At 63.1% G+C, this 55,528-nt stretch carries 59 protein-coding genes and 2 tRNA genes (1 of these 61 cut by a window edge); 21 read left to right on the forward strand and 40 right to left on the reverse strand.

Annotated elements, in window-relative coordinates:
• Window positions 1-17 precede the first annotated feature (17 nt).
• From BO74_RS00005 to rpsT, 9 genes are all read right to left on the reverse strand, one after another.
• Window positions 18-875, reverse strand: coding sequence for a transketolase (locus BO74_RS00005; RefSeq protein ID WP_496439102.1), 858 nt, complete (start codon window positions 873-875; stop codon window positions 18-20).
• Between the two features lie 368 nt (window positions 876-1,243).
• Entirely contained in the window at window positions 1,244-1,954 is a 711-nt protein-coding gene (rquA, locus tag BO74_RS00010) for a rhodoquinone biosynthesis methyltransferase RquA (protein WP_496439103.1), read from the reverse strand.
• A gap of 228 nt (window positions 1,955-2,182) precedes the next feature.
• Complete coding sequence (locus BO74_RS00015) at window positions 2,183-5,191, reverse strand: DEAD/DEAH box helicase (RefSeq protein ID WP_496439104.1); 3,009 nt, start codon at window positions 5,189-5,191, stop codon at window positions 2,183-2,185.
• Between the two features lie 145 nt (window positions 5,192-5,336).
• Window positions 5,337-5,831 carry a YajQ family cyclic di-GMP-binding protein gene (locus BO74_RS00020; protein WP_496439105.1) on the reverse strand — a complete coding sequence of 165 codons (495 nt, stop codon included), beginning with the start codon at window positions 5,829-5,831 and terminating at the stop codon, window positions 5,337-5,339.
• Between the two features lie 36 nt (window positions 5,832-5,867).
• Window positions 5,868-6,179, reverse strand: coding sequence for a pyrimidine/purine nucleoside phosphorylase (gene ppnP, locus BO74_RS00025; RefSeq protein WP_496439106.1), 312 nt, complete (start codon window positions 6,177-6,179; stop codon window positions 5,868-5,870).
• 1 nt (window position 6,180) lies between these two features.
• Window positions 6,181-6,390, reverse strand: a complete 210-nt coding sequence (locus tag BO74_RS00030; protein ID WP_496439107.1) for a DUF2788 domain-containing protein — start codon at window positions 6,388-6,390, stop codon at window positions 6,181-6,183.
• Between the two features lie 25 nt (window positions 6,391-6,415).
• Window positions 6,416-7,351: an ornithine carbamoyltransferase gene (gene argF / locus BO74_RS00035; protein ID WP_496439108.1), complete on the reverse strand. Its 936-nt coding sequence runs from the start codon at window positions 7,349-7,351 to the stop codon at window positions 6,416-6,418.
• A gap of 12 nt (window positions 7,352-7,363) precedes the next feature.
• A complete protein-coding gene (locus BO74_RS00040) occupies window positions 7,364-8,536 on the reverse strand; it encodes an aspartate aminotransferase family protein (RefSeq protein ID WP_496439110.1) in 1,173 nt (390 codons plus the stop codon).
• Window positions 8,537-8,765: 229 nt separating this feature from the next.
• A complete protein-coding gene (rpsT, locus tag BO74_RS00045) occupies window positions 8,766-9,032 on the reverse strand; it encodes a 30S ribosomal protein S20 (RefSeq protein WP_496439111.1) in 267 nt (88 codons plus the stop codon).
• A gap of 162 nt (window positions 9,033-9,194) precedes the next feature.
• Here rpsT and murJ point away from each other — a divergent pair, with 162 nt between their 5' ends.
• Together murJ and BO74_RS00055 are read left to right on the forward strand one after the other, a co-directional pair.
• Complete coding sequence (gene murJ / locus BO74_RS00050) at window positions 9,195-10,733, forward strand: murein biosynthesis integral membrane protein MurJ (protein ID WP_496439112.1); 1,539 nt, start codon at window positions 9,195-9,197, stop codon at window positions 10,731-10,733.
• A 20-nt stretch (window positions 10,734-10,753) separates the two neighbouring features.
• Window positions 10,754-11,383, forward strand: a complete 630-nt coding sequence (locus tag BO74_RS00055; protein ID WP_496439114.1) for a YbhB/YbcL family Raf kinase inhibitor-like protein — start codon at window positions 10,754-10,756, stop codon at window positions 11,381-11,383.
• 70 nt (window positions 11,384-11,453) lie between these two features.
• On the opposite strand, the gene adk is transcribed toward BO74_RS00055, so the two are convergent.
• The 6 genes from adk to BO74_RS00085 form a co-directional block, all read right to left on the reverse strand.
• A complete protein-coding gene (adk, locus tag BO74_RS00060) occupies window positions 11,454-12,107 on the reverse strand; it encodes an adenylate kinase (RefSeq protein WP_496439116.1) in 654 nt (217 codons plus the stop codon).
• A gap of 77 nt (window positions 12,108-12,184) precedes the next feature.
• On the reverse strand, window positions 12,185-12,961 hold the full coding sequence (gene kdsB, locus BO74_RS00065; protein ID WP_496439117.1) for a 3-deoxy-manno-octulosonate cytidylyltransferase: 777 nt from the start codon (window positions 12,959-12,961) through the stop codon (window positions 12,185-12,187).
• Complete coding sequence (locus tag BO74_RS00070; protein WP_496439118.1) at window positions 12,961-13,137, reverse strand: Trm112 family protein; 177 nt, start codon at window positions 13,135-13,137, stop codon at window positions 12,961-12,963. Before BO74_RS00070 ends, kdsB begins: the two co-directional genes overlap by 1 nt.
• Window positions 13,118-14,137, reverse strand: coding sequence for a tetraacyldisaccharide 4'-kinase (lpxK, locus tag BO74_RS00075; RefSeq protein ID WP_496439119.1), 1,020 nt, complete (start codon window positions 14,135-14,137; stop codon window positions 13,118-13,120). The genes BO74_RS00070 and lpxK overlap by 20 nt, the downstream gene beginning before the upstream one ends.
• A 42-nt stretch (window positions 14,138-14,179) precedes the next feature.
• On the reverse strand, window positions 14,180-14,596 hold the full coding sequence (locus BO74_RS00080) for an ExbD/TolR family protein (RefSeq protein ID WP_496439120.1): 417 nt from the start codon (window positions 14,594-14,596) through the stop codon (window positions 14,180-14,182).
• A gap of 9 nt (window positions 14,597-14,605) precedes the next feature.
• Window positions 14,606-15,214 carry a MotA/TolQ/ExbB proton channel family protein gene (locus BO74_RS00085; RefSeq protein WP_496439121.1) on the reverse strand — a complete coding sequence of 203 codons (609 nt, stop codon included), beginning with the start codon at window positions 15,212-15,214 and terminating at the stop codon, window positions 14,606-14,608.
• Window positions 15,215-15,530: 316 nt separating this feature from the next.
• Between BO74_RS00085 and xseA the strand changes: the two genes are divergently transcribed.
• The 10 genes from xseA (at window position 15,531) to BO74_RS00135 (ending at window position 25,952) form a co-directional block, all read left to right on the forward strand.
• On the forward strand, window positions 15,531-16,886 hold the full coding sequence (gene xseA, locus BO74_RS00090; protein ID WP_496439122.1) for an exodeoxyribonuclease VII large subunit: 1,356 nt from the start codon (window positions 15,531-15,533) through the stop codon (window positions 16,884-16,886).
• Window positions 16,887-16,964: 78 nt separating this feature from the next.
• Window positions 16,965-17,552, forward strand: a complete 588-nt coding sequence (locus BO74_RS00095) for a superoxide dismutase (protein WP_496439123.1) — start codon at window positions 16,965-16,967, stop codon at window positions 17,550-17,552.
• Window positions 17,553-17,695: 143 nt separating this feature from the next.
• Window positions 17,696-17,768 (forward strand) — tRNA-Ala (locus BO74_RS00100).
• 307 nt (window positions 17,769-18,075) lie between these two features.
• Window positions 18,076-18,381, forward strand: coding sequence for a hypothetical protein (locus tag BO74_RS00105; protein ID WP_496439124.1), 306 nt, complete (start codon window positions 18,076-18,078; stop codon window positions 18,379-18,381).
• 175 nt (window positions 18,382-18,556) lie between these two features.
• Window positions 18,557-19,225, forward strand: a complete 669-nt coding sequence (locus BO74_RS00110; RefSeq protein WP_496439126.1) for a YiaD family glycine zipper/OmpA-like lipoprotein — start codon at window positions 18,557-18,559, stop codon at window positions 19,223-19,225.
• Window positions 19,226-19,473: 248 nt separating this feature from the next.
• Window positions 19,474-21,423: a DNA topoisomerase IV subunit B gene (gene parE, locus BO74_RS00115; protein WP_496439127.1), complete on the forward strand. Its 1,950-nt coding sequence runs from the start codon at window positions 19,474-19,476 to the stop codon at window positions 21,421-21,423.
• An 8-nt stretch (window positions 21,424-21,431) separates the two neighbouring features.
• Window positions 21,432-21,566: a hypothetical protein gene (locus BO74_RS00120; protein ID WP_496439128.1), complete on the forward strand. Its 135-nt coding sequence runs from the start codon at window positions 21,432-21,434 to the stop codon at window positions 21,564-21,566.
• Between the two features lie 166 nt (window positions 21,567-21,732).
• Window positions 21,733-22,671 (forward strand): hypothetical protein, encoded by a 939-nt coding sequence (locus BO74_RS00125; protein ID WP_496439129.1) that lies wholly within the window; start codon window positions 21,733-21,735, stop codon window positions 22,669-22,671.
• A 163-nt stretch (window positions 22,672-22,834) separates the two neighbouring features.
• A complete protein-coding gene (locus BO74_RS00130) occupies window positions 22,835-25,231 on the forward strand; it encodes a DNA topoisomerase IV subunit A (protein ID WP_496439130.1) in 2,397 nt (798 codons plus the stop codon).
• A gap of 4 nt (window positions 25,232-25,235) precedes the next feature.
• The gene (locus tag BO74_RS00135; RefSeq protein WP_496439132.1) at window positions 25,236-25,952 is read left to right on the forward strand and encodes a 16S rRNA pseudouridine(516) synthase; all 717 of its coding nucleotides are present in this window, start codon (window positions 25,236-25,238) and stop codon (window positions 25,950-25,952) included.
• Window positions 25,953-25,961: 9 nt separating this feature from the next.
• On the opposite strand, the gene BO74_RS00140 is transcribed toward BO74_RS00135, so the two are convergent.
• From BO74_RS00140 to BO74_RS00150, 3 genes are read right to left on the reverse strand one after another with little or no spacing between them, the layout of a single operon-like run.
• Window positions 25,962-26,408, reverse strand: a complete 447-nt coding sequence (locus BO74_RS00140) for a chemotaxis protein CheX (RefSeq protein WP_496439133.1) — start codon at window positions 26,406-26,408, stop codon at window positions 25,962-25,964.
• A gap of 1 nt (window position 26,409) precedes the next feature.
• Complete coding sequence (locus tag BO74_RS00145) at window positions 26,410-26,778, reverse strand: response regulator (protein WP_496439135.1); 369 nt, start codon at window positions 26,776-26,778, stop codon at window positions 26,410-26,412.
• Entirely contained in the window at window positions 26,778-28,871 is a 2,094-nt protein-coding gene (locus BO74_RS00150) for a Cache 3/Cache 2 fusion domain-containing protein (RefSeq protein ID WP_496439137.1), read from the reverse strand. The genes BO74_RS00145 and BO74_RS00150 overlap by 1 nt, the downstream gene beginning before the upstream one ends.
• 250 nt (window positions 28,872-29,121) lie before the next feature.
• Here BO74_RS00150 and BO74_RS00155 point away from each other — a divergent pair, with 250 nt between their 5' ends.
• Window positions 29,122-30,225, forward strand: coding sequence for an EAL domain-containing protein (locus BO74_RS00155; protein WP_496439139.1), 1,104 nt, complete (start codon window positions 29,122-29,124; stop codon window positions 30,223-30,225).
• Here the strand turns inward: BO74_RS00155 and BO74_RS00160 are convergent.
• On the reverse strand, window positions 30,191-31,678 hold the full coding sequence (locus BO74_RS00160) for an aminoacyl-histidine dipeptidase (RefSeq protein ID WP_496439141.1): 1,488 nt from the start codon (window positions 31,676-31,678) through the stop codon (window positions 30,191-30,193). The two genes, BO74_RS00155 and BO74_RS00160, sit on opposite strands and share 35 nt — an antisense overlap.
• 215 nt (window positions 31,679-31,893) lie before the next feature.
• Between BO74_RS00160 and BO74_RS00165 the strand changes: the two genes are divergently transcribed.
• The 5 genes from BO74_RS00165 (at window position 31,894) to BO74_RS00185 (ending at window position 35,999) form a co-directional block, all read left to right on the forward strand.
• Window positions 31,894-32,445: a cytochrome b gene (locus tag BO74_RS00165; protein ID WP_496439143.1), complete on the forward strand. Its 552-nt coding sequence runs from the start codon at window positions 31,894-31,896 to the stop codon at window positions 32,443-32,445.
• Window positions 32,446-32,721: 276 nt separating this feature from the next.
• Window positions 32,722-33,546: a DUF3014 domain-containing protein gene (locus BO74_RS00170; RefSeq protein WP_496439146.1), complete on the forward strand. Its 825-nt coding sequence runs from the start codon at window positions 32,722-32,724 to the stop codon at window positions 33,544-33,546.
• A gap of 135 nt (window positions 33,547-33,681) precedes the next feature.
• Entirely contained in the window at window positions 33,682-34,452 is a 771-nt protein-coding gene (locus BO74_RS00175) for an ABC transporter substrate-binding protein (RefSeq protein WP_496439148.1), read from the forward strand.
• Window positions 34,453-34,470: 18 nt separating this feature from the next.
• Window positions 34,471-35,229 carry an amino acid ABC transporter permease gene (locus BO74_RS00180; protein WP_496439149.1) on the forward strand — a complete coding sequence of 253 codons (759 nt, stop codon included), beginning with the start codon at window positions 34,471-34,473 and terminating at the stop codon, window positions 35,227-35,229.
• 38 nt (window positions 35,230-35,267) lie between these two features.
• The gene (locus BO74_RS00185) at window positions 35,268-35,999 is read left to right on the forward strand and encodes an amino acid ABC transporter ATP-binding protein (protein WP_496439464.1); all 732 of its coding nucleotides are present in this window, start codon (window positions 35,268-35,270) and stop codon (window positions 35,997-35,999) included.
• A gap of 1 nt (window position 36,000) precedes the next feature.
• Here the strand turns inward: BO74_RS00185 and BO74_RS00190 are convergent, their stop codons facing one another.
• The 18 genes from BO74_RS00190 to arsS all read right to left on the reverse strand — a co-directional run bounded on the left by BO74_RS00190 (window position 36,001) and on the right by arsS (window position 51,502).
• Entirely contained in the window at window positions 36,001-36,894 is an 894-nt protein-coding gene (locus tag BO74_RS00190) for a DMT family transporter (RefSeq protein WP_496439150.1), read from the reverse strand.
• Between the two features lie 43 nt (window positions 36,895-36,937).
• Complete coding sequence (locus tag BO74_RS00195) at window positions 36,938-37,135, reverse strand: zf-HC2 domain-containing protein (protein ID WP_496439151.1); 198 nt, start codon at window positions 37,133-37,135, stop codon at window positions 36,938-36,940.
• Window positions 37,129-37,728, reverse strand: coding sequence for a sigma-70 family RNA polymerase sigma factor (locus tag BO74_RS00200; RefSeq protein WP_496439152.1), 600 nt, complete (start codon window positions 37,726-37,728; stop codon window positions 37,129-37,131). Before BO74_RS00200 ends, BO74_RS00195 begins: the two co-directional genes overlap by 7 nt.
• Before the next feature lie 13 nt (window positions 37,729-37,741).
• Entirely contained in the window at window positions 37,742-38,854 is a 1,113-nt protein-coding gene (locus BO74_RS00205) for an FAD-dependent oxidoreductase (RefSeq protein WP_496439154.1), read from the reverse strand.
• Window positions 38,851-39,489, reverse strand: coding sequence for a TIGR04282 family arsenosugar biosynthesis glycosyltransferase (locus BO74_RS00210; RefSeq protein WP_496439155.1), 639 nt, complete (start codon window positions 39,487-39,489; stop codon window positions 38,851-38,853). The genes BO74_RS00205 and BO74_RS00210 overlap by 4 nt, the downstream gene beginning before the upstream one ends.
• A complete protein-coding gene (locus tag BO74_RS00215; RefSeq protein WP_496439157.1) occupies window positions 39,470-40,159 on the reverse strand; it encodes a TIGR04283 family arsenosugar biosynthesis glycosyltransferase in 690 nt (229 codons plus the stop codon). The genes BO74_RS00210 and BO74_RS00215 overlap by 20 nt, the downstream gene beginning before the upstream one ends.
• Window positions 40,160-40,167: 8 nt before the next feature.
• Window positions 40,168-40,878, reverse strand: coding sequence for a DUF3047 domain-containing protein (locus BO74_RS00220; protein WP_496439158.1), 711 nt, complete (start codon window positions 40,876-40,878; stop codon window positions 40,168-40,170).
• A 161-nt stretch (window positions 40,879-41,039) separates the two neighbouring features.
• The gene (locus tag BO74_RS00225) at window positions 41,040-43,220 is read right to left on the reverse strand and encodes a dihydrolipoyl dehydrogenase family protein (protein WP_496439159.1); all 2,181 of its coding nucleotides are present in this window, start codon (window positions 43,218-43,220) and stop codon (window positions 41,040-41,042) included.
• The gene (locus tag BO74_RS00230) at window positions 43,217-43,753 is read right to left on the reverse strand and encodes a DoxX family protein (RefSeq protein ID WP_496439160.1); all 537 of its coding nucleotides are present in this window, start codon (window positions 43,751-43,753) and stop codon (window positions 43,217-43,219) included. The genes BO74_RS00225 and BO74_RS00230 overlap by 4 nt, the downstream gene beginning before the upstream one ends.
• Window positions 43,754-43,864: 111 nt before the next feature.
• Window positions 43,865-44,632, reverse strand: a complete 768-nt coding sequence (locus BO74_RS00235; protein WP_496439161.1) for an HvfC/BufC N-terminal domain-containing protein — start codon at window positions 44,630-44,632, stop codon at window positions 43,865-43,867.
• A complete protein-coding gene (bufB, locus tag BO74_RS00240) occupies window positions 44,629-45,498 on the reverse strand; it encodes an MNIO family bufferin maturase (RefSeq protein ID WP_496439162.1) in 870 nt (289 codons plus the stop codon). The genes BO74_RS00235 and bufB overlap by 4 nt, the downstream gene beginning before the upstream one ends.
• A gap of 131 nt (window positions 45,499-45,629) precedes the next feature.
• Window positions 45,630-45,926: a BufA1 family periplasmic bufferin-type metallophore gene (locus BO74_RS00245; protein ID WP_496439164.1), complete on the reverse strand. Its 297-nt coding sequence runs from the start codon at window positions 45,924-45,926 to the stop codon at window positions 45,630-45,632.
• A 166-nt stretch (window positions 45,927-46,092) separates the two neighbouring features.
• Window positions 46,093-46,998 carry an HD-GYP domain-containing protein gene (locus BO74_RS00250; RefSeq protein WP_496439166.1) on the reverse strand — a complete coding sequence of 302 codons (906 nt, stop codon included), beginning with the start codon at window positions 46,996-46,998 and terminating at the stop codon, window positions 46,093-46,095.
• 9 nt (window positions 46,999-47,007) lie between these two features.
• Window positions 47,008-47,940 (reverse strand): metallophosphoesterase family protein, encoded by a 933-nt coding sequence (locus tag BO74_RS00255; protein ID WP_496439167.1) that lies wholly within the window; start codon window positions 47,938-47,940, stop codon window positions 47,008-47,010.
• On the reverse strand, window positions 47,937-48,752 hold the full coding sequence (locus BO74_RS00260) for a phosphonate ABC transporter ATP-binding protein (RefSeq protein WP_496439168.1): 816 nt from the start codon (window positions 48,750-48,752) through the stop codon (window positions 47,937-47,939). Before BO74_RS00260 ends, BO74_RS00255 begins: the two co-directional genes overlap by 4 nt.
• Entirely contained in the window at window positions 48,749-49,627 is an 879-nt protein-coding gene (phnE, locus tag BO74_RS00265) for a phosphonate ABC transporter, permease protein PhnE (RefSeq protein ID WP_496439170.1), read from the reverse strand. Before phnE ends, BO74_RS00260 begins: the two co-directional genes overlap by 4 nt.
• Window positions 49,627-50,493 carry a phosphate/phosphite/phosphonate ABC transporter substrate-binding protein gene (locus BO74_RS00270; RefSeq protein ID WP_496439171.1) on the reverse strand — a complete coding sequence of 289 codons (867 nt, stop codon included), beginning with the start codon at window positions 50,491-50,493 and terminating at the stop codon, window positions 49,627-49,629. Before BO74_RS00270 ends, phnE begins: the two co-directional genes overlap by 1 nt.
• A gap of 13 nt (window positions 50,494-50,506) precedes the next feature.
• Window positions 50,507-51,502, reverse strand: a complete 996-nt coding sequence (arsS, locus tag BO74_RS00275; RefSeq protein ID WP_496439172.1) for an arsenosugar biosynthesis radical SAM (seleno)protein ArsS — start codon at window positions 51,500-51,502, stop codon at window positions 50,507-50,509.
• Window positions 51,503-51,664: 162 nt separating this feature from the next.
• Between arsS and BO74_RS00280 the strand changes: the two genes are divergently transcribed.
• Window positions 51,665-52,273, forward strand: a complete 609-nt coding sequence (locus BO74_RS00280; protein ID WP_496439173.1) for a MarC family protein — start codon at window positions 51,665-51,667, stop codon at window positions 52,271-52,273.
• Window positions 52,274-52,296: 23 nt separating this feature from the next.
• Here the strand turns inward: BO74_RS00280 and BO74_RS00285 are convergent, their stop codons facing one another.
• The 3 genes from BO74_RS00285 to BO74_RS00295 all read right to left on the reverse strand — a co-directional run bounded on the left by BO74_RS00285 (window position 52,297) and on the right by BO74_RS00295 (window position 53,542).
• Window positions 52,297-52,737 carry a hypothetical protein gene (locus BO74_RS00285; RefSeq protein WP_496439175.1) on the reverse strand — a complete coding sequence of 147 codons (441 nt, stop codon included), beginning with the start codon at window positions 52,735-52,737 and terminating at the stop codon, window positions 52,297-52,299.
• Between the two features lie 69 nt (window positions 52,738-52,806).
• Window positions 52,807-53,208, reverse strand: coding sequence for a bacteriohemerythrin (locus BO74_RS00290; RefSeq protein ID WP_496439176.1), 402 nt, complete (start codon window positions 53,206-53,208; stop codon window positions 52,807-52,809).
• Window positions 53,209-53,457: 249 nt separating this feature from the next.
• Window positions 53,458-53,542: transfer RNA gene (locus BO74_RS00295), tRNA-Leu, on the reverse strand.
• 105 nt (window positions 53,543-53,647) lie between these two features.
• Between BO74_RS00295 and queA the strand changes: the two genes are divergently transcribed.
• Together queA and tgt are read left to right on the forward strand one after the other, a co-directional pair.
• A complete protein-coding gene (gene queA, locus BO74_RS00300; RefSeq protein ID WP_496439177.1) occupies window positions 53,648-54,691 on the forward strand; it encodes a tRNA preQ1(34) S-adenosylmethionine ribosyltransferase-isomerase QueA in 1,044 nt (347 codons plus the stop codon).
• On the forward strand, window positions 54,681-55,528 hold the 5' portion of the coding sequence (gene tgt, locus BO74_RS00305) for a tRNA guanosine(34) transglycosylase Tgt (protein WP_496439179.1). Its footprint extends 265 nt past the window's final position; only the first 848 of its 1,113 coding nucleotides appear in the window; the start codon lies at window positions 54,681-54,683; the stop codon falls past the right edge of the window. Before queA ends, tgt begins: the two co-directional genes overlap by 11 nt.

Below are 55,528 nucleotides of genomic sequence, written 5' to 3' on the forward strand. Positions count from 1 at the left end.
TTTGGCGGCGGCGAAGTTCATGCTTGTGCTCCTTGCAGTTCGGCCATGGCTTGTTTGTATTGCTCGTCGTTCGGCGCTTTGCCGTGCCAGTCGAGCTGGTCTTCCATGAAGCTGACGCCTTTGCCCTTGACGGTGTAGGCGAGAACGCAGATGGGCTTGCCGTTGCGGGCGTGCTTGGCCTTGGTGAGGGTGGCGAGGACGTCGACCATGTCGTGGCCGTTCATCGTCATCACGTCGAAGCCGAAGGCGCGGAATTTGGCGTCGATCGGTTCGGTCGGCAGAACTTCGGCGAGGGTGCCGTCGAGCTGGAGGTTGTTGATGTCGACGATGACGACGAGGTTGTCGAGCTCATACTTGGCCGCGGCCAGCGAGCTTTCCCAGACGACCCCTTCGTTGATCTCGCCATCGCCGAGGACGGCGTAGACCTTGTAGTCCTTTTTCTTGAGCAACTTGCCTTCCATGGCGATGCCGACGGCCTGGGCATAGCCGAGGCCGAGGGAGCCGGCGGAGGCGTCGATCCCGGGCAGGTAGGTGGCAATCGGGTGCCCTTGCAGGCGGCTGTCGTTCTTGCGCAGGGTCTTGAGCTCTTCAACGGGCATGTAGCCGCGCATGGCGAGCGCCGAGTACCAGATCGGGCAGGCGTGCCCCTTGGAGAGAACGAAGCGGTCGCGATCGTCCCACTTGGGGTTGGCCGGATCGAGGTTCATCAGGTCGAAGTACAGCGCGGTGACGAAGTCAGCCGCCGACAGCGATCCTCCGATATGCCCGGACTGGGCGGTGTACACCATGTCAACAACGTTGATGCGCATGGTGTTGGCTAATTTCTTGAGCCGATCGACGCGTGCGTCGAACGTCAGGCCCGCGGTCTCTTCCATTCTGCGACTCCTAGCGATATGAATTCGTGTGGTTGTCCCGGAAAGGAAGCTCGTCTTCCCCTCCCCTCGTCGGCAGGTTCCATTTTTTTCTTCTCGGCCAGCGAGTGACGCGAAGACTACGCCCTTGATTTTTACTGGACAAACGAATAATTGTTAGGGGGTGGTGAATTCAATTCATCTGGATACGATGAAAGAATCGTCCCGCGCGTATCGCAGTGCAGATGTCAGCATAGGTTGTTGTCGTTATTGGCTTCGCACCTACCAACATACGGCGGCCCAACCATCGGCAAGAGCGCCCGTTCCGGGCGCATACAAAAAACGCGGCCGAGGCCGCGTTTCGAGTCAGAGTCCGGCAGGACGTGTAACACTCACGCCTTGTGCTCGACCACCACGCACTGGTAGACGCCTGCGAAAAACGTCTTCTTGCGCCACACGAATTTCTCGGCATTGCGCGCGTAGTGCTGTATTTCATTCTTCCACATCGCTTCGGCGAACGGTTCGAGGTAGTGGTTGACGATCTTCAGGATGTAGCGGATCGGCTGCCATTTGGCGGGGTTGTGGTAATCGACGAGGACGGCCTTGCTGCCCTTGGGCAGTTTTTCCAGCATGTGATTGACGATCTCGAATTTCTTCTCCTCCGGCACTTCGTGCAGCAGGAAGAAACTGCAGATGAGATCGTAATGATCCTTTTCGCCGACGGCATAGGATGCGGCATCGGAACGGATGACCTTGGTCCACTCCATGCCGGCCAGCTTGCGCGTGCCATGCTCGATCTGCACCGGAGTCACATCGGTAAGGTGGAACGCCCCCTTGGGTCCGACTTTCTTCGCCGCACGGGTCACCAGGTCGCCATAGACGTGCGCCAGTTGCCAGACGCGCGAGCCTTCCTTGATTTCGTTGAGGTAGGCGCGCATCAGGCGCTGGTCGTTGAGGAACAGCAGAACGCGCACGACCCAGTTGTGATCCAGCGCACGCACCCATTTCGGATCGACGTACGCCCAGTCGTACACCTCGGTCATGTACGCTGGAACACCGTCGTAATAAGGGTCGACGGCAAGTGACGAATGGTTCTTGGTCATGTTCAGTCCTGTCTGTTCAGTAGTCCCGGGCAAGCGAGAAGTGCTCGCGGCAGGTCTGCGCGACCTGGAGGAACCGGAGGGGGATGAAAAAAGGGGGATTATCCCCCATCCGCGGCCGCATGGTCAAACATCGAAAGCTGAAAATAACGAATAAAACCCTTTTGTATCATGGTACTTGCGTAACAGCACCTCCCTGCCGGGTCGGCGGAATCTGCTCCGCGCCGAAGATCAGGACGGCAGCGGTTCGAACAGTGCGGCGATGTCGTCCTCACCGAATTTGACTGCCGCATTGCTGTCTGCCGACAGGATTCCGTCAGCGAGATCGGCCTTGCGTTCCTGCAAGGCGAGAATCTTCTCTTCGATGCTCCCGGCGACGATCAGCTTGTAAACGAACACCGGCTTGTCCTGCCCGAGACGGTGCGCCCGGTCGGTCGCCTGGTTTTCAACGGCGGGGTTCCACCAGGGGTCGTAATGAATCACGGTATCGGCGGCGGTCAGATTCAGGCCCACCCCGCCAGCCTTCAGGCTGATCAGGAAGACCGGCACTTCACCCGCCTGGAAGCGGCGTACGGGTGTCTCGCGATCGGCGGTATCTCCGGTCAACAACTCGTAGGCGATTCCCGCCCGCTTCATTTCGCCCTCGATCAAGGCGAGCATGGCGGTGAACTGCGAGAAAACCAGGATTTTCCGCCCCTCATCGACCAGTTCCGGCAGCATGGTCATCAACAGATCCAGCTTGGCCCGTTCCTTGACCCGTTGTGCTACCGGAGATTTGACGAGCCGGGGATCGCAACAGACCTGGCGTAACTTGAGCAGTGCATCGAGGATGACGATCTGGCTGCGCCCGAATCCCTTGATGGCGATTTCCTCGCGCACCATCACGTCCATTGCCGCACGTACCGCCTCGTACAGGTCGCGCTGGCTGCCCGCGAGTTCGACCTTGCGCTGAATGATTGTTTTCGGCGGCAGTTCCGGCGCAACCTCTTCCTTGCGCCGGCGCAGAATGAAGGGGCGGATGCGCTGCGCCAGCAGATTCCGCCGTTCCCCATCCCCCTGCTTCTCGATCGGCGTGCGCCAATAGCGGGCGAAGGTGTTGCTGCCGCCTAGAAAGCCGGGCAGCAGGAAGTCGAACTGGCTCCACAATTCGCCGAGGTGGTTTTCGAGTGGCGTACCGGTCAGGCACAGGCGATGCCGCGCATCGATCCGTCGAACCACTTCCGCCCCTTGGCTTCGCGAGTTCTTGACGGTCTGCGCCTCATCGAGAATCAGCATGTGGTAGGAGAAACGGGTCAGATCGGCTGCGTCGCGCCAGAGCAGCGGATAGGTCGTCAGCACGACGTCGTGCTCGGGAATCTCGTCGAAGCGCGACTTGCGTTCCACGCCCTGAAGCGACAGCATCGAGAGTCCGGGAGCAAATCGCGCCGCCTCGTTCATCCAGTTGAAAACCAGCGACGTCGGCAGGACGATCAGGGCCGGACGGTCAAGCCGGCCACTCTCCTTTTCCAGGAGAAGATGCGCCAATGCCTGCGCCGTTTTGCCCAAGCCCATGTCGTCGGCAAGGATGCCGGAAAGTCCCTGCTCGCGCAGAAACTGCAGCCAGGCAACGCCTTCCTTCTGGTAGGCACGCAGTTCCAGCCCGAGCCCCTTGGGTGGCTTGATCTCGCGCACCCCCTGTGCCGCGAGCAAGCGGTCGGCCAGGGCGATGATTTCTTCGTGGCCGCGAAACTGCCAGCGACTGGTGTCGCTCAACACCTTCAGGCGCTGGGCATCGAATCGCGAAATACGCAGGAGTTTTCCATCAAACGCGTCGAACAGGTCGATCAGGGTCAACGCCAGCGGCTTGAGACGTGCAGCGGGCACCCGCAGGCGCTTGTTCGCCGGCGTCCTCAGTTCGATCTGCTCATTGTCGTCGATCCGGAGAACATCAACGGTTTCCAGCCAGCGTGAGTCACGCTGAAACAGCGAGGCGAGGAGTGGCGCCAGAGGCAGCCGTTCTCCCTCGACGATGATGCCCATATCGAGGTTGAACCAGCCGCTGTCGGAGGCGACAAGATCGGCCTCCCACGCATCGACCCGCAACGAATGGTGACGGAACTCTTCGTCGAAGCCGACTTGCCAGCCCGCTTCGCGCAACGCGGGAAGCGACTCTTCCATGAAACGGGCCCAGGCGGCCTCGCTCTCCAGACCATAGGCATTTTCCGGCACGGCGCCGCACGCACGCAGCACCGTTACGGGAACCCTCTCCAGACCATACGGGGAAAGTTGGGCCAGAAGCGCTGCCTCGGCTTCCGGTCGACGTGTAACCCGTACTGTTTCGCCATCGGCAAGCGCGACGAATTCCCTGGTATCGCCGGCACCGACCTCGGCATCCTGGTAACGGAATCCGGCAAGAGCGACGTCGAAGCCGACGGTATCGGTACACGACGCGTACTCGCGCCATGGGTCATGGCCGTTGGTCTCCAGCGTCTCCAGGCGAAGCACGGGAACTGGAGCAACGTCGATGCAGCGGAGCAAGGCCTGCGCGTTTTCCTCGGGCGCAGGCAGATCGGGGGCCAGCTCCGCAAGCATCGCTGCCACGACTTCGGCCTGCATGTCTCCCAGCGGCGGCAGCGAAAACAGGCGGGCGATGACATCCGGGTCACCGGGAACATCGAGCGTGCCCACGACGCTTCGGTCAAGGTCGACATACCAGGGCGGCAACAACGGAATGGCAAGACATCCTTCCGCGAGCCCCCTGAAACACGGACGCTGAAAGCCCTGCTCGTCAATCCGCCACGCGAGCCGCCCTGGCCGGCTCTCGCCGGGAAGCAAAGGAGACAAGTCGCTGGCCAAGGCAAAGCGGCCGGTGCGCAACAGGCGTTGCAGCAAGTCACCACCGTCGTGCTCCCCGAAGCCATAGGCGCGCAGGCCACTCTCGCCGGGGAGTTCATAGCGCAGCAACTGCAGGATTTCCGCATCCTGGTCGGTTACGGCCGACAACGCCTTGGCTGCCCCGCGCTCGATATCCCACAGGACCTCTGCGTCTTCGAGGCTGCGGCCGCGGTGCACGGTGATGCCAAAGCAACTGGCATCCTGCGTCCAGTGCAGAAGGTAATAAATCTGATTACGACTCGACGTCGTCCGGCTGCCGCTCTGGCTGACCGCCAGCGAGACCCGCCGCAGTTCATCCGCCCAGGACATCCCTGGCGGGGCAACAGGCTCGTTATCGTTTATTTCGTGGACAGTCTTAGACGACATCAATGACAGGTTTCATGGGCGCCCTCCGTATCGGTTTGGAAAGGAGGGGCGCTGGGCAACTCCGACTAGCGATTCAACGAATCGTCAGCCAGACGCCAAGTACTTGAATCAGAATGAATACGATACTCCGGCACCTACCCTCGGCTCAGTCCCGGAAATTTCCGTACTTGATCGGGAAATCGGTTATCGCGTTGGTTACCGTCGCGATACACGCCTGCAACTCGTCTCGCTTCGCGCCGGACACCCGCACGGTATCTCCCTGAATCGACGCCTGCACCTTCAGCTTCGAGTCCTTGACCAGCTTGACGATCTTTTTGGCAAGCTCGGTCTCGATGCCGACCTTGATCTTCAGTTCCTGCTTGACCTTGTTGCCGGATATTTTCTGGACGGGCTGGTGATCGAGGCGCTTCACGCTTTCCTTCTCCTTTTTCTCCATCGCGGGGAAAAGGATGTCCTTTATCTGGTCGAGCTGGAAGTCGGAATCGCCATGAAGCGTGATGATCTTGTCTTTATCGTTGAGCTCGACCTTGGCCGACGTACCCTTGAAGTCATAGCGCGCGTCGATCTGGCGGCTGGTGACGTCAATGGCATTCTTCAATGCAACAAGGTCGGCTTCGGAAGAAAAATCGAATGATGGCATGGTATCCCTTCAACAAATCGTCTGTGTCACAGCCGCTCAGCCGTAATGGCAGACGTAGTGGTACGGCTCTTCACAGACGATCTCGAACGACGAGTTACCGGGCACGTTGAACGACTGCCCCGCCGAATAGGTTATCCACTCGTTCTCCCCCTTGAGGCGCACACGGCACGAACCGCTCACGCACTCCATGATTTCCGGCGCGCCGGTAGTGAATACCAGCGACGCGGGCAGAACCACGCCAACCGACTTCTTGGTACCGTCGGCAAACTGGATGGAATGACTGACGCATTTTCCGTCGAAATAGACGTTGGCCTGTTTGACGACGCTGACGTTATCGAATTGAGACATATCACATTCCCCAAAACCTCTGGATCAGGGCCTTGGCTACAAAACCAAGCATGCCGAAAGCCAGAACAAAAAACAGAACGAAGGTGCCGGTTTTACCGGCCTTCGACTTCCAGGCGAGTTCGCCGATGATGAACAACATGAAGAGCATGAAGGCGGCAATCCCGAAGGACATGCCGAAAGCGGAAACCTGCTCTTCCGTAAAACCGAACATCAACGGCGCACAACCTGCTCAACTACTATGGATTGACCCGACCGAGCAGAAGGTACTCCATCAAGGCCTTTTGCACATGCAGGCGATTTTCAGCCTCGTCCCACACGAAGCTCTGCGGTCCGTCGATCACCTCGGCGGTCACTTCCTCGCCCCGGTGAGCCGGCAGACAGTGCAGGAAGATCGCATCCGGATTGGCGACCTTCATCATCTCGGCATCGACCTGCCAGTCGGCGAAATCGCGCAGCCGCTCCTCGTTCTCGGCTTCGAACCCCATCGAGGTCCACACGTCGGTCGTGACGATATCCGCGCCGCGGACGGCATCCATCGGATCGGCAAACTGCTTGAAATGACCGGTACCGTGCAAGCCTGCCCGCTCCGGCTCGACCTCATAGCCCGGCGGCGTCGACACATGCACGTTGAAGCCGAGGACTTCACCCGCCTGCAACCAGGTATTGCAGACATTGTTCGAATCACCGATCCAGGCCACCGTCTTGCCCTCGATCGAGCCGCGGTGCTCGATGTAGGTGAAGATGTCGGCCATGATCTGGCACGGGTGGTACTCGTTGGTCAGGCCATTGATCACCGGAACACGTGAGTGCGCGGCAAAGCGCTCGACGATGGTCTGCTCGAAGGTGCGGATCATGACGATGTCGCTCATGCGCGAAATGACCTGCGCGGCATCCTCGATCGGCTCGCCGCGCCCCAGCTGCGAATCACGGGTATTGAGGTAGATTGCCGAACCGCCGAGTTGCTGGATTCCCGCCTCGAACGACAGGCGGGTCCGCGTGCTGGCCTTCTCGAAAATCATCACCAGCGTACGATCGCTCAACGGCCAATAACGCTGATAGGCCTTGAACTGCGCCTTGATCCAGCGCGTGCGGCCGAACAGGTACGCATATTCCTCGCGGGTGAAATCGTTGAACTGCAGGTAGTGCCTGACGACTGGCTTAACGGGAGTCATGTCCGTATCCGATCAGGAAGAAAGAAATTCGCGAATCAGCGCGCCAAGCCGCTGGACCAGTTCGCTGGCGTCATCGGCGCTGAAATTCAGGGAGGGCAGCAAACGCACGACCTTCTCGGCGGTCACGTTGATCAGCAAGCCGGCGTCGAGCGCCAACCGGACCAGTTCTCCGCACGGACGATCGAGCTCTATACCGATCATCAGGCCCTGGCCGCGAATGCCGACGAATCCTTTGACGCCAGCCAGTTCCCGCGCCATGCCGTCCCGGATGAGTTCTCCGACGGTTATCGCATTCGCCAGCAGCTTGTCCTGATCGATTACCGCCAGCGTCGTCAACGCTGCGGTCGTCGCCAGCTGGTTGCCACCGAACGTCGAACCGTGGTTGCCCGGCTTGAACAGGCCGGCGGCCTTCCCGGCAGCCAGACAGGCGCCGATCGGCACGCCGCTGGCCAGACCCTTGGCCAGCGTCACCACATCGGGAAGAATGCCGGCGTGCTGATAGCCGAACCAGGTACCGGTACGCCCCATGCCGCACTGCACCTCGTCACAGATCAGCAGCCAGCCGTTGTCGTCGCAGAGCTTGCGCAGACCGCGCTGATAATCAGGATCAGAGACGTAGATACCGCCCTCGCCCTGAACGATTTCAAGCATGACGGCAACAACGTTCTTGTTGTGTTCGGCAATCGCGCTCACCGCCTCGAGGTCGTTGAACGGCACGCGCACGAAGCCTGAAACCAAGGGCTCGAAACCGGCCTGGACCTTGCGGTTTCCGGTCGCCGAGAGCGTCGCCAGCGTACGTCCGTGGAAAGACTGCTCCATGACGATGATCGCCGGATTGTCTATGCCTTGTTGATGGCCATAGAACCGGGCCAGCTTGATCGCCGCTTCATTGGCTTCGCAACCGGAATTGCAGAAGAACACCTCTTCCATGCCTGACAACGCGGCCAGCCGGTCCGACAGTTCTTCTTGCTGCGGCATGCGATAGAGGTTGGAGGTGTGCAACAGACGCCCCGCCTGCGCCGCAATCGCCGAAACCAGAACCGGGTGATTGTGCCCGAGCGTATTGACTGCAATCCCCGACAAGGCATCGAGGTAAACCTTGCCTTCGGTGTCGGTCACCCGGCTACCGCTTCCATGACTGAAAGCGACTGGCAACCGGCCATAGGTATTCATCAGGTGAGACATAATCAACCCCTTGCTGAGGTGCAAAAACTGAAACGGCGGCCTACGCCGCCGGAACAGACCGGGCCTCGCCGGTAAATTGCGAACTGGGCCTGCGACAGGCCGCGCGCCGAAAATGCTGAAAGAAAAATTCTATGAGAAAACACCGGGCTTGTATAGGCCGAAACGGCCTGCAGTACAAAGCAAAACGGCGCCCGAGGGCGCCGCCAATTACATCCGAACCCCTGAACTATCAGGCAGCAAGCGCCTTGATCTGGGCCGACAGCCGGCTCTTGTGCCGTGCCGCCTTGTTCTTGTGGATGATCTTCTTGTCGGCAATGCTATCGATCTCCGAAACGGATTGCTGGAAAACGATTTGAGCAGCAGCCTTGTCGCCAGCGACAATCGCCTTCTGCACACGCTTTACCGCCGTGCGCATAGCGGAGCGCTGGCTTGCGTTGTGGGCGCGTTGCTTGACGGCTTGACGGGCACGCTTACGAGCTTGTGCGCTATTGGCCATGAGTTGATCCTCAAAAAGCAGATGAGTTAATCGAAAACGCGAAATTGTACAGACTCATTCATTCGATAGCAAGCGATTATTGGAGACGCTCAGACCTTCCTGCCGCCCCTCCTCCCGCTTATGCGGCTAAGATGGCGCCTTTGCCAATACCGCACCTAGCCGATGAACCTACTGAAAGCGCTGGCCACGGTCAGTTCCATGACACTCGTCTCACGCATCCTCGGTTTCGTCCGGGATTTCGTGATCGCCCGAATCTTCGGCGCGGGGATGATGACCGATGCCTTTTTCGTTGCCTTCAAACTGCCGAACCTTTTTCGCCGCCTGTTCGCCGAAGGGGCGTTTTCCCAGGCATTCGTTCCCATCCTGGGGGAATACAAAAACAAGCTCGGCGAAAACGACGCCAAGCGTCTGGTCGACCAGGTCGCCTCGCTGTTGCTGCTCGTCTTGATTGCCGTCACGCTTGCCGGCATGGCGGGGGCGCCGCTGCTCGTCTATATATCCGCCCCCGGCTTTGTCGCCGAGCCGGACAAGTTCGCCCTCACTGTCGAGCTGACGCGCATCACCTTCCCGTACATCCTGTTCATGTCGCTCGTCGCCCTCGCCGGAGGTATTCTCAACACCTGGAACCGCTTCGCCATTCCGGCATTTACGCCGGTATTGCTCAACATCTCCTTCATCGGGATGGCGCTCTTCGCCGCACCGTGGTTCGAACGTCCGGTCATGGCGCTCGGCTGGTCGGTCTTCATTGGCGGCGCCCTGCAACTGGCATTCCAGCTGCCTGGCTTGAAGCACATCGGCATGCTGCCGCGCTTTTCGCTCGACTGGCGCGCCCCGGGCGTGCGGCGAATCCTCGCGCTGATGGCCCCCGCGGTGCTCGGCGTATCGATTTCCCAAGTCAGCCTGCTGATCAACACCATTTTCGCGTCATTTCTCGATACAGGCAGCGTATCGTGGCTGTACTACGCCGACCGGCTGATGGAATTTCCTTCCGGAATGCTCGGCGCGGCGCTCGGGACGATCCTCCTGCCATCGCTGTCGAAATACCACGCCGGCGGACAACACGACGAGTACTCCAGGCTGCTTGACTGGGGATTGCGCCTGACACTGCTGCTGGCGGCGCCCGCTGCGGTTGCCCTGGCGATCATCGCCGTGCCGTTGATTGCCACGCTGTTTCATCACGGTGCCTTCACGACGAACGACGTTTTCATGACCCGCAACGCGCTGATCGCCTACAGCGTCGGCCTGCTCGGCCTGATCCTCGTCAAGGTGCTGGCGCCCGGCTTCTACGCCCGCCAGAACGTCCGCACCCCGGTCAAGATCGGCTTGATCACCCTATGCGTCACCCAGGCGCTCAATCTGGCGCTCATCGGCTGGCTCAAGCATGCCGGCCTGGCACTGGCCATCGGTCTGGCCGCCTGCCTCAACGCCGGGCTGCTTTATCGGGGATTGCGCCGGCACGCGATTTACACGCCGCAACCGGGATGGCTGGCATTTTCGCTCAAGTTGCTCGCCGCCCTCGTCGTAATGGCGGCAGTGCTGTGGTTTATTGCCGGGGACGCATCCAACTGGTTGCAATGGAATCTCGCCACCCGATTGTGGCGACTCGCCGTTGTCGTAATCATCGGCGCGACCAGCTATTTCGCTACACTATGGCTCATCGGCTTCCGCCTCCGTGATTTCAGGCGTCGCGCAGCCGAATGATCCTAACAGGAGAACCCACCATGAAACTGACGAGCAACAGCTTCGCAGACGGACAGCGGATCCCGGGAGACTATTCATTTTGCGTTGCCGACCCGGCGCACCATGTCTGCCTCGGCAAGAACATGAACCCCCACCTGGCCTGGAGCGACGCCCCGCCCGAGACACGCTCCTTCGTCATGATCTGCCACGATCCGGACGTCCCCTCCCGCGGTGACGACGTTAACCAGGAAGGACGAACCGTCCCGGCCACGCTGCCACGTATCGACTTCTTCCACTGGGTGCTGGTCGACCTGCCGGCTGACATGCACGAAATCACGGTGGGCGAGTTCTCGAACGAAGTCACCCCGCGCGGAAAGGGTGGTCCGGTTGCGCCACACGGTGCACGCCAGGGGACCAATGACTACACCGCCTGGTTTGACGGTGATGGCGACATGCGCGGCGACTACTTCGGCTACGACGGCCCCTGCCCGCCCTGGAACGATGAAATCCGCCACCGCTACGTGTTCACGGTTTTTGCGCTGGATATCGATACTTTGCCGCTGGACGGCAAATTCGGCGGCCAGCAGGTCCGTGACGCGATGAAAGGGCACATTCTCGCGGAAGCCAGCCTGACCGGCCTCTACGCCCTGAATCCGTCGGTCGTCTTTTAGGGAAAAGCGGTCGTAAAAAAAACCGGGGCCAGCCAGAAGCTCGCCCCGGTTTTGATTCGCCCCGGCAGTCTCAGGACAGCGCAGCCAGCGCGTCCCGGGTAATACCTTCGACACTCCCCACGCCGGATATCGTGCGCACCTTCGGTGCCGCCGACTCGCCCGTGGCCGCCCATTCCGTGTAAAAAGCCATCAGCGGCCGCGTTTGCGCATGATAGACCTCCAGCCGCTTGAGCACCGTTTCACAGGAGTCGTCATCGCGCTGGATCAGCGGCTCGCCGGTCACGTCGTCCTTGCCCTCGACTTTCGGTGGATTGAACTTGACGTGATAGGTCCGACCCGACGCGAGATGCACGCGACGTCCGCTCATGCGCTCGACGATCTCCGCGTCCGGAACGTCGATCTGCAGAACGAAATCAAGCGGAACGCCCGCTTTCCGGATGGCCTCGGCCTGCGGAATCGTGCGCGGAAAGCCGTCGAACAGGTACCCCGCCTGGCAGTCATCCTGCAACAACCGCTCCCGGACGAGATTGACGATGATGTCGTCGGAGACCAGTCGCCCCTCGTCGATCACCTTCTTGGCTTCCAGACCCAGTGGCGTTCCGGCCTTGATCGCCGCCCGCAGCATGTCGCCAGTGGAAATTTGCGGAATCCCGAATTTTTCACAGATGAATCGGGCTTGTGTCCCCTTGCCGGCGCCAGGCGGACCAAGCAATATGAGCTTCATGGTTTTTTCCTTGAATAACAAAAGAGATGAACGAAATCGGAAAGCCCCCCGTGTGCCGGCATGCCGGGGGGCGCAGGTCACGGATTCTTGCTGAACCACTCCTGCATGCGCGCCGCGTCCTCGGGCGTATCGACGCCGGGCATCGGCAGATGATCGGAAACGAGCACGCTGATCCGGTAGCCATGCCACAAGGCACGTAGTTGCTCGAGCGCCTCGAAGCCCTCGACCGGAGAAGGGGTCAATCTGGCGTAGGCGCGGAGAAATCCGGCGCGATAGGCGTAAAGGCCGATGTGCCGGCAGGCGATGAACCCCGACGGAAGCGACTCCTTGTCCTTCGCGAAATGGTCCCGCGCGAAGGGAATCGGCGCACGCGAGAAATACATGGCGTCGCCATTCGCCTTGCAAACGACTTTGACCACGTTGGGAGCAAAAAAATCGGCAGTATTGTCGATGGGGTGCGCGACGGTCGCGATATCCGCGCCACTCTCGGCAAGTTGCTGCGCCGTCCGCGCGACCAGCGCCGGATCGATCAGTGGCTCGTCGCCCTGCACGTTAACGACGATCGTATCGTCACTCCAGCCCCGCAGCTCCACCACTTCGGCCAGACGATCGGTTCCCGTCGGATGATCGGTACGCGTAAGCAGCACCGAAAGTCCGCTCTGCTCGGCGGCTTTGACCACCTCCGGGTGATCCGTCGCGACCCACACCTCCTCCGCACCCGACATCACGGCACGCTCGGCAACACGAGCAACCATCGGCTTTCCACCCAGATCGAGGAGCGGCTTCGCCGGCAAACGGGTCGACGCGTAACGGGCCGGAACGACGGCCATGAATTTGACATGACTCGACGACATCAGCACTCTCCCTCGTTCAGGCGGCGTGCCTGGTCTTCCAGCATGATCGGGATGTCGTCGCGCACCGGGAAAGCCAGCTTGCACGGTTTGCAGACCAATTCCCGCTCGGCTTTGCGATACTCAAGGTTGGCCTTGCAAATCGGGCAAACGAGGATATCAAGCAGACGCGCATCCATTCAGTTTCTCCAGTATCAGGTCCATCAACGAACGCCCGTCCGGCGCTTCATCGACGCATGCCTCGACAGGAAGCACCCACGCTTCCGGCAAGGCCAAACCGGCGCATTTTACCGCATCTTTCTCGGTCATCAGCAGCACGCAGCCGTTGGCAAAGGCAAGATCCGCCTGGCGATAGGCGTGGTGATCCGGAAACGGATGCGCCTCGAACTCCAGCCCCAGGGCTGTCAATTGCGCAAAGAAGCGCGCGGGATCACCGATCCCCGCCACGGCATGGAGCGGCTTGCCACGCAGGTCGGCAGCGCGACAAGCATGGCCGCGATCATTCAACGAATAGAAAGCATCGGCGAGCAAGCGCATGGGAAAGGCTGGCACGACCGATTCCATCTCGCCCCCTGCCGCGCCGGCACCATTTCGCACAACAGCAGTAACCCCGGCGAGGCGCAACACCGGTTCACGCAACGGACCGGCCGGCAGCAATTGCCCGTTGCCGACACCGCGCCCGTCGAGTACCACCAACTCCACCGTGCGCTCGAGACGATAATGCTGCAAGCCGTCGTCGGAAATAATCACATTGCATTCCGGATGCGCGAGCAGCAGCGCCTTTCCGGCAGCTACCCGGCTCTGGCCGACCACCACAGGAACGCAGCTCCGCCGGGCCAGCAAAAGGGGTTCGTCACCAACGAGTTCGGCATCCGAATCCGGACGAACCTCGAGCACTCCCTGGCCGGCTTTGCCGCCGTAGCCTCGACTGATGATCCCGGGCCGCATCCCATATTCCTGCAACTTGGTCGCGAGCCAGAGAACCAGCGGTGTTTTGCCGCTCCCGCCGACGGTCAGATTTCCGACGACAATCACAGCGACAGGCAAACGAAACGAGGGGAGCCAGCCGATACGAAAGAGCGCTCGCCGCAACGCGACGAGCAAACGAAACAGCCAGGAGAGCGGAAGCAACGGCCACAACGAGGGCGCCAACCGCCGCTGGAACCAAAGTCGGGGCAAACTCGCCTTCAAGCCCCCAGCCATCTGCGACTCGACCGGTCTTCAGCGCGGCGACTGTGTCGCAAATGAAATACGCGGGTACCCCACCGACTGCGCCGCCTGCATGATGTCGACGACGCTCTGATGGGTCGCCTTGGCATCGGCATTGATCACGATCACCGGATCCTTCTTGTCGCCAGCGGCCCGCTGCAGCGCTTCACCGAGCGAACGCACATCCGTCGCACCGAGCGGCACCTTGTTGACCAGAACCTGCCCGGTCGCCGTCACCGCCACATTGACTTCGTTCGGCTCCTCGTTCTGCTGGCTCGCATCTGCCGTCGGAAGGTTGATCTCCAGACCGGAAAACTTGGCGTAGGTCGTGGTCAGCATCAGGAAGATGATGATCACCAGCAACACATCGATGAGGGGAATCAGGTTTATCTCGGGCTCGTCGTGGCCGCGACCGCGCTGGAAGTCCATGGCCGTACCCTATGCCCGGCGTTCGCCGTGCAACACCTCGACCAGACGGACGGCCTGCTGCTGCATGTCGACAACGAAACTATTGACCAGCGCCCGGAAATGCCGCCAGAAAATCATGCTCGGGATGGCGATCAACAAACCGAAGCCGGTGTTGTACAAAGCGACTGAGATACCATGCGCCAACTGCACGGGGTTGCTCCCGGTCGGCGCCTGCGAGCCGAAGATCTCGATCATCCCGACCACGGTTCCGAACAGTCCCATCAAGGGGCTGATCGATGCGATCGTTCCCAGCGTCGTCAAATAGCGCTCGAGTTCATGCGCCACAACGGCGCCGGTTTCCTCGACCGCCTCACGCATGATCTCGCGTGAACTGCCGACGTTGCGCAACCCGGCCGCCAGCACCCGCCCGAGCGGCGACTGCGCCTCCAGCGACGCGACGATCGACTCGTTCAGCGACTGTTTTCGGTACTCGGTGATGACGCTCTGCAGCAACCCATTCGGGAGCACCTTCGAGCGCCGCAATGCAACCAGCCGCTCGATGATCAAAGCAACGGAGATAACCGACGCCAACAGCAAGGGCCAGATGGGCCAACCGGCCGCCAGAATAATCGAAAACACGCTTTCTCTCCGATGACGAATCAAGCCGCGAACTTTAGCCTGAGGAGCCGTCAGCGGCAACCCCCGAGCAAAGTAATAAAAATTCCCTTGTCCACAAAATCTGTGGATAACAATGTGGATGAATACTGAGGAAGCCCGCTAAGTCCCGCTTGGAAAAGGCTTTTTTACACTTTGCAAAAATATTCGGCAGACGACAAAAACAATTAATAAACAATAACTTAAAAAAACACCCTTGCCACCACTGGGTTTGCACGCCGACCCCTGGCGCAAACCCAGTAAACATGTGCATGAATTGACAAGAATGTAGAATTGGGGCATGACAGAAAGCCCCTTCTTCGATCAAAGCCCCGCCGCCACAGCCCCCGTCTTGACGGTATCGCTGCTCAACCGGCTGGCCCGGGAGCGGCTCGAATCGGCCTTCCCCTTGTGCTGGGTTGCCGGTGAAATTTCCAATCTGACGTATGCCAGCTCCGGCCATGTCTATTTCTCGCTGAAGGACAGCAATGCGCAAGTGCGCTGCGTGATGTTCCGCAACCGGGCGCAACTGCTCGGATGGCGCCTGGAAAACGGGCAGCACATCGAGGCACGCGTTCTCGTCACCCTCTACGAAGCGCGCGGGGATTACCAGCTCAATGTCGAAACTGCCCGGCGCGGCGGCGTCGGCAACCTGTTCGAACAGTTCCTGCGACTGAAGGCCAAACTGGAAAGCGAAGGTCTGTTCGCTACAGAACACAAGCGTCCCCTGCCCGCCTTTCCACAGCGGTTGGGCATCGTCACTTCACCGCAGGCCGCCGCATTACGGGACGTTCTCACGACCCTCGCGCGGCGCGCTCCACATGTCGGCATCGTGCTCTACCCAACACCGGTGCAGGGCGAAGGTGCGCCGGGACGCATTGTCTCTGCCTTGACCACGGCCAGCGATAGGCACGAATGCGACGCACTGATCCTCTGCCGCGGCGGCGGAAGCCTGGAAGACTTGTGGGCATTCAACGACGAAGCCGTTGCCCGTGCGATCCGGGCCTGCAAGATCCCGATCGTGACCGGCGTCGGGCATGAAACCGACTTCACGATTGCCGATTTCGCCGCGGATCATCGCGCGGCCACACCAACGGCCGCAGCCGAACTCGCCGCACCGCATCGGGCAGCGCTCATGCAGCAGTGCGTCGACCAGCTCCGGATGCTGACTCGACTCGCTGATCGTTCGCTCGAACGACGTGCTCAGCACCTCGACATGCTGGCCAAGCGGCTGATTTCTCCAGCGCAGCGACTGGTCCAGCGACGACAGTTGCTCGCCGCCTGCCAAAGCCGCCTCACGACGGCATTGCAGCAAGCTGTCGCTCGCGGGACGCTGACGACCCTCCGGCTGAGCCAGCGACTGCGGCTCGCGAGACCGAACACCGAGCGACTGAGTGTTCGCCTGACAACGCTCTCCGAAAGACTGAACAGCGCTATGCGCACGGCCCTCGATTCGCGCAGCACACGCCTCGCCCACATCGGCGCCGGTCTTGCCCATCTCAGCCCGGACAACGTCCTCGCGCGCGGCTACAGCATCGTCACCGACGAATCCGGCCGCATACTCAACAGCAGCCGCGGACTGGAACCAAATGACCGCATCAATGTCTCTTTTCACGCCGGCCGCGCCGAAGCGCGCATCACCGCGGTGCAGCCCTGAATAGCATATCCGCTGGACGTGCCAGCCCACCGGAAAGACAACAACGATCTCAGCCGCTCTAACTCAAAAGGAGAAACCATGGAACATCAACTGCCGCAACTCCCGTTCGCCCAGGACGCACTCGCCCCGCACATCTCGAAGGAAACGATCGAGTACCACTACGGCAAGCACCATCAGGCCTACGTCACCAACCTGAACAACCTGATCAAGGGAACGGAATTCGAAGCCCTCGATCTCGAAACCATCGTCAAGAAAGCCCCGGCCGGCGGCATCTACAACAACTCGGCGCAGGTATGGAATCACACCTTCTTCTGGAACAGCCTGGCGCCGAATGGCGGCGGCGCACCGACCGGCGCGCTGGCTGACGCAATCAACAAGAAGTGGGGATCCTTCGACGACTTCAAGAAAGCCTTCCAGGCCTCGGCCGTCGGCAACTTCGGCTCCGGCTGGACCTGGCTGGTCAAGAAGCCTGACGGCTCGGTTGATATCGTCAACATGGGCGCTGCCGGCACCCCGCTGACCACCGCCGACAAGGCCCTGCTGTGCATCGACGTCTGGGAACACGCCTATTACATCGACTACCGCAACCTGCGGCCGAAATTCGTCGAAACGTTCCTCAACAGCCTCGCCAACTGGAGCTTCGCCGAGAAGAACTTCGCAGCCTGATCGTGCCTGGGCAGCTGCATGGAGCCCCGGCACGGCCGGGGCCAGCCATGCGGCAAGTCAATCGTCTATCGTGCCGCGTTGATCTTCGCATTGATCTTTGATTGACGCCTAAAAAGCAGACGTATAGAATTCGCTCCGTTTTTGGGGGCGTAGCTCAGTTGGGAGAGCGATTGGTTCGCAATCAATAGGTCGGCGGTTCGATCCCGCCCGTCTCCACAGAATTCCCAAAGCGAAAAGGCCAGTTTCCACTGGCCTTTTCGCTTTTCTGGGTTGGGAAACGCCTCCGAGAAAAACAAGCACTGTCGGATCGCTTTACACTGGGTCCATGCAATTCTGAACACTATCTCCTACGTCGCTGTTAACAAACAAGAATTCGAAACGCGGCGTTTTTCTTGCTTGGTTCTGCTCGTACTGTTCTCAAACAGTTCGGACAAACCACTACAACCCCACAACCAGATCATTCGCTTAGTTACTCTCTCTTTTGGCATGCATAAGTTGCCGTTCTTTGATGAAAGGAACGATCATGTCAGCCACTATCAAAGTCTTCCATGTCGGAGACAAATGCTTCAGGCACGTTATGAGCAGTTATCACGACCAGGTCGAACTGCGTAACGAAGACGACGAAACCCTCCTGACCTATAGCGACAATTCCAAGGTGTTCGATCAACACGGCCGGCGCGGAAGCATGAGCATCGACTATATAGACGGAGCCCCTCGCTGGGTCTATTGTGAAACACAGAATGATGTTTACCTCATCCTCAGCGCGGACCACATATCCGCCGAGGTAGAAATATCCAGACGCTACATCATGAGTTTGTTCACAACCTGAAAGAACGACGCATTTACCATCATCCCCTAAACTCGCCGGGACCGGATCCGGAACAATTGCTGGAAACACGGATCTCAACATTACGCGCTTTGACCCGGAACATGATTCCGGGATAATGCGTTCATCGTTTTTTTTTGCACTACTTACCCCCCGAAAACACGAACGAGGTTATGCCATGAAAACTAAAGCAGTCGCCCTTCTTTCCGCCATTACCATCGGCGTGGGAACCCTTTCCGGGTGTGCCAACATGAGCGAAACCGAACGCACCACCGGTACCGGTGCCGCCATTGGCGCCGTGGCAGGTGGCTTGCTCGGGGTTGCCACCGCCGGCGGCAACAAGGGCAAGAGCGCGGCCACCGGCGCCGCGATTGGTGCGGCTCTTGGGGCCGGCGGTGGCTACCTCTGGTCACGACACATGCAGGACCAGAAAGCCGCGATGGAACAGGCGACCCAGGGGACGGGCGTCAACGTTACGCAGACGACCGACAACCAGTTGAAACTGGAAATCCCGAGCGACATTTCGTTTGATTCCGGCCGTTACGACATCAAGCCCAACCTCCGCCCGATCCTCGATCGCTTTGCGACCACGCTGAACCAGAATCCGGTCACTACGGTGCGAATCATCGGCCATACCGACAGCACAGGATCGGACGCGGTCAACAACCCGCTGTCGATCAACCGTGCCGCCGCCACGCGCGACTATCTGGTTTCCCGCGGCGTCTCGGCAAGCCGCATCGGCATCGACGGCCGTGGATCGCGCGAGCCGATCGCGGACAACAGCACGCTGTCCGGCAGGGCGATGAATCGCCGTGTCGAGATTTTTGTCGCCGAAGCGGCACGCTGAACGAGCGCAGCGGCATTCCACCGCCTGGCGACTTTTCGGTCGCCAAGACGGATCACAAGGCCTGGCCCGTCCAGGCTTTTTTTCGTCCGCAGAACGGCACGCCAGAGGACCGGGCGAGCCGCCAACGGTGTCTGGTCGTATAATCGCGGCCGACATTTGACATCACCCGCCCACAAGGCCAGACCGCACGCTCTGGCCTTTGTCGTCTTCATCACCGGACCGGCGGGCCGGTTGGAGAACCCGTACCTATGAGCTACACCGCCGAATCAATCTCCGTCCTCAAGGGACTGGAACCCGTCCGCCACCGGCCGGGCATGTACACGCGCACGGACCATCCGTTGCACATCATCCAGGAAGCCATCGACAACGCCGCCGACGAAGCGCTCGGCGGCTATTGCAAGCGCATCGCCGTCACACTGCACACCGACGGTTCGGTGACCGTACTGGACGACGGCCGCGGCATCCCCGTGGAAATCCACCCGGTCGAAGGCGTACCGACGGTCGAGGTCGTCTTCACCCAACTGCATGCCGGCGGCAAGTTCAACAAGGGCGACGGCACCTCCGCGTACCGCTTCTCCGGCGGCCTGCACGGCGTCGGCGTTTCTGTGACCAACGCACTCTCCACCCGTCTCGAAGTCGAAGTCACCCGCAACGGCGGCCGGCACCAGCTGGCTTTTTCCGCCGGCGCGGTCATCGAACCGTTGCAGCGCATCGGTGACGCCCCCAAGCGCGCCAGCGGCACACGCATCCGCGCCTGGCCCGATCCGCAATTCTTCGACTCCCCGACCATCCCGCTCGGCGAACTCGAACGCCTGTTGCGCAGCAAGGCCGTCCTGCTGCCCGGCCTCGACATCTCGCTGACCATCGAAGGCGGCGAGACGAAGTCCTGGCGTTTTGAAAACGGCATGCAGCAATACCTCGCCGAACAGCTCGACGGCGAATTGGCCGCGCCGATCTTCACCGGCGAGAAGTACGCTGCCGCCGGCGACGAGAACTTTCCGGCCGGCTCCGGCGCCGCCTGGGCCCTGTGTTGGAGCGCCGAAGGCAACCTGGCGCGCGAATCCTACGTCAACCTGATCCCGACCCCGGCCGGCGGAACCCATGAAACCGGGCTGCGCCAGGCCGCCTTCGACGCCATCAAGAGCTTCGCCGAACATCACGCGCTGCTGCCCAAGGGGATCAAGCTCGCCGCCGACGACGTCTTCTCGCGGGTCAGCTTCGTCCTCGCCGCGCGCGTTCTCGACCCCTCGTTCCAGGGCCAGACCAAGGAGCGCCTGAACTCGCGCGACGCCGTGGCGCTGGTCTCGCGCATGCTGCGCGACCCGCTCGAACTGTGGCTCAACGAACACCCCGACGCCGCCAAGAAGATCGCCGAACTGGCGATCAAGGCCGCGCAGGCCCGTTCGCGCGCCGGGCAGAAGGTCGAAAAGAAGAAACAGTCGGGCGTCGCTATCCTGCCCGGCAAGCTCTCGGACTGCCAGAGCGAGGATTTGAACCGCAACGAGATCTTCCTCGTCGAGGGCGACTCGGCCGGCGGCTCGGCAAAATCCGGCCGCGACAAGGAGGTGCAGGCGATTCTTCCGCTGCGCGGCAAGGTACTCAACACTTGGGAAGTCGAGCCCGGCAGCCTGTTCGCCAATCGCGAAGTGCACGACATCGCCGTCGCCCTCGGCATCGACCCGCACCTGCCCGACGCACCAGACACGGTGATGGACAATCTGCGCTACGGCAAGGTCGTGATCATGACCGACGCCGACGTCGACGGCAGCCACATCCGCGTCCTGTTGTGCACGCTGTTCTACCGCCACTTCCCGAAACTGATCGAGCACGGCCACCTCTATTTCGCGCAACCGCCGCTGTACCGCCTCGACGTGCCGGCGCAAGGCAAGAAGCGCCCGCCACGCAAGCTCTACGCGCTCGACAACGATGAGCGCGAAGCGCTGCTCGATCGCCTGCAGCTGGAAGGTGTCAAGCCGGAAGCTGTGGATATCTCGCGCTTCAAGGGTTTGGGCGAGATGAACCCCGAACAGCTCTGGGAAACGACCATGTCGCCCGACACGCGCCGCCTGATGCGCGTCCGTTTGCCGTTGGCAACGGAAGCGAAGCCGGTGATGAACATGCTGATGGCCAAGAACGAATCGGCCGGACGGCGCGCGTGGATGGAAGCCAACGGCGCACTGGTTGGCGCGGAGATTTGATCCGGCCCATGCGCATCCTCGAATACATTGGCCTCGACACCGCGCGCGTCGCAAAAACCTATCGCAAGGTCATCGAGGCGATCGCCGCCGACGACTTCCGCGCAACGCAGGTCAAGAAACTGTCGAACCTGAGCCATGGCTAGTTCTACCGCGCCCGACTCGACGACACCAACCGCCTGCTCTTCTCGCTGGTCCGCCATCAGGACGAAGTCTGCGCGCTGATCCTCGAAGTCATCGCCAACCATGACTACGACAAGTCGCGCTTCTTGCGTGGCGCGATTATCGACGAAACGAAAATCCCCGACTGCGATGTCGCCGAAGCCGCGAACGAGGCGCTCCCGCTGCGCTACCTCCACCCCGAGCACGGCACGGTGCATCTGCTCGACAAGCCGACTTCCTTCGACGACGCGCAGGAAGCCATCTACCGCCAGCCCCGTCGTCGGCGGCGCAGGCAGCGGCAAGACCGCACTGACGCTGGAAAAACTGAAGCACGCCGAAGGCGAAACGCTCTACGTCACGCACTCGGCCTTCCGCGACGCGAAGTTCGCGCGCGGCCCGTTCGCCGCGTTGTACGAACTGCTCGCGCCCGCCGCCATCGACGTCAACACCGGCGAGCGGCTGGTGCGCATCGACAGGCACCTCTCGGAATATTTCCTCTTCCAGACCTTCTGGGCGCTGTTCCCGACACGCTTCACCCACTGGCAACGCCGCCCCCTCGGCGCCTTCGAATCGGAAAACATCCTCAAGGCCTGGGAACACCTGCCCGCCAACGTCGTCCCGCCGAACCGCAACAAGAGGCAGCACCTCTCCGGTGTGCTGGCGCGCAACGAAGTCGAACGCGACTACGCCTACAACCGCGCGCTGTTCCAGCGCGTCGCGCAGGGTTGGTACCAGTTCAACCCGAAGCTGTCCGTCCGGCGCCGCGAAAACGGCGAAGAAACCTGGACGCCGATCTTCAAGACCCTGAACCTCCCCTTCCTCAACGAATTCGCCAGAGAGATGCTCACCTCACGCATCGACGTGTATCTCGAACAAGCCGGTCTGCCGGAGCGAACGACACCGATTGTGGCAGAGCGCGCGCTGGCCAAGGCAAGGGAGGAAAAGCAGCGCCTGGAACAGGAAAACAAGGCGCTTCAGGAAAAAAAGGCCGCCCGAAAAGCCCAGCCTCCCGCATGGGGAACGCCTGCAGCCCGGCGCGCCGAAATCGAGCGGATACGTCGAGAAATCGAGGACAAGCGGAAGAAATAGGCGGGCGCGTTTTTCCCGCCCGCATCTGGCGGCGTGCAGATCCCGACGACGAGCGGATGGGTCCTCGCTGATTTGGGCCGCGCGGCGAATTCGGTAGTAGACTGCGCCCTCCCGCGCCAAAGGTCAGCCCTGTCTGGCCTTTGCTGTTTCTGGATGGATTGAAATGACGCATCGCTACGAAGACAACGCCACGCCCGACCTGTTTGGTGAATCGACAACCGGTCTGGCGGAGCCCGCCGCCCCGCCCACCCCTCCAGCGCCCCCTGCCCCCACGGTCACCGCCGAAGACGACGGCGACAGCATCCTGCTGCACGAAACGGCCGCGCGCGACTACCTCGAATACGCCGTCGCCGTGGTCAAGGGCCGCGCGCTGCCGGACGTGAAGGACGGGCAGAAGCCGGTGCAACGGCGCGTACTGTTCGCCATGCACGAACTCGGCCTCGCCGCCGGCGCCAAGCCGGTGAAGTCTGCGCGCGTGGTCGGCGACGTGATCGGTAAATATCACCCGCACGGCGACACCTCGGCCTACGACGCAATGGTGCGCGTCGCGCAGCCGTTCTCGCTGCGCTACCCGCTGGTCGACGGCCAGGGCAACTTCGGCTCGCGCGACGGCGACGGCGCGGCGGCGATGCGTTACACGGAAGCGCGCCTGACGCCGATCGCCGAACTGCTGCTCGGCGAACTCGACGAGGGCACCGTCGACTTCCAGCCGAACTACGACGGCTCCTTCGACGAACCGGCCTACCTGCCCGCCCGCCTGCCCTTTTCGCTGTTGAACGGCGCTTCCGGCATCGCCGTCGGCATGGCCACCGAAATGCCGCCGCACAACCTGCAGGAAGTCGCCAACGCCGCGATCTGCCTGATCGAGAACCCACAGGCCGGCCTCGTCGAGCTAATGCAGCACATCCCCGGCCCCGACTACCCCGGTGGCGCGCAGATCATCTCCACTGAAGCCGAAATCGCCAGTGCCTACGCCAGCAGCCGCGGCAGCCTGCGTGTGCGCGCCCGCTACGAGTTCGAGGAGATGGCGCGCGGCGCCTGGCAACTCGTCATCAAGGAACTGCCGCCCGGCGTCTCGACCGCCAAGGTGCTCTCCGAAATCGGCGCGTTGATGAACCCGCAGCCGAAACCGGGCAAGAAGGCGATCGAACAGTCGGCGGCGCAGTTGAAGGCGCTGTTCGCCGCACACCTCGAACGCGCCCGCGACGAGTCGGGCAAGGACGACGACGTGCGGCTCGTCTTCGAGCCGGTCAGTTCGCGCCTCGACCGCGACGAATTCGTCGCCCTGCTGCTGGCGCATACCAGCCTCGAAACCACCGCGCCGATCAACCTCGTCGCGGTCGGCATCGACGGCCGTCCGTGCCAGAAAACGCTGGCCGACCTGATTGGCGAGTGGTGCCAGTTCCGCCTGACCACCGTGCGCCGGCGCAGCGAATTCCGCCTCGGCAAGGCCAACGACCGCATCCACATCCTCGAAGGCCGGCACATCGTCTTCCTCAACATCGACGAAGTGATCCACCTCATCCGCGAGTCGGACGAGCCGAAACCCGCGCTGATGGCGCGTTTCAACCTCTCGGAGCGGCAGGCCGACGACATCCTCGAAATCCGCCTGCGCCAGCTGGCGCGGCTCGAAGGCATCAAGATCGAGCAGGAACTCGAAAAGCTGCGCACCGAAAAGGCGGAGTTGGAAAAGCTGTTGGGCAGCGACACGTTGATGCGCCGCCTCGTGGTGCGCGAAATCAAGGCCGACGCCGCCAAGCACGGCGACGCGCGCCGGACCTTGATCGAAGCGGCATCGATGGCCTCGCGCTCGGAAGTCGCCGCCGTCGCCGACGAGCCGGTGACGCTGATCGTCTCGGCCAAGGGCTGGGCGCGAGTGCGCCAGGGCCATAACCTCGATCTCTCCGCCGTCGCCTACAAGGACGGCGACGGGCCCGGCGTCAACTACGAATGCCGCTCGGTCGACTCGCTGGTCATCCTCTCCAACGAAGGCCGCGCCTTCACCGTGCCGATCGCCGCGCTGCCCGACGGCCGCGGCATGGGCGCGCCGCTGCCCTCGTTCGTCGACATGGGCAACAGCCGCATCGCCCACGTGCTGGTCGGCAAGCCGGAAGACGAACTCCTCGTCGCCAAGACCTCCGGCTACGGCTTCATCTGCACCTACGGCGACCTGCTCTCGCGGCAGAAGGCCGGCAAGGCGTTTTTGACCGTGGAAGACGGCGCGACCATCCTGCCGCCGACGCGCGTGATCGAAGCCGACCATCTCGCCGCGCTCTCGGAGGACGGCCGCCTGCTCGTCTTCCCGCTCGACCAGATGAAACGGCTGTCGGGCGGCAAGGGCGTGCAGATCATCGGGCTGAAGGACAAGGAGAGCCTGAAGTCGGCGATCGCAATCAAAGGAGCAACGGCCCGCATCACCGGCATCTTCCGCAATCGTCCGAAGGAACTCCTCTCGGAAGAAAAGCACCTCGGCCAGCGCGCGCGGCGCGGCGCGGCGGTGGGGCTGATCAACAATCCGGTGCTGGAGAGCATCCCAGCGACCTCCGGCACGGAGGACTGAACGCATGGAACTGGAACGCTTGCTCCGCTCGCAAGGCTTCGGCAGTCGCGCCGACTGCCGGGCGCTGGTCCGCACCGGCCGGGTGCGCCTTGGCGACGAAATCTGCGACGACCCTTACCGCGACATCGATCCGGACGGGCTGACCTTCAACGTCGATGACACACCCTGGGTCTTTCGCCCGCAGGCCTACCTCGTCCTGCACAAGCCGGCGGACTACGAATGCTCGCACAAGCCACGCTTTCACCCGAGCGTCTACTCCCTGCTGCCGCGACCACTGGTAACGCGCGGTGTGCAGGCCGTCGGTCGTCTCGACGAGGACACCACGGGACTGTTGCTTCTGTCCGACGACGGCCAGTTCATCCATCGCTGCACGTCGCCGAAAAAGCGCGTCGCCAAGATCTACGACGTCACGACGAAACATCCGGTCGACGACGCGCAGATCACGGCCCTGCTCAGTGGCGTGCTGCTCAACGACGACCCGGAACCGGTCGCCGCGCTGGCGTGCGAGAAGATCGCCGACAACCTCCTGCGTCTGACGATCACCGAGGGGAAATACCACCAGGTCAAGCGCATGATCGCGGCAGTGAGCAACCGCGTCGAAGGATTGCACCGCCGCGCCATCGGCGAATACGAACTCCCCGCCGACCTCAAGCCGGGCGAATGGCGCTGGCTTGAGGCGAGCGACCTCTCCCGGATCGAGACCCCGCTTGAAGCCGCCTGACGCCAGCGTTCACTGCAGGCTGGCGACCAGCGCGGCCTCCTGCTTGTGCCAGCGCAGGGGCAGGATATAGGCCTTGACGTTGCGCGGCACCTGGATGGCCCTGGCACTGCCGGCTACGACGACCGGAACCGAGATCATGAAGTCCGGCCCGAACACGCGCCGGGCATTGCCGGAGATGGTATTGGCGACCTCCCCGACGAGATCGCTCAGGTTGACATCCGACAGATCGGGTTCGCCGACGCGCAACAGCAGGTTGCGCAGCAGTTCCCGCTGCGCGGTGAAATAGACGCAGCCGGGGCGATTGCCGGAAATCCCGATGACGCCGGTGAAATCGTAGATCGGCAAGGCCGACGGTTCGCCGAGGTACGGCGTGCCGAGATCGGGCAAACGGCCGGTCTGCCGCTCGAAATACTGATTGACGATCTCGACGAAGGCGCGCAGTTCCTGTTCTTCCATTTCAATCGTCCCCCAGCAGTTCGTCCATCGCCTCGGTCAGGTCGGCCTCGGAAAACGGTTTGCAGAGAAAACCCTGCGCGCCTTCCTTGAGTGCCTGAATGGCCGTGGCCTTGTCCGCCAGCGCGGAGACGACGAGGATATGCACCTGCGGATTCAACCGCCGCAGGGCGCGGATGCATTCCAGGCCGTCCATCCGCGGCATGGTCAGATCCATCGTCACCACGTCGGGCCGGGCAGCGGAAAACTGGCGCACGGCCTCCTCGCCGTCGCCGGCGGTGGCCACCACGGCCATGTCATGCCGCGACAGCGTGCGGGCGATCTTGCTGCGAATGATGTTCGAGTCGTCGACGATCATCAGCTTGAGTCCCATCACGCCGCCTCCCTGACCGGTTCGACTTTCTTCGCCGCAAGCGAATGTTCTCCGCGCAACGGGAGTTGCACGCGGAAATGGCAGTATTCGCCGCGGGTCGATCCGACCCGGATGCGCCCGCCTTGCCGCGACACGATCTCCTTCACGGCGTCGAGGCCGATCCCGCGCCCGGCGTCCATGTCGGGCCGGTCGCGCGTCGAAAAGCCGGGTTCGAAGATCATCATCGTCAGCCGGCGCACATCGAGCATGGCCGCCATTTCTGCCGTCACCCGCCCGGAAGCGATGGCGGTCTGCTTCACCTTGTCGAGATCGATGCCCGCGCCATCATCGCGGAAACTCAGTTCAAGAGAACCATCGCCCTGGTCGGAAACGTAGACCGACAGTCGCGCGGTTTCCGGCTTGCCCCGCCGCCGGCGTTCGGCCGGGGATTCGACGCCGTGGGCCAGCGCGTTGCGGACGAACTGGTTGACGACGCTGTTCACTGTTTCCCGGAGAAACGGCGAAAGCGTCCCGAGATCCACCCCCTGGTAAACCAATTCGACCTTCTTGTGCAGCCGTTCGGCCAGTTGCAGTACGAAGCCGCTCCACTGCTGGACGAGCGGCTGTTGCGCCGCTGTGCCGCCATCCGGCGCCGGCCGCGGGGGCTCGACGCTGACCACGCTGCGCATCTGGTTGATTCGCGTGATGATTTCCTGGATGGACTGGAGTCCGGAAAAGAGCTCCTTGATGCGCACGGCGACTGGCAGCAGATCTTCGCCCTTGCGCCGGGTACGCCCACGCAGCTCCTGCAACAGCGTCTCCAGCCCATGCAGCGTTTCGGTCGGCGTATCGAGCTGCAGCGCCGCCGCATCACCTTTCAGCCGGTGGGCGATGCGCAGCATCGCGTCGATCCCGCCAGCGTCCACCCCGTTCGTCGGGTGACTGTTCCGCAATACCTCGTTGATCCGGTTCAGGCCGCTGCTCGCGCCGGCCAGAAACGCCTGCAGCGACTGCGGGTCGGCCTGCAGGACGTGGACCATCATCGCCATCTGGTCCTGCACGCGACGTTCGCTTTCCTGGAGTTCCCGCTCCAGGCGAACCTGGCGGCTGATGTCGTTGGCTGTCACCAGCAAATGGGTGACTCTGCCATTCCGCATGACCCGGTTGAAACGGATCTGGAGGAAGCGGGTATCCACGCTGCCGTCGTTCCGTACCGCGGCGATTTCGAGGCAATCGAGCGGGTTCAGGCTGGCCACCAGTTTTTCCTTGACGTCGTGACGCAGCAGCAGCTCGATGTATTCCCTGGCCGTGTCGTAGGTTTTCTGCGAGACGGAGGGCCGCAACAGTTCAAGGAAGTTTGCGCCCGGGCGCACGTCGAATCCGAGCACCTTTGACAACGCCTGCGAGGTCTGCGAGCCCATGCACGAGCGGTGGTCAAGCAGGAACAACCCGTCCTGCGTGGTCCGGAAGATATCCTCGGTTTCCCGGTGAGCCTGTTCGACGCGGATCGAAAACACCAACCCGACGCCCAGCAGGAGCACCCCGACGAGGCCCGCGCCGATGACCACATAATCCATTTGGCGTGAAAGCGCCAGCATCGGATCGGCGGAACCGTAATCGATCCCCACGAACACCGCGCCGCGCACGCCGTTGTCGAACGCCACGGGTACGTAGGTGGACATGTGCAGGCGGTCGAACAGGGTGATATGCCCGGAGTATTCCCTGCCAGCATCAAGCGCCCTGGCGGCCTCCGAAGCCGGATCGAGCGCGGTGCCGATCGCCTGCTGGCCGTCAGCCTTCTTCAGCGTCGTTGCCGCGCGCAGATACCGCCCGTCCCTGTGGATGAACAGGGTGGCCACCGTACGCCCCTCCGCGCTGAACGCATCGAGCAATCCGTCGCGTGCCAACTCGGCGTCACTCCACGACTCGGGGTGGTTGCGAATCCCCTTGAGCGCGTGCGCCAGCGCGCTGGTCTGATTCTCCAGCGCTTTGTCGGTCAGCTGCGGAATCATCGACAGTTTGATGAAAGCCACGATGGCAACCACGACAAGTACCGCGGTGACACAGGATGCCAGGAGCAATTTCGTCGCTACCGATTTCGATTTGAGCATCATGCCGTTCGCCCTCCGGAAAAATACTCATCGCATACTCCCAGAATCGCTCCGGCATGTGCATCAGTAACTTCCGCCGTGATCCGCAGGAACTACGGAGCCGTCACCAGGCGCCCGCCTTCACCTCTGTCCGGACAACGCGCCAGAGAGCGCGGCAAGCTGCTGAATCGAAGCGGTTTCCGGCTCTGTTTTCATGCTAATCTTCGCGCGTTTTCAGGGGTTGGACCGACATCGTGCAGGCAGGGAGCAGGCATTGAAAAAACAATGGGTTCTGGAGTCCGTCGGCGCCGACGGCACCCGTTCCGATTTTGTCATTACGCAGCTGCCGTGCCGGATCGGGCGCAGCAAGGACAATGACCTCGTGATCGCCAACCTCGGCCTGAGCCGGGACCAGGCGGTCATCGCCCGCGACATCACCGGCCAGCTCCGCCTCACCGACGAGAACAGCACGAACGGCACCTTCGTCAATCGACACCGTATCGACGGCTATTGCCTGCTCCGGGAAAACGACGTCATCCACTTCGCCAGCGCCGAGTTCAAGCTGCGCCGCCGGCTGCTGGACGATGAGAACACGCTGTCGTTCGACCAGATGCTGACCATGGTCATGCCGGCCGGGGCTCCGCTATCCGAGCACTTCGCCCCGAACGAAGCCGAACTCGATGAATTGATCATGGGCCGGGGCATCTCCGGCGCCGCGCAACCGATCGTCGATGCCGTGTCCCGACAGGTCGTCGCGTATGAACTGCTCGGGCGCGCCAACCATCCGCGCCTGCCGGGCAGCCCGATCGAACTTTTCGCTCTGGCGGAGGCGCTCGACCGCGAAGAAGCGCTGAGTCAGGCCTTCCGCGACTTCGGCATCAACCAGGTCTCCCCGCGCATGAACGGCAACACCCTGTTCATCAACGCCCATCCGAAGGAAACATTCAGCGAAGCGTTCCTCGCCTCACTGGAGCGGATCCGGAAAGCCTGGCCAACGCTGGACATCGTCGTGGAAATCCACGAATCGGCAGTCACCCGGATCGAAAAGCTGCGCGAACTGGCCAACCGGCTGGAGGAACTCGGCATCCGCTTCGCTTACGACGACTTCGGCGCCGGACAAGCCCGCCTGCTCGAACTGGCCGATGTGCCGGCGCATTTCGTCAAGTTCGACATGACCCTGATTCGCGGGCTGCACAACGCGAGCGAACGCAAGCAGAAAATCGTTCGCGATCTGGTGCAGATGGTTCTCGCCACCGGATCGGTGCCGCTCGCGGAGGGAGTGGAGGACGAAGCCGAGGCGCAAGCCTGCATCGAGATGGGCTTCCGCCTGATCCAGGGCTACCTCACCGGACGGCCGGTTCCCGTCGACACGCTGTAGCACACGCGGCCAGAACGGCCTTCAGCAGCCGCCAGCAATCGCCGACCGACGCGGCCTCCACCGCCTCGCCAGGCGCATGCGCACCGCGGATCGTCGGCCCGAACGACACCATGTCCATGCCCGGATACTTGCCGCCGATCAGCCCGCACTCCAGCCCGGCGTGAATCACCTGGGTGGTCGCCTCGCTGCCGAACTCCTGGCGAAAAACGTCGCGGCACAGCGCCAGCAACGGCGACGCCGGGTTGGGTTTCCATCCCGGATAGTGTCCCGAGAGTTCTGCAGTTGTGCCCGAAAGCACAAAGAGGCTGACGATCTGGTTGGCCAGTTCGATGCCGGCGCTATCGACCAGCGAGCGAACCATGAAGCTGGCCGTTCCCGCCCGCGTCTGAAGATCGACAACACCAAGATTGACCGAGGTTTCGACAACGCCGGGCACCGTCACGCTCATGCGCAGGACTCCCTGCGGCGCCGCGTGCAGCGAGGCCAGCCAGGCGGTCTGATCGGTGAGCGCCATCACTTCGCCTACGGCCAATGGCACGAACGACACGCTGACATTCTCGTCCACTCCGGCCAGCTCGCTGCGGAACGTCGCCTGCAGATCGGCCAGCATCTCCCCCACCGCCCCCATCGCCTCGCCCGGAACGGCAAGTGTGGCGGACGCTTCGCGCGGCAACGCATTGCGCGCCGTGCCGCCACTGAGCGTAGCGAGACGCAATGGCCAACGCCGCTCCATCTCCCGCAGAGTACGCACCAGCAGCGTGATCGCACTGCCGCGCCCTTCGTGGACATTCACTCCAGAATGCCCGCCGCGCAACCCGCGCACATCGATGCGCAGGCCGGCATATCCTGCCGGAACGACTTCTGGCACCCCCGCGCGCGCAACATTCACATCGACACCACCCGCGCAGCCGAGGTAGAACTGCCCCCATTCCTCGGTGTCCAGATTGAGCAACATCTGCCCCTGCAGCGCTCGCGGATCAAGGCCCCGCGCACCGCCCATGCCGCACTCCTCGTCGACCGTGAACAATGCTTCGAGCGGTCCATGGACCAGCGAAGCGTCTTCCAGCGCAGCCAGCATCAGCGCGACGCCGATGCCGTTGTCCGCGCCGAGCGTGGTTTCCTCGGCGACCAGCCAGCCGTCGCGCAAGACGGGAACGATCGGATCGCGGGTGAAATCGTGTTCCCTTCCACCGTTTTTCTGGCAGACCATGTCCAGATGCGATTGCAGGACGGCACCAGGCGAAGCCTCGCAACCCTTGCTTGCCGGCTTGCGCACGACCAGATTGCCGGCCGCATCGACATGGGCATCCAGCCCCCGTTCCGTGGCCCATTGCTGCAGATGCTCGCGCACGCGGGCCTCGCCCTTGGAGGGCCGCGGAATCGCGCAAAGCATCGCGAAATGCGCCCAGACGGAGACTGGCTGAAGATCGTTGAAAACGCTGGAAGAGTTCATTTCACACCGGAAAATCGCAGGAACGAGCCACAGTTTACCGCGCCCGACACCTTGCCCGACTACCCGCCCCCCGCAGGTTCACGTATCATTGCGCCTTTCGAGAGTTTCGGTCTCTTGCGGGAGACATTCTCACCCCGGAGTTTGCGGGCGCCACTCTCGCTCGTAGCGGCCTCGATCGCGGCTGCCTTGATCTCAGAAATTCAGGAGTTTCGCTCGTGCAGCCCCGCCGTTACCATCCCGCGCTTCGTATCCTTCACTGGGCAATCGCGTTGCTCATCATTGCGGCCCTCTTCCTCGGAACCTTCGTCATGGCCCCGATGGACAACACCGCCCCGGGGAAAACCTTCGCCCTGCTCAAGCACATGGCCGCCGGCACGCTGATCTTCGCCTTGTGCGTCGCACGGATGTTCATCCGCCCGAAGACGAAGCGCCCCGCGCCGATGCTCTCCGGGATCGCCATCGCCGACCGCATCGTCCCGTTCGTGCATCGCATCTTCGACGTTCTGGTGCTGATCATGATCGCCAGCGGGATCGTCATGGCGATCAAGGCCGGCCTGCCGGAAATCCTGTTCAACAAGCGGGTGGTGCTGCCCGCCAGTTTCAACAACGTTCCGCTGCATTCCCTGCACGTTTTCACGGCCCGTGTGCTCGCGGCCATCGTCGCCCTGCACGTGGTCGGCGCCTTCTACCACCAATTCATCCTGCGCGACGGCCTGCTCTCGCGCATGTCGCTCCCCTTCGGCAGGCGACAAACCGCTGCGCGATGACGCATTCCCTGCACATATAAAAAAATCCCGCACCGGTGTGGCACGGGATTGAAAGTCCCATCGTTGCGATGGGTCAGGGAGGGTCAAACATTGTCAGCGGAGACACTGAAACAATGCGTGCAGTTTACGCGCTGGACAGAAGCGGCGTCTGTTGCAGCCCCTAAGCTCATCTGTAACCATCCGTAACAAAAAAATCCGTACAGCGCGCCGGCAGCATTTTCCCCGGAGCGTTTGTAGTCTATCCTCTGCAAAAATCGCCAACGAGGGAGAACGTGCATGAAGAGGAAATCGTGGGGACTCGCGGCACTCATCGTCGTACTGCTGGGCGGCATCGCTGCGTACTTTCTGTTCTTCAATCCGGCCGACAGGCCGTCAACGATCACTGCGGCCGTATCGCCTCCGCCCGCGCAAATCCCTGCCGCTCCCGAACCGACACCTCCAAAACCGATCTCTCCACCGCCCGCACCGGAAGCGCCGGCAATTCTCCATCCGATCGAGGCAATACCCCCTGAAACGCCGCTACCTGAACTCGGCCAGAGCGATGCGCCGTTCCGCAAGGCACTCGGCGAAATCCTGGGCCGGAAGGGGCTCGCGCAGGTGCTCTCGGAAGAGCTCATTTACCACATCGTTGTCACCGTCGATAACCTGCCACGCAAGCACCTCCCCGCATCCATCGTACCGCTCAAGCGCGCAGGAGGCGCCTTCATCACCGACGGCAAGAATGAAACACTGGCGATCGGAAAAGCCAACTCCGCCCGCTATGCGAGTTATGCCGCTGTTGCGAAAGCCCTCGACAGCGCGAAACTCGTTGCCGTGTATCGCCGTTTCTATCCCCTGTTCCAGAAGGCCTACGCCGAGATCGGCTATCCGAATGCCAATTTCAACGATCGCCTCGTCGTCGCCATCGACGATCTGCTCGCCTCCCCCGACCCGGAGCCGCCGGTCAAGCTGCAACAGCCGAGGATCCTCTTCGAATATGCCGACCCGGATCTGGAATCCCGCTCGGCGGGGCAGAAGATCATGATGAGGATCGGCCGTGAAAACGCTGCCGTGCTCAAAAGGAAGCTGGCGGAAATAAGACAGCAGGTAGCCCGCCCGTAAAGCGCTTAACAGGCTTTGATCGGGCTGGCGTTCGTTGTATTCTGTCGCCCTTTTGCGAAAACCGATGGTGGCCGATGGTGAATTATCCCGGCCCTGTCGTGATTCGTTTTCCGACCAACCCGACCCGGAGTTCCCATGCAACGACTGACGAAACTGTTTGCCGCCGTGTGCTGCCTGAGCGCACTGGCCGCCACCCCGGCCATCGCCCGCGACTGGAGCGAGATCAAGAGCTCCGGAACGATCGTTGCCGCCACCGAGGGTGCCTTCGCGCCGTTCAATTATTACGAAGGCAAGACGCTCACCGGCTACGAGGTCGATGTCGCCGAAGCGATCGCCAAGAAGATGGGACTCAAGCTTGAGTGGCGTGTCGTTCCCTTTGATGCACAGCTAGCCGCCGTCAAGCAGGACCGCTTCGACTTCGCCATTGCCTCGCACGGATACACCAAGGAACGCGCCGAAGCCGTGGATTTCGCCAGCCCGCACTATTGCACCGGCGGACAGATCGCCACGCACAAGGGCGGACCCCTGACTTCCGCGGAACTGAAAGGGAAAACGGTCGGCGTGCAACTGGCGACCAGCTACTTCAACGCCGCCAGGAAGATCGAGGGCGTCAAGGAAGTGAAGACCTACAAGTCCGATCCTGAAGCCTTCTCCGCGCTGCGGGCGAAGAAAATCGACGCCTGGATCTCCGACAAATTCACCGTCATGGAAACGCTCAAGAAGAACGCCAAGGCGGACATCGTGACCGGCGAACAGGTTTTCGTCGAGCGCGTGTCGCTGATCATGCGCAAGAACAACAAGGAATTCATGGACCAGATCAACCAGACGATCGCCGACCTGATCAAGGACGGCACCTTCGCCACGGTCTCCAGGAAGTATTTCAACGAAGACATCACCTGCCGTTAAGCGGCGCGGCGAAGCACGATGAACTGGATCTCGCGGCACCCGGCGTGGACCATGGTCGCGGCCATGGTCGGCCTGCTGGCCTTTCTCTGGGGGCTGGCCATTCCGCTTTCCGCGGCGCCGGCGCCGATCGGCCCGGCGGCCGAGCAATTCGCCGACGGCGCACGCATCACGGTCTGGCTGACGCTGATCGCCGGCTCCGCCGGGATCGTGCTGGGCGTTCTCGGCGGCATGGGCAAGCTCTCGAAGTTCCCGCCGCTGAAATGGCTCTGTGACTTCTACGTCTGGCTGATCCGCGGCACGCCGCTGCTCCTGCAGATCCTGTTCGTCTGGCTGGTCGTCCCCACCATTCTTCCCGACAGCCTCCAGCTCTCCGATTTCGCCTGTGCCGCCATCGCCCTGTCGCTGAACATCGGCGCCTACAACACCGAATGCGTCCGCGCCGGCATCCTCGCCGTGCCGCACGGTCAGGTCGAAGCCGCCCGGGCACTGGGCCTGTCGCCGCTGCAAACGTTCATGGACGTAATCCTGCCGCAGAGCATGCGCGTCGCCCTGCCGGCGCTGGCCAACAACCTTGCCTCGCTGGTCAAGGATTCGTCGCTTGCCTACGCGATCAGCGTCGTCGAACTGACCATGGTCGGTTACCGCATTCAGGCCGAGAGCTACCAGCCGATTCCCGTGTTCCTCACGATCGCCTCGATCTACCTGATCCTTACCACCGCGTTCACCACGCTGACCTCGGCGCTGGAAGCGCAGCTGCAAACCGGCCAGAAACGCTGAAATCGCCCATGCCCGCCCAGCCCGCTACAGACCAACCGATCATCGTCGCGCGCAACATCGACAAGCGTTTCGGCGCCTTCCACGCCCTGCGCAACGTCTCCGCCAGTTTCAACGAAGGTCAGGTCACGGCCATCGTCGGCCCGTCCGGGTCGGGGAAGTCGACTTTCCTGCGCACGCTCAACCGACTGGAGAAACACGACAGCGGCAGCATCGTCGTCGACGGCATCGAACTCAACGACGACCTGAAACATCTCGAAACCATCCGGCGCGAGGTCGGCATGGTCTTCCAGAGCTTCAACCTGTTCTCGCACCTGACCATCCTGCGCAATATCACGCTGGCGCCGATGCGCGTACGCAAAATGTCGCGCGCCGATGCCGAAGCCAAGGCGCTGGCCCTGCTCGACCGTGTCGGCCTGAAAAATCAGGCGAGCAAGTACCCGGTGCAGCTTTCCGGCGGCCAGCAGCAGCGCGTCGCCATCGCCCGCGCGCTGGCCATGGACCCGAAGGTGCTGCTGTTCGACGAGCCGACTTCGGCACTCGACCCGGAAATGGTCAACGAAGTCCTCACCGTCATGCGCGAACTGGCGCACACCGGCATCACCATGCTGGTGGTCACGCACGAAATGGGTTTCGCCAAGGAAGTGGCCGACCGCGTCATCTTTTTCGACGAAGGCGCCATTCTCGAAGACACCACGCCGCAGGCCTTCTTCACCAACCCCGACCACGAGCGCGCCCAGGCCTTTCTGGCCCAGGTAAGGCACGGCTTCTGAATCAGCTGGCCTGCTTCGCCCCGAACAGGGGCATCAGTTGTACCGCCAGGATGCACACGAGGATCAGCGCACACCCGGCCAATCCCGCCGCGCTCAGACGGTCGCCCATCAGCAGAAAGCCAAACAGCGCGGCGAACAGCGTCTCCGCCGACAGGATGATCGCCGCATCGGCGGCCTCGGCGTAACGCTGTCCGACCACCTGGCCGGTATAGGCGATACCGACGGAGATGATGCCGGTGTAAAGGATCGGCATCGCCGCCAGGCGGATCCCGGCGAGTGAAATCGACTCGGTGAAAACGGCCCAGAGCAGGCAGGCCACGCCGCAGACCAGAAACTGCCCCGCTGCCACCAGGAAAGGCGCCGCCAGCCGATCGGCCACTCGCCCGACGAGCATGACGTGCAGCGCCCAGAACAGGCTGCTGGCGATCACCCACAGATCACCGGCACTGATCGCCACTTGCTGCGCTCCAGACAACAGCCAGGTGCCGACCAGGCAGCCGAGCGAGGTCGGCCAGACAGACCAATGCGGACGCGCACGCAGGAGCAGCCACGAGATCAACGGCACCAGCGGCACGTAGAGCGCCGTCAGAAAGCCGGCGTTGGTCACCGTCGTGCCGTTGATGCCGATCTGCTGGAACACCGCACCGAGCATCAGGAGCAGGCCGAGGCCCAGTACGCCGAGCCACTCTCTCCGCCCCGGCGGCAGATCGCGCCGGGATACCATCCGCAAGTCGCGCCAGGCAAACGGCGCGATGATGAGCGTTCCGAGCAGGAAACGAACGCCAGTGAAGGTGTAAGGCTCGACGCCCACCTTCGCGTGGGCCTGGGCGACGAACGCCGACCCCCAGATCAGGGCGACGAGAAGCAGCAGCAGATTGGCTTGGGTGCGGGACACGGGAAAGACCGGGAGCAAAGAACGCCAGTTTACCAGCCGTTCATCAGGAATCGCTATCGGAAGACGTTTTTCCCGCCATGTATCGGCGACAGGCCAGGCGCAGGAAGCCCATCTGTTTCTTGAAATTCCGGCAGCCGTGGCACATCGCCAGATGCATTTCCAGTTGCAGGCGTTCCGCAAGGGTGAGTTCCCGGTCCTGGGACTCGGACAATTTGTGGGTGACGTCCTTGCAGCTCAACATGCCTGTTCTCCCCCCAAAAACCAGTTCTTTTCCAGACAGCGCCGCAAGCCGTTGCGCGCGCGATGCAGGATGACGTTGCAGTTGCTCACCGTGATGCGCAACTCACGGCAGACCTCGGCCGTTTCGAACTCCAGAAACTCGCGCATCATGAAGACGCGCGCGGTGTTCTCCGGCAGGTGATTGAGACAGGCATCGAAGACATCCCAGAAACGTTGCTGCCGCAAAGCCTCTTCCGGATCGCCCCAGTTTGTCGGGCGATCTTCCGGCCGCCAATGGTCGTTGCCCTTGAACAGCGTCTCGAAGGACTGATCGAGGCTTTCCTCGTCGGGCGCCAGCGCGGAAACATTGGTCGTCCGGCTCTGCTGGCGGATATGGTCGACGATCTTGTTGCGGAGGATGGCGAAGACCCAGGTCTTCAGCGCCGAGCGACCGGCAAAGTCCTGCCCGTTGGCCAGCGCGGCCACCAGCGCTTCCTGCACCACGTCCTCGGCCATGGCCGCGTCGCGCAACTGCAGCCGCGCGAACTTGATCATCTCGCGCCGGATGGCCTCGATGGCCTCATCGCTCATCCACGGAAATTGCGGGTCGCTCATTTTTTCCACTCGCTCATTGCCCCCGAGCATGGTACTGGCTCATGAAGCGGCGGTCGATCCAGTCTTTCCAGCGCCAGACCCAATACCCCGTTGCCGACAGGCCGTTCCAGGACATGATGGCTTGTCGAGGCCCCATGGCCAGCAGATAGAGCGTTCGCTGCTGCGGGCGATAGGGCAAAGGCGCCTCGCCGGCCAAAGCGCGTTCGAGATTGGCCGCCAGCACCGGCCCCGCCCGGACCGCATAGACGCCAGACTTGGCATGCGGCGCATCAACCCGCGTGGCGATATCCCCGCCAGCGAACACCTCGGGATGCGAAACACTCTGTTGCCCATCCGCCACCGCAACGAATCCGTCAGCGGCCAGCGCCAGGCCTGAACCGGCCAGCCAGGCTTGCGGACGAACGCCGGTCGCGGCGATGACGGCATCGACCGCAACCGTGGCTCCATTGTCCAGCAGCAAGCCTTCCGGCGATCCAGCGGCGTAACCGGGGATTTCGACGATCTGACGCTCGCGCAACGCCTGCCGAACGCGCTGCACGATGCGCGGACCATGCCCCGGCATCAGGCCGGAACCTGCCACCAGCGACACCTGCGCGTTCTCCCCACCCACCTCGCGCGCCAGTCGGTAGCGTGCCGCCAGGGCCAGTTCGACACCGGCAGCGCCTCCGCCGACCACGGCCAGGCGGACCTCGCCGCGCTGTCTGGCAAGTTCGACCAGACGATTCCAGCCGACAACGAAATCCTCCAGCGGGCGGATCGGCAGCAGTGTCGCGCCGGTCGCGGCCAGGCAGGAACTGTCGACCTGCGCCCCGGTGTCGAGGGAGAGGACGTCGTAGGTGATATCGCCCGAAGTGGCCGTCCGTATCATTCGCCGCGCGGCATCGATGCCGGTTACGGCATCCTGCACCACGCGCACGCCGGCAACCCCCGCCAGCGGTTCCAGCGGCGCGGCGCACTGGTCCAGTTCGTAATGCCCGGCCATCCAGCCCGGTACCATGCCGGAGTAGATCTGACGCGGGGTCGGCGTCACCAGCAGCACCTCGACGCCGGGCCAGCGCCGCGCCGCCAGTGCCTTCAGCACGTGCAGGTGGGCGTGCCCGCCTCCGGCCAGGACGAGGCGCTTCACAGTGACACCGCTTCAGGAAACACGCGAATCAGGCGCTCGACATCCTCCCATCGATCGACATCCCACAACGGGGCCAGCTCCTGCCAGGTCAGTCCGGCCGCTTGCAACTGCCGCCGCGTCTGCGCCATGACCTTGTCGGTACTCCAATCGACATGCTGGAATACCGAAAGCGCCGGTTGCTTGAGCCCGATCAGCACATAGCCGCCATCCTCCGCGGGAACCACGACCGCCTCCCGCTCACGCAAGGCCGCCGCGGCCTCTCGCAGCACCTCGGGCGTCAGCGCCGGGCAGTCGGTGCCGATGACCAGCGTCCCGGCGGCGGAGGACGACGCCTCCACAGCGGCATGCATCCGCCCGCCCAGATCGCTGTCCGGTTGCCGGCACAAGCGCACTGGCCCGATCGCCTGGCACGCCGCGAAGTCCGGGTGGTCCGTCTCCGGCGCGCACCACAGCGTTACCGGCCCGAGATCGGCGGCGAGGGCCGTTCCCAGCGTGCGCCGCAGCAGCCAGCGTTGCAGCGCCGCGGCACCATCGGCGCCCAGATGCGGAATCAGTCGCGTCTTGGCCAACCCCGGAATCGGCGCCTTGGCCAGGACCGCAATTTCCACCGAGTCCTCAGTCATTGCGCGGGACATAGCCGTACTCCCGGGCCAGCCTCTGCGGACTGACACCCAGCCAGAAACGCAAGCGCAGCCACCACATCGTCAGAATCGTGCGCCACACCCCGTGCTTCTCCCATCGCCGCCCCGAGGTCGTGACCTTTTCGGCAAGGCAGGCCGGACGCGCCATCCGGCGCATCGCCGAGGAAAAGGCGATGTCCTCCATCAGCGGAATATCCGGAAAGCCGCCGACGCGCGCAAACGCCTCACGCGTGGCGAAGATCGCCTGATCGCCCGTGGCGATGCCGTTCAGGCGCGAACGCCCGTTCATCAGTGAGGCCACGATCGGCAGCATGGCGGAGGCGCCATCGATGCGCACGTCGAAGCGTCCCCAGAGCGCGCCGCCAGTCACCGCCGCCTCGATCCGTTCGATCGACGAACCCGGCAGGACGGTGTCGGCATGCAGGAACAGCAGCACCTCGCCCCTCGCCAGGTCCGCCCCGGCGTTCATCTGCCGGCCACGACCGCGCGGCGCGGTGATCACACGGTCGGCCAACGGCGCCGCCCGCTCGGCGCTACCGTCGGCGCTGCCGCCATCGACGACAATCACCTCCACGCCCCGCCCCCTCAGCGCCTGCAAGGCCTCGAGCCGCGACGCGAGGGTCTCGGCCTCGTTGAGCACAGGAATGATGATCGAGAGACGCATCGTGTCGCCTACCCCCCGCTCGGTGCCGGGCACTCGCCCGCCGTTGCGACAAAGCGGAAATCGGCGAAGCCGGCGTGCGCGTCCTCGCCCGTGTTGTCGGTATCGCTGGCGATCGCCAGCCCGCGCAACTGACCACCGGAATCGCCGAATGCCTGACGATAATCCTCCAGCACGTTGCGTCGCTCCGTCACCCAACGCCCGGCCAGATCGCCACCCGAGCGCAGCACCAGCATCCTGGCGCGATCGGTATAAGCGTTCGCCTGCACGGTGCCAACGGGGTGACGGTTGTCCCAGATGTAATTGAGGGCGGCGTCCGGCACCTGATTGCCGTAAATCGAACGCGCCAGCGCCAGTCCCGCGCGCGTGAGCACGCCCAGTTGGTCGGGCGGGATTTCAAAGGTGAGATAGACACGCGCGGCGTAGTCGTCGCCCGATTTTTGCGTCATGTCCGCCGACGCCACCGGCGCATCGATCCGCCATTGCCAGCAGAGGAAGGGCGTCTTCTGCAGGTCGATTTCAAGCGGGCGGCCAAACAGCGCCATGCTCTTGCTGGCCTGCGCCTCGACCGCCGCAACACCGTCCCAGACACGCAACCCATAGCGCGTCGGCGGCACGCGCTCGTCGAGCCGTTCGACCTTCCAGGGCGGAGGCGGGAAATCCGCGGTTCCGGCGAAGCGCCCGACCCACACGGATTCAGCAATGGATGGCGCAGATGCCAAGACGCATAGGGCACTCGTTACCGACCTCGCCACCCTGTTAGAAAGACGCTGATTTATTGCAGATTCGTCATTCCGGCGTATGCCGGAATCCAGGGAAGGCAACGAACTGGAGCCCGGCATACGCCGGGGTGACGAATACTTCCGCGTTTCCTTGAAAGAAATCATGCGTCGCCCCCCCGCCGCCAGGCATGAAAACGTTCGACCCACGCCAGCAGCTTCTCCGGCGCGTGCGTCTTCTTCCAGACGCCGGCGACGTACTTGTTGGCCTCGGCCAGCGTCGGATAGATGTGGATGGTGCCGAGGATGCGGTTCAGGCCGATGCCCTGCTTCATGGCCAGCACGTACTCGGCGATCAGCTCGCCGGCGTGCTCGCCGACGATGGTCACGCCGAGGATGCGGTCCTTGCCCGGCTCCGTCAGCACCTTGATGAAGCCGTGCGCCTCGCTGTCGGCAATGGCGCGGTCGAGGTCGTCGATGCCGTAAGTGGTCACTTCACAGGCGATGCCCTTTTCCCGGGCTTCGAGTTCGTTGAGGCCGACGCGCGCGACTTCCGGTTCGACGAAGGTCGCCCAGGGGATCACCGTGTAATCCGCCTTGAACTTCCGGAACGGATCGAACAGCGCGTTGACCGCCGCATACCACGCCTGGTGCGCCGCCGTGTGGGTGAACTGGAACGGCCCGACCACGTCGCCCGCGGCGTAGATGTTGGGGAAGCCGGTCTGCAAGAATTCGTTGGTGTCCACGGTGCGCCCGGTCGGGATGCCCAATTCCTCCAACCCGTAGCCCTTCAGGTTGGCAGCCCGCCCGACGGCGACCAGCACGGCATCGAAGGGAATGCGCACCTCCTGTCCGGCGTGCTCGGCGACGAGAACCTTCTCGCCGTTCTCCACCAGAAACGCCTTGGCCTGATGCCCGGTCAGCACGGCGATGCCCTCGGCGCGGAAGCGCTGCGCCACGAGTTCGGAAACCTCCGGGTCTTCGCGCATCAGCAGGCGCGGCGCCATTTCCACCTGCGTCACCTGTGCGCCAAGGCGGGCAAAGGCTTGCGTCAATTCGGATCCGATCGGCCCGCCGCCGAGCACCACCAACCGGCGCGGCAGTTCGCGCAGGTTCCAGACGGTGTCCGAACTGAGGTAGCCGACCTCATCGATGCCCGGGATCGGCGGCACGAAAGGCCGCGCACCGGCGGCGATGACGATGCTGCGCGTCGTCAGCATCCGCTTGCCGCCATCCTCGCCGGTGACTTCCACTTCCCACGGCGAGACGATGCGGGCCGTACCCTGCACGACATCGACACCCAAGGCCGTGTAACGCTCCGCCGAATCATGCGGCTCGACAGTGCGGATCACCGACTGCACGCGCTCCATCACCGTGGCAAAGTCGAACTCCGCCGTCGCCGAGGCGATGCCGAACTCCCTGGAACGCGCCATATGCGAGAGCAGCTTGGCCGAACGGATCAGCGCCTTGGACGGAACGCAGCCGGTATTGAGGCAGTCGCCGCCCAGCTTGTGCTTTTCCACCAGCGTCACTTTCGCCTTGACGGCGGCGGCGATATAGGCGGTAACCAGCCCGGCGCTGCCGCCGCCGATGACCACCAGGTTGCGCTCGAATCTCGCCGGTTTTTTCCATCCGGCATAGACCCGGTTGGCGCGCACCGCATCAATGATCTTGCGCGCCAGCAGCGGGAATACGCCGAGCAACGCGAAGGAGCCGAGCAGCGCGGGCGACAGGATGCCCGACAGCGAATCGATCTGCGCCAGCTGAGTGCCGGCATTCACATACACCAGGGTGCCGGCGAGCATGCCGATCTGGCTGGTCCAGTAGAAAGTCGACGCTCTCATCGCCGTCAGTCCGAACAGCAGATTGATCACGAAAAAAGGGAACACGGGCACCAGGCGCAGGGTGAACAAGTAGAACGCACCTTCGCGCCGCACGCCCGCGTCGATGGCCTGCAGGCGCTGGCCAAAGCGCGCGGCCACCCAGTCGCGCAGCAGGAAGCGCGAGATCAGGAAAGCCAGCGTGGCGCCGACGGTCGAGGCGAAGGACACGATCACCGTCCCCCACAGCAGGCCGAACACCGCGCCACCGGCCAGCGTGAGCAACGCCGCGCCGGGCAGCGAGAGCGCCGACATCAGCACATAGAGCGCGAAATAGAGGGCCGCGGCCAGCAGCGGCTGGGTGGCACGAAAGGTTTCGATTGCCGACTGCTGCGCCTTGAGGGTCTGCAGGTTGAAATGCTGGCCGAGATCAAGGGCGAAGAATGCGGCGACCGCGAGGATCAGCACAACGAGCAGCGACAGCTTCTTGAGATGCACGAGATTGTCTCCCCAGAGTCGACTCACGCACATTTTCCGGCCAGGCACCGGCCCAGCCGGTGATCGAGCGACACCGCCCCACCGCCCCGCGCGACCAGGAACAATAGTACCGTCATCCACACGCCATGCGTCGGATAGGCATCCGGGTAGACGAAGAGCTGGATCACCAGCGTCATGCCCAGCAGCGCCAGTGCCGAGAAACGCGTGGCCAGCCCGATCAAGAGGAGCACCGGAAAGACATGCTCGGCAAACGCCGCCATGAGTGCGGCAGTCTCAGGCGGAATCACCGGCAGACGGTATTCGTCGCGGAACAGGTCCACCACCGAATCGGACAGGCGCGGCCAGCCGAACTTGAACTCGCCGGCGACGATGTCGATGGCGAAATCCTGCACCTTGGTCTGGCCGGATTTCCAGAAAATCGCGGCGACGGAAAAGCGCCCGATCAGCGCAATCAGCGAATCGGGGATGCGCGAGAACACGGCGGTTGCCCGACCGATCAGGCAGGAGTCCTTGTTGCATAAGCCGACCGCGCAGCTATTCGCGGCATGTTGTTCATTCATCATCATCTCCTCGACAAGATTTCATCCGTCATTCCGGCGCAGGACGGAATCCAGGATTTCGGAGCACAGGCTGGATCCCGGCCTGCGCCGGGATGACGAAGAACCGGATGGTCAGCCACGGGATCTCCCTTCATGAGCCAGGGCAGTAACCGCCCCCTTTTGCAGCAACAAGCCGAGCGCCCCCGACGGATCGAACCCCGGACCGGCGACCTGCACCGCCCCGCCCAACGGCATGCCGTCACGCAGCGCGGCGATGAACGCCCCATCTGCGGGTGTGATACGCAGCACTTCAACTTCCAGTCCGCAGCGCAGTACCAGCGCCGTCTCCGGCTGGTCGGGCACGACGTCGGCGAGCGCCAGCAGTCCCTGATGCGCCCCCCACAAGGAGGCCACGGCATAACGCGACGCCAGCACGTGCAACGACGGATACAGCACCACGCGCAGCATAGGCAAACTTTCCGGATCGGCCAGCGCGGCAGCGAGTTCGTTTGCTGCAAGCGGCGACACATCTCCTGCGTGATACGCCAGCACCCACAGGTACTCCAGCCGCGCCATGTCGGCCAGGTAGGGAACGCCGGCCGCCGGGGGAAAACCGGCGATGAAATCGGGAAAGCCTTCGCCGTAGAACGCCATCAGCCGCGACTTCGGCGCCGCGGAGAGCGCGAACACGCGTGCCATGGCGCGGAAGAACGGCTCGCCGACCAGTTCCTGCGTGACCGCGAAGGTATCGGCCAGCGCATCGACCAGCGAAACGACGATGTTGTTGCGATACACGGCGAAACGGCGTGCCGGATCGGAGCCGTTCCAGGCGACCAATCCTTCCGGCGACGGCAGCCCCGGATCGAGCAGCGCGGCAGCGAAAGTTGTTTGCGTGCTCATGCCGGCACCGCCTCGGCTACCCGTGCCGCTTGGGCCAGCAAGCCATCCGCCTGCCGCGCCTCGGCGAACAGAATGGGGAATGCGGGGATATCATTGTCGCGCTCGATCAGCGTCGGCAACGGCCCGGTGCGCGCCAGCGTGTAGCGGTATAGATTCCACACCGCTTGCGCCACAGGCGCACCGTGGCTGTCGATGAGCAGCGGATCGCCCGCCGCGTCGGTATCGCGCGCGAAGCCGGCCAGGTGGATTTCCCCGACAGCACCCAGCGGCAAGGCATCGATGCAGGCATAGGGGTCGCGCCCGTGGTTGGTGCAGGATACATAGACGTTATTCACGTCGAGCAGCAGCCCGCAGCCGGTGCGCCGGATCACCTCGCCGATGAAGTCGGTCTCGCTCATCGTGGAGGCGGCGAACTCGACGTAGGTCGCCGGATTCTCCAGCAGCATGCGCCGTCCCAGTCGCTCCTGCACCCGGTCGATGTGCGCACACACGCGGGAGAGCGTTGCCGCGTGGTAAGGCACGGGCAGCAGATCGTTGAGGAAGTTCTCGCCATGGCTGGACCACGCCAGATGCTCGGAAAACGACTGCGGCGCGTAGCGTTCGAGCAGCGCGGCGAGCCGGTCGAGATGCGCCTCGTCCAACGGTGACTCGCCGCCGATCGACAGCCCGACGCCATGGATCGACAGCGGGTAGTCGCGGCGGATCAGACCCAAGTAGTGATGGAACGGCCCGCCGTCGACCATGTAATTCTCGGCGTGGACCTCGAAGAAACCGAGGTCCGGACGGGAATCGAGGATGTCGCGGAAGTGCTCGGGCTTGAGCCCGAGACCGGCGCACAGCGGCAGTTTGGGATGGGAGGCGGTCATCGGGAAAATTCATGCGAGAAGATGGATGTGACTCCGTCATCCCGGCGCAGGCCGGGATCCAGGCGGCGCTCCGAAATTCTGGATTCCGGCCTGCGCCGGAATGACGGGAACTCGGCGAACTCCGGAAGAAATCAGGCCTTCTTCTCCTTGAACTCCATCAACTGCCCGAATCCGGTCGGAGAAGTCGGCGACGCCGTCTTGTCGCACGTCCCCTTCGGCACCATCGACCAGGCGTTGCCCTGGTAATCGATCTTCGACGTTCCGGCGCAGGTGGTGCCCGCACCGGCCTTGCAGTCGTTCTTGCCTTTCAGGGCCACGCCGTAGCATTTCTCCTTGGCGGCATCCTGTGCCAGAACAGGGGCGGAAGCGAGCGTCAAAGCGGTACCCAGCGCGAGGGCGAGGGAAGCGGCGGTCATCGTCTTGTTCATGGTCTGTCTCCTTGGTTCATCGATCATCGGGTTGAGGCCCGAACAGTCGGCCGAAATGCCGGACTGTTAATCGTTAGTCGGAGCAGACGACCGTTTCTTACAGGACACTCACGATTTTTTTGCCCCGGATCGGAAAGATGCCCCCCCCGCTGGAGCATCGCTGTGCTCAATGAGCGTGCATCGCCAGCGCCTGCCCGGATTCGCTCACGAAGCGGCTGATCAACTCGAAGTCGGCTTCCGGTTCCAGGTCTCGCGGACGTCCCATTTTTCCGGTCGGCGTGGCGATAAGCCTGCCATCCTGAATCCCGGTCACGTACTCGCCCGCGCAGCTTCTGCAGTACACGTGCTCATTGGCACGCTGCCCTTTACGCAGCACCAGGGTCGGCCCGCACATGATGCACTCGCGCAGGGGAATGCCCTCATCGCTGTGTCCGACGATGTGATCCAGTACTCCTCGCTGTCCGAGTTCGATGAATCGCGCGCCGAATTCCCGGTTGAACTGGCGACCGAGGTTTTCTTCGATGATCACGAGTGCCCTCTCGATCGGCATGCCGCGGCGATACGGCCGGGTGCTGGTCATCGCATCGAAGGCATCGCATATCCCGACTATTGCGGCGTCCTGCGGGATATCGCCGCCGGACAACCCGCGCGGATAGCCTCTACCGTCGGGCATTTCGTGGTGCGCCCGTACCGCTGCTTCCGCAAGCTGCGCCAGCGGGTGGCCAACCAGCGTGCGCCAGCCGATCTCCGGGTGCGTCTTGATGACTTCGTACTCCTCTTCCGTCAGCCGGTCTTTCTTGTTCAGGATGTGATCCGGCACGCCGACCTTGCCGAGGTCGTGCAGAAAACCGCCGAGGGAAATGCGTGCGACATCCGCCTCCGGGAAGCCGGCATCGCTGGCCAGCAAACGGGAAAAGCGTGAAACGCGCCAGAGATGCCCTCCGGTATAAGGATCCCGGGCCTCGACCATCCAGGCCATGACCAGCAGACTGCTCAGCAGATCAACCTGATGATGCAGCCTCGCCTGAGCGTCGTCGCCGAACATACTGGCGATACTGTCTCGCAAGCTCATTCCACCCTCCTATTCCCGGGAATCCGCCGCAGTGCGCAAGGAATACGCCGGGCCGTTCAAGATGCGCTCGTGGTAGGACAACCAGGCCTCCGATCCCGGCGGCCAGTTGGCGAGGAAACGCGCCTCCCAGGCCGCGTGGTCGTAGGCAACCGGCAGCGCATGAACATGCGCCCCGGCGCAAACGCCTCCATAAAGTGCCGCTTGCACCGGCGGCGTGATGCCGATGCGGGTAAGTACGCCGTGGTGCGCACCGCTGAAGTTCGGCAGTCCGGCCGCGCCGTTGTTGATAACCCAGCCTTGAGCAAAGCGCCGCAGCGCCGGCAGGCAGGTGTGGCTGCTGGCGAATACGTCGACCTGCGCGGCGCGAAACACGTCCTCCAGCCAGGCGCGGTTCTCCGGCGCGTCCAGCGCCTTGGCGTCGAGGCGCCAGCCGGCGAGTGAGTCGGCATCGCCGTGCACCACGCCAATGCGGCAGTCGCCGACGCGAAAGCGCGCGACCATGGGCAAGGCACTTAAACGCTGAAGCACTTCCTGGAAACGCGCCGCCGTCGCCTTCAACCGCGCATGGATGCGGTTCGAACGCTCGACGAAGGCATCGCCGACTTCCTCCGGATAGGCGCAGCCGCAACCCGCGCCCTCTTCCCCTGAAAACAGCTCAGCCTCGACATTGCCGAGCGTGGATGTATGACGCAGCACTCGCGCGTTGATCTCGGCGAATCCGGCCGGATCGACGTTGAACCAGTTGAAGTCACCGTTGAAGCACAGCGTCACCGGACCGTCCTCGGCAGCCGCCATCGCGTCGATGGCATCCAGCGCGGGCAGGTTGCCGTAGAGTCCGCCGATCACGTAGAGCGTGCTGGCTTCGCGCATCGGCGCCTGGCCGGTCGCGGCGGCGCCGTAGCGATAGTGAAGCGGGCAGGCGCGGCCTGTAGTTTCGCTCACGGCTGGCTCCCGATTCCGGTGAGCACCTCCGAAGCCGATGGAGTTTCCCAGAATGCCTGTTGCGGAGAGTCTCCCGGGCGATACAGCCGCATCAGCGTCGCGTCGTCGACTTCGCCGACCGGCAGGTCGAAGGCGATCCGACCCTGCTTCAGGCCGATCACGCGTTCGGCGAGCAGCGGCAGCAGCGACGGGTTATGCACCACGGTAATCAGCGTCTTCCCGGCGGCGGCCCGGACCAGCAGCCGGCAGACTTCCGCCGCGGCCGACGGATCGAGCGCAGCGGTTGGCTCGTCGGCCAGAATCAGGGACGGCGCCTGCACCAGCAGGCGGGCGATGGCTGCCTTCTGGCGCTCTCCTCCCGACAGCCGGTCAGCGCGCGTTGCGGCCAGCGCCAGCAGGCCAACGGATTGCAGCGCGGCCTCCGCCCGAGCGATCTCGTCGGCGGGAAAGCAACGCGTCCAGCCGCGCCAGCCAGGAACACGTCCGAGCGCACCGATCAACGCGTTCTCCAGCACCGACAAGCGCCCCACCAGATGCAGCCCCTGCAACACCTGCCCGACGTCCCGGCGCAAGGCGCGCAATGCGTCAGCCGGTACCGGGTGGGCCAGTGGGCGGCCGAGCACCTGCACCTGCCCGTGAGCCGGCGCCATGAAGCCGGTCAGCAAGCGCAGGAGCGTCGACTTCCCGGCCCCGTTGTGCCCGACAACGGCCACACGCTCGCCCTGTGCGACCCGCAACTGCGGAATCTCCAGCACGGCCCTGCCACCCGCCATGCAGACGATGCCGTCGAGGACGATGCTCGGGGTCGTCATAGCAGCGCCTCGCGGATGCGCCGGCTGAGCGCGTCGAAGGCAGAGACCAGGGCGACGATGACGATCAGCACCGTCGCCAGCCGGCCCCACTGGAACAGGGCGACGGACTCGGTGATCAGCAGCCCCAGTCCGCCCGCGCCGATGAGTCCGAGGATGGTCGAATCGCGGATGTTGAATTCCCACACGTAGAGGTGGCTGGACACGAACTGCGGCAAAACCGACGGCCAGATGGCGTTGAAGAAGACCTGCACCGGCCCGGCGCCGACGCTGCGCACGGCGTCGACGGCGGCTCTATCCAGTGTCTCGATCGCCTCGGCGAAGAGCTTGCCGTAGGTCCCTGAAGAATGCAGGGCGATGGCCAGGATGCCGGCCGTCGGACCAAGGCCGACAATGCCGACCAGCACCAGGCCGAACACCAGCGTATGGATCGAGCGCATCACGTCGAGAATGCCCTTGGCCACCCACGCCAACGGCTTCGGCGCGGCCAGGTTGCGCGCGGTCAGCACGGCCAGCGGCAGCGCCAGCAAGGCGCCGAGCAGGGAGCCGAGGGTGGCGATGCGCACGGTCGTCCATGTGGCGCGGCCGAGGCCGGCCAGGTAATCGGCTTCGACTTGGCGGCGATTCTCGACGCGCAGCACGTGGCCGTCGTCGCTGCGGTATTCGAGATGCGTTTCGCCGAACCACACGTCGAGGAAGCTCGGCCGGGCAAACTCGCCCGTCGTCTTGACCAGATTGGCCCACGGATTGCGCCCCAGCGACAACTCGTCTTCCTGCGCCAGCGAGCCGAGACAAACCGCCACCAGCAGCGCATAGGCCAGCGTCAGCCCGAAGAAGCCGAGCCTTCCGGAAATGCCGGGATGGCTGCGTGAGGCCATCACCGCACCGAGAGTTTTCCGGTCGCCAGGCCGGCGTCGCGAATCGGTTTGTAGAACGCGTTGTCGCGGCTGACGAAGCCGGTGTAGTGCGACGGCAGGAGCTTGGGCTGGGTCTTCAGCGCGCTGCCCACGTCGGCCAGCGCCGCCTGCAACTGAACGACCAGCGCCTTGTCGCCAGCCAGCGCCTTGCTCACCGCGAACGCGTCGTTCGGCAACGGGTCCGACTGCCAGATGATCTTCGAGCGTCCGGCCTTGATCAGCCCCTGCTCGATCATCGCGTTGCGGTTGCGGTTGTAGTCGGCGCCGGCGTCGAGCACGCCCTGCGTGACCTGCGTCTCGATCGCCTGATGCGAAGTGTGCACCACCTTGGCGAAATAGTTCTCCGGCGTGATGCCCTGCGTCATCAGGTAATGCAGCGGGATCAGGTAACCCGAGGTGGAGCCCTTGTCGCCGAAGGCGAAGGTCCGCCCTTTCAGATCCGCCGGCGAACGGATGCCGGAATCGGGATGGGTCACCATGATCGCGAAATACTCCGGCTTGCCGTCGTAAAGGATGGTGGAGATGACCTGCGCGCCGGACTGGTGATTGGCCAGCACGTAGCCCCACGGCCCGAGCAGGGCGATGTCCGTTTCGCCGTTGACCAGCGACTTGGCGAGGCCTTCCCAGCTATCGACGGTGCGCAACTGCACCGGCCGGTTCAGCCGGGCGGCAAGGTAATCGGCCAGCGGGCGGTAGGTCGCGTCGTTCTTGTCCTTGTCCGGCTGGAAGAGGCCGACGCCGAACTTGAGGGGCGGCTCGGCGGCAAACGCGGAAGAGAAGAAAAGCGAACCGGCCAGTGCGGTCAGGAATCGAAAAAAACCGTGCATTTGCATTCTCCTTTCACGAAGCGGCGGCCGGTTCCGCCGTCTTTTCCGATCCCAGCGCCCCGCCGCAACTGCTGCCCTGCCCGGCGGTGCAGCCGTAACAATGATCGGCCACGCGGATCGGCCGGCCGACGAAATCCACCTCCAGCAACTCGGAAAGATGCACCGGCCGCGCTTCCGCCCCGCCCGGAGGCAGGCCGAGCATCTGGTTGAAATCACAGTCAAAGACGTAACCCTGCCAGCTCACCGAAATCAGGCTGCGGCACATCACGCCATCCAGGTTCTCGGCGCGGTAAGCCCCCTTGAGCAGCGCCATGTACGGGTGAAACTCGTTGCGCGAGATGAGCTGGCTGCCGAAGCGCTGGATGGGCATGTTGGTCAGCGCAAACAGGTGGTTGAAGACAATGCCGTAGCGCATCGCCAGTTGTTCCTTGTAGGCCTGCTCCAGCCGCACCTGGTCGGGCGGCAAGGACGGCCCGAGCGGGTTGTAGACCAGATTGAGCACCCGCCCGCTGTCCGGCAGGCCGTAGCCCAGCTCGTTGAGCTGGCGCAACCCGTCGAGGCTGGACTGGAAAACACCATCGCCGCGCTGCTTGTTGACGTTCTCTTCCAGATAGCAGGGCAGCGAGGCGGTGATTTCCACTGCGTTATCGGCGAGAAACGCCGCCAGCGTCTCGTAGCCCGGTTCGTTGAGGATGGTCAGGTTGCAGCGGTCGATCACGCGCAGCCCCATCGCCCGCGCTTCGCCGACCAGCCAGCGGAAATGCGGGTTCATCTCCGGCGCGCCGCCGGTCAGGTCGAGCGTCTGGATCGATTGGCGACGGGCGAAGTCAAGCAGGACCGCCATCGTCTCCCGGCTCATTTCCTCGGTGCGCTTCGGACTGGCCGCCACGTGGCAATGGAAGCAGGACTGGTTGCAGCGATAGCCGAGATTGGCCTGCAGTGTTTCCAGTTTGCCGCGCCGGATCGGCGGGAAGTCGGTCTTGACCAACAGCGGGAACGTGTCGCGCATGCCTCTTCTCCTGAAAGCTTGTACCCATTAGACGCACCTGCAGGCCAATTCTTACAGTAGCAGCGCAAATATTTCGCGGCGACAGCGCGCCTCGCCCGGTTATTTGCTATTTTCAGGGAGCAGTCCGGCTCGGCCGGGCAATCATCTCGATGGACAAGCACAATGACAACAATGAACGGCGAACTCTTTTCCTCGGTCTTCCTGCTGCTCCTCGTGCTCGACCCGCTCGGCAACATGCCTTTCGTGCTTTCGCTCCTGCGCAACACCTCGGAAGAGCGCCGGCCGCGCATCATCCTGCGCGAATGCGCGATCGCCACGCTGGTCCTTGTCGGCTTTCTGTTCATCGGCGACTGGCTTCTTTACGCCATGCGCCTGAGCGACCCGGCGCTGGAAATCGCTGGCGGCGTGATTCTCCTGCTGATTGCACTGCGCATGGCCTTTCCACCACCCAAGCACACAGCGACAGAGGAGGAAACAGCCACCGAACCGCTGATCGTGCCGCTGGCTATCCCGATGATCGCCGGCCCCTCAGCGCTGGCGACCGTGCTGCTGGCCTCGCGCCATTCCAACGGGGATATCTTGCTATGGGTCGGCGCGGTGATCCTTGCCTGCCTGATCAACGCCGCGCTGCTGCTCGCTTCCGGCTGGTTCTCCCGCCTCTTCGGCAAGGCCGGCATGGAAGCGCTGGAACGCCTGATGGGCCTGATCCTGACCGCGATCGCCGTGCAGATGCTGATCAGCGGCATCCGCATCGCCTTCAAGATCGGCTGATCGCGGCTGCCGGGACGACGAACTCAGTCCTGCAGCAGCTTGATCCAGACGAACAGGGCCTGATCTTGCGACTCGGCGAGTTGCGCGAGTTCGACCAAGGCCGTGAGGTACGCCAGCACTTCCTCGGGATCGACGCCCTCGTCCTCGTATAACTCGTTCGCTGCCAGTTCCCCGGCCAGCTCGTCCAGCGCTTCGTCGTCGAGTTGCGCCAAGGCGTCAAACAATTCGGGGTCGATGCGCAGAAGCAGGGTTTCATCCTCCCCCTCGGCGACGAACACCGGCTCATAGCGATCGAGCGCCTCATGCAGCGAGTCGCCGGTCAGCAGCGAATGCAAGGCGGCGATCCGCGTCGTATCCAGGCCGGGCGCCTCGAAGCCGCTCCACTGCCTCAGCGGAGCCCCCGACATGGCGACATCGGGATACTCGTCCTCTTCGGCGGCCACCACACAGGTCAGAAATTCCATGCTCCCTCCAGACGATCGATCTTCGAAGGGGCGGAGTTTACCCCCGAACGGCCCGCAGTCAGGAATCAGTCAGGAACACACCACCGCAGCACCGGAAAGCACGTGCTGTGCAAAGGCACGGTCAGAGCCGACGATGTGCTTGGTCATCCAGACACGGAGAAACTCAACCAGCTCCCGCTCGATCGCCTTGCTGATCGAGTTCATCTCGATCTCAGCCAGAACCTTGAAGAAATGCGCATGCTCCGCCGCATGCAGGCGAAGATCCGGGAAATCGAGCAGGCGCATGAGCGCTTCTTCGCAGGTGAAATGGAAGCGCGCAAAATCCTTCAGTTCGGCGATCAGGAAATAGACCGACGACCAGTTCTGCTCCTGCCGGATGGCCTCTTCGATGGCCCCGAAATGGCCGATCAGCTGCTTGTGCTGGTCATCGAGCTCGACGATTCCCAGCGAGTATTCATTGCGCCAGTGCATGGGTGGTCTCCGGTCCGACGTCGCCGGCCCGGGGTTGGGGTGGTGCGACGGACATATTACTTTAGTAATATGTCCTTATAGCGCGAAAGGCGAGATGACCTATGTGCAGTAATTCACACTCGTTCCCGCCCGCGCTACAAACCGGCAGCAAACGCGAGACGGAGAACGCCACAAACGATAGAATCGCGCCTTTTCGGCGGCCGGGCCGGACGCGAATGATGCGGAAGGAACCAAAGGGGAGAGTATTTATGGTGCCCCGAGCCAGAGTCGAACTGGCACGCCTTGCGGCGGCGGATTTTGAATCCGCTGCGTCTACCGATTCCGCCATCGGGGCCACGGTTCGCAGGAGGCGAACCGGAAGAGGGCGAATTATCCATGAATCACTCTTGCCCCACAAGACCTTAACTGACTGACAAACCGACAATCATTATTTCTCAGCATGCTCACTCTCGACGATTTCGATTTTGACCTTCCGCCCGAACTGATCGCCCAGCACCCCGCCACCGAACGCACGGCCAGCCGCCTGCTGCATGTCGACGGCGAGGCGCTGTTCGACCGGCAGTTCGCCGATCTGCCGCAATGGCTCGACGCCGGCGATCTGCTCGTCTTCAACGATACGAAGGTGATCAAGGCGCGCCTGTTCGGGCAGAAGGAGAGCGGCGGGCAGATCGAGGTGATGATCGAGCGCATCGCCGATCGCCGGAATGCCGTCGCCCAGATTCGCGCCAGCAAGTCGCCCAAGCCGGGCAGCCGCATCGTGCTGGAGAACGCGTTTGCACTGCGCGTCGTCGGCCGCACCGGCGCCCAGTCCGAATTTTTCGCCCTGGAACTCGAAGGCGACGGCGACCTCTACGCGCTCACCGAGGAGCACGGCCGCCTGCCGCTGCCGCCCTACATCAGCCACGCGGCGGAAGTGGAAGACGAAACCCGCTACCAGACGGTGTACGCCCGCCACACCGGCGCGGTGGCTGCGCCGACGGCAGGCCTGCATTTCGACGAGGCGATGCTGAACACCCTTAAGAAGAAAGGCGTGGACCTGGCCTGGCTGACGCTGCACGTCGGCGCCGGCACATTCCAGCCGGTGCGGGTGCACAACGTCGCCGAGCATCGCATGCATTCCGAGCGTTTCGACATTCCGCAAGCCACGGTGGACGCCGTCGCCCGGACACGCGCCCGCGGCGGCCGCGTCATCGCCGTCGGCACCACCAGCCTGCGCGCGCTTGAAGCGGCGGCGCAGAGTGGCGCGTTGCGGAGCGGCCCGGCGGAAACCGACATCTTCATCACGCCGGGCTACCGCTTCCGGGTGGCCGACCGGCTGATCACCAACTTCCATCTGCCCAAGTCGACCCTGCTGATGCTCGTCTCGGCCTTCGCCGGTTGCGCTACCATACGCGCCGCCTACCGCCACGCCGTGGCACAGCGCTACCGCTTCTTCAGCTACGGCGACGCCATGCTTCTGGAAAGACACGACGATGCAGTTTGAACACCTGACCACCGACGGCAACGCCCGCCGCGGCCGCCTGACCCTTGCCCATGGCGTCGTCGAGACGCCGGTCTTCATGCCGGTCGGCACTTACGGCACGGTCAAGGCAATGACCCCGCGCGACCTCGACGAGATCGGCGCGCAGATCTGCCTCGGCAACACCTTCCACCTGTGGCTGCGCCCGGGGCTGGAGGTCATCGGCGCGCACGGCGGCCTGCACGGCCTGATGGGCTGGAACAAGCCGATCCTGACCGACTCGGGCGGCTTCCAGGTCTTCTCGCTCGGCGCGCTGCGCAAGATCACCGAGGAAGGCGTCAAGTTCTCTTCGCCGATCAACGGCGACAAGCTGTTCCTGACGCCCGAGGAATCGATGCGCATCCAGCACGTGCTCAACTCGGACATCGTAATGATCTTCGACGAGTGCACGCCCTTCCCGGCCAGTCACGACCAGGCCGCCGAGTCGATGCGCCTGTCGCTGCGCTGGGCGCACCGTTCCCGCGCCGAGCATGACCACCTCGGCAACACCAACGCCCTCTTCGGCATCGTCCAGGGCGGCATGTACGAGGATCTGCGCGAGGAGTCGCTGACCGCTCTCGCCGAAATCGGCTTCGACGGCTTCGCCATCGGCGGCCTCTCGGTCGGTGAGCCGAAAGAGGACATGGCGCGCATCCTCGCGCACACCACGCCACGCCTGCCGGGCGACAAGCCGCGCTACCTGATGGGCGTCGGCACGCCGGAGGATCTGGTGCACGGCGTGCAAGCCGGCGTGGACATGTTCGATTGCGTGATGCCGACGCGCAACGCGCGCAACGGCCACCTGTTCACCCGCTTCGGCGA

The sequence above is a fragment of the Propionivibrio pelophilus DSM 12018 genome, from assembly GCF_059569095.1.

What these genes read in the sequence shown, in the direction of transcription:
- parE (WP_496439127.1), top strand. Translation starts at nt 19,474, where the DNA reads ATGAGCTACACCGCCGAATCAATCTCCGTCCTCAAGGGACTGGAACCC.
- BO74_RS00280 (WP_496439173.1), top strand. Translation starts at nt 51,665, where the DNA reads ATGACAACAATGAACGGCGAACTCTTTTCCTCGGTCTTCCTGCTGCTC.
- phnE (WP_496439170.1), bottom strand. Translation starts at nt 49,627, where the DNA reads ATGGCCTCACGCAGCCATCCCGGCATTTCCGGAAGGCTCGGCTTCTTC.
- BO74_RS00040 (WP_496439110.1), bottom strand. Translation starts at nt 8,536, where the DNA reads ATGTCTCACCTGATGAATACCTATGGCCGGTTGCCAGTCGCTTTCAGT.
- BO74_RS00270 (WP_496439171.1), bottom strand. Translation starts at nt 50,493, where the DNA reads ATGCACGGTTTTTTTCGATTCCTGACCGCACTGGCCGGTTCGCTTTTC.
- BO74_RS00170 (WP_496439146.1), top strand. Translation starts at nt 32,722, where the DNA reads ATGAAGAGGAAATCGTGGGGACTCGCGGCACTCATCGTCGTACTGCTG.
- BO74_RS00290 (WP_496439176.1), bottom strand. Translation starts at nt 53,208, where the DNA reads ATGCACTGGCGCAATGAATACTCGCTGGGAATCGTCGAGCTCGATGAC.
- BO74_RS00005 (WP_496439102.1), bottom strand. Translation starts at nt 875, where the DNA reads ATGGAAGAGACCGCGGGCCTGACGTTCGACGCACGCGTCGATCGGCTC.
- kdsB (WP_496439117.1), bottom strand. Translation starts at nt 12,961, where the DNA reads ATGTCGTCGAGTCATGTCAAATTCATGGCCGTCGTTCCGGCCCGTTAC.
- BO74_RS00135 (WP_496439132.1), top strand. Translation starts at nt 25,236, where the DNA reads ATGGAACTGGAACGCTTGCTCCGCTCGCAAGGCTTCGGCAGTCGCGCC.
- BO74_RS00070 (WP_496439118.1), bottom strand. Translation starts at nt 13,137, where the DNA reads ATGGATGCGCGTCTGCTTGATATCCTCGTTTGCCCGATTTGCAAGGCC.
- BO74_RS00200 (WP_496439152.1), bottom strand. Translation starts at nt 37,728, where the DNA reads ATGAGCGACCCGCAATTTCCGTGGATGAGCGATGAGGCCATCGAGGCC.
- BO74_RS00260 (WP_496439168.1), bottom strand. Translation starts at nt 48,752, where the DNA reads ATGACGACCCCGAGCATCGTCCTCGACGGCATCGTCTGCATGGCGGGT.
- BO74_RS00110 (WP_496439126.1), top strand. Translation starts at nt 18,557, where the DNA reads ATGAAAACTAAAGCAGTCGCCCTTCTTTCCGCCATTACCATCGGCGTG.
- BO74_RS00235 (WP_496439161.1), bottom strand. Translation starts at nt 44,632, where the DNA reads ATGAGCACGCAAACAACTTTCGCTGCCGCGCTGCTCGATCCGGGGCTG.
- BO74_RS00080 (WP_496439120.1), bottom strand. Translation starts at nt 14,596, where the DNA reads ATGGACTTCCAGCGCGGTCGCGGCCACGACGAGCCCGAGATAAACCTG.
- BO74_RS00230 (WP_496439160.1), bottom strand. Translation starts at nt 43,753, where the DNA reads ATGAATGAACAACATGCCGCGAATAGCTGCGCGGTCGGCTTATGCAAC.
- arsS (WP_496439172.1), bottom strand. Translation starts at nt 51,502, where the DNA reads ATGCGCGACACGTTCCCGCTGTTGGTCAAGACCGACTTCCCGCCGATC.
- rquA (WP_496439103.1), bottom strand. Translation starts at nt 1,954, where the DNA reads ATGACCAAGAACCATTCGTCACTTGCCGTCGACCCTTATTACGACGGT.
- BO74_RS00145 (WP_496439135.1), bottom strand. Translation starts at nt 26,778, where the DNA reads ATGGGACTCAAGCTGATGATCGTCGACGACTCGAACATCATTCGCAGC.
- BO74_RS00180 (WP_496439149.1), top strand. Translation starts at nt 34,471, where the DNA reads ATGAACTGGATCTCGCGGCACCCGGCGTGGACCATGGTCGCGGCCATG.
- BO74_RS00210 (WP_496439155.1), bottom strand. Translation starts at nt 39,489, where the DNA reads ATGTCCCGCGCAATGACTGAGGACTCGGTGGAAATTGCGGTCCTGGCC.
- murJ (WP_496439112.1), top strand. Translation starts at nt 9,195, where the DNA reads ATGAACCTACTGAAAGCGCTGGCCACGGTCAGTTCCATGACACTCGTC.
- bufB (WP_496439162.1), bottom strand. Translation starts at nt 45,498, where the DNA reads ATGACCGCCTCCCATCCCAAACTGCCGCTGTGCGCCGGTCTCGGGCTC.
- BO74_RS00020 (WP_496439105.1), bottom strand. Translation starts at nt 5,831, where the DNA reads ATGCCATCATTCGATTTTTCTTCCGAAGCCGACCTTGTTGCATTGAAG.
- BO74_RS00215 (WP_496439157.1), bottom strand. Translation starts at nt 40,159, where the DNA reads ATGCGTCTCTCGATCATCATTCCTGTGCTCAACGAGGCCGAGACCCTC.
- BO74_RS00175 (WP_496439148.1), top strand. Translation starts at nt 33,682, where the DNA reads ATGCAACGACTGACGAAACTGTTTGCCGCCGTGTGCTGCCTGAGCGCA.
- BO74_RS00015 (WP_496439104.1), bottom strand. Translation starts at nt 5,191, where the DNA reads ATGTCGTCTAAGACTGTCCACGAAATAAACGATAACGAGCCTGTTGCC.
- ppnP (WP_496439106.1), bottom strand. Translation starts at nt 6,179, where the DNA reads ATGTCTCAATTCGATAACGTCAGCGTCGTCAAACAGGCCAACGTCTAT.
- BO74_RS00030 (WP_496439107.1), bottom strand. Translation starts at nt 6,390, where the DNA reads ATGTTCGGTTTTACGGAAGAGCAGGTTTCCGCTTTCGGCATGTCCTTC.
- BO74_RS00250 (WP_496439166.1), bottom strand. Translation starts at nt 46,998, where the DNA reads ATGAGCTTGCGAGACAGTATCGCCAGTATGTTCGGCGACGACGCTCAG.
- BO74_RS00195 (WP_496439151.1), bottom strand. Translation starts at nt 37,135, where the DNA reads ATGTTGAGCTGCAAGGACGTCACCCACAAATTGTCCGAGTCCCAGGAC.
- BO74_RS00105 (WP_496439124.1), top strand. Translation starts at nt 18,076, where the DNA reads ATGTCAGCCACTATCAAAGTCTTCCATGTCGGAGACAAATGCTTCAGG.
- adk (WP_496439116.1), bottom strand. Translation starts at nt 12,107, where the DNA reads ATGAAGCTCATATTGCTTGGTCCGCCTGGCGCCGGCAAGGGGACACAA.
- BO74_RS00125 (WP_496439129.1), top strand. Translation starts at nt 21,733, where the DNA reads ATGTCGCCGAAGCCGCGAACGAGGCGCTCCCGCTGCGCTACCTCCACC.
- BO74_RS00095 (WP_496439123.1), top strand. Translation starts at nt 16,965, where the DNA reads ATGGAACATCAACTGCCGCAACTCCCGTTCGCCCAGGACGCACTCGCC.
- BO74_RS00055 (WP_496439114.1), top strand. Translation starts at nt 10,754, where the DNA reads ATGAAACTGACGAGCAACAGCTTCGCAGACGGACAGCGGATCCCGGGA.
- BO74_RS00285 (WP_496439175.1), bottom strand. Translation starts at nt 52,737, where the DNA reads ATGGAATTTCTGACCTGTGTGGTGGCCGCCGAAGAGGACGAGTATCCC.
- BO74_RS00160 (WP_496439141.1), bottom strand. Translation starts at nt 31,678, where the DNA reads ATGAACTCTTCCAGCGTTTTCAACGATCTTCAGCCAGTCTCCGTCTGG.
- BO74_RS00140 (WP_496439133.1), bottom strand. Translation starts at nt 26,408, where the DNA reads ATGGAAGAACAGGAACTGCGCGCCTTCGTCGAGATCGTCAATCAGTAT.
- BO74_RS00150 (WP_496439137.1), bottom strand. Translation starts at nt 28,871, where the DNA reads ATGATGCTCAAATCGAAATCGGTAGCGACGAAATTGCTCCTGGCATCC.
- argF (WP_496439108.1), bottom strand. Translation starts at nt 7,351, where the DNA reads ATGACTCCCGTTAAGCCAGTCGTCAGGCACTACCTGCAGTTCAACGAT.
- rpsT (WP_496439111.1), bottom strand. Translation starts at nt 9,032, where the DNA reads ATGGCCAATAGCGCACAAGCTCGTAAGCGTGCCCGTCAAGCCGTCAAG.
- BO74_RS00120 (WP_496439128.1), top strand. Translation starts at nt 21,432, where the DNA reads ATGCGCATCCTCGAATACATTGGCCTCGACACCGCGCGCGTCGCAAAA.
- BO74_RS00245 (WP_496439164.1), bottom strand. Translation starts at nt 45,926, where the DNA reads ATGAACAAGACGATGACCGCCGCTTCCCTCGCCCTCGCGCTGGGTACC.
- queA (WP_496439177.1), top strand. Translation starts at nt 53,648, where the DNA reads ATGCTCACTCTCGACGATTTCGATTTTGACCTTCCGCCCGAACTGATC.
- BO74_RS00130 (WP_496439130.1), top strand. Translation starts at nt 22,835, where the DNA reads ATGACGCATCGCTACGAAGACAACGCCACGCCCGACCTGTTTGGTGAA.
- xseA (WP_496439122.1), top strand. Translation starts at nt 15,531, where the DNA reads ATGACAGAAAGCCCCTTCTTCGATCAAAGCCCCGCCGCCACAGCCCCC.